The sequence below is a fragment of the Cupriavidus taiwanensis genome, from assembly GCF_900250075.1.
Lineage (GTDB): Bacteria > Pseudomonadota > Gammaproteobacteria > Burkholderiales > Burkholderiaceae > Cupriavidus > Cupriavidus taiwanensis_C.
Window position 1 is genome coordinate 1,483,111 of record NZ_LT977071.1, and the last position, 55,691, is coordinate 1,538,801.

At 69.3% G+C, this 55,691-nt stretch carries 51 protein-coding genes; 30 read left to right on the forward strand and 21 right to left on the reverse strand.

The window, feature by feature from the left end:
* Window positions 1-428: 428 nt before the first annotated feature.
* From CBM2588_RS23040 to CBM2588_RS23070, 7 genes are all read left to right on the forward strand, one after another.
* Window positions 429-2,162 (forward strand): glycosyltransferase family 39 protein, encoded by a 1,734-nt coding sequence (locus tag CBM2588_RS23040; RefSeq protein WP_115682653.1) that lies wholly within the window; start codon window positions 429-431, stop codon window positions 2,160-2,162.
* Window positions 2,163-2,180: 18 nt separating this feature from the next.
* A complete protein-coding gene (locus CBM2588_RS23045) occupies window positions 2,181-2,552 on the forward strand; it encodes an EamA family transporter (RefSeq protein WP_012356262.1) in 372 nt (123 codons plus the stop codon).
* 52 nt (window positions 2,553-2,604) lie between these two features.
* Window positions 2,605-3,777, forward strand: a complete 1,173-nt coding sequence (locus CBM2588_RS23050; RefSeq protein ID WP_115682654.1) for a DegT/DnrJ/EryC1/StrS family aminotransferase — start codon at window positions 2,605-2,607, stop codon at window positions 3,775-3,777.
* On the forward strand, window positions 3,774-4,730 hold the full coding sequence (locus CBM2588_RS23055; RefSeq protein WP_439897463.1) for a glycosyltransferase: 957 nt from the start codon (window positions 3,774-3,776) through the stop codon (window positions 4,728-4,730). Before CBM2588_RS23050 ends, CBM2588_RS23055 begins: the two co-directional genes overlap by 4 nt.
* Entirely contained in the window at window positions 4,730-5,671 is a 942-nt protein-coding gene (locus CBM2588_RS23060; RefSeq protein WP_115682656.1) for a formyltransferase, read from the forward strand. Before CBM2588_RS23055 ends, CBM2588_RS23060 begins: the two co-directional genes overlap by 1 nt.
* Window positions 5,668-6,036, forward strand: a complete 369-nt coding sequence (locus CBM2588_RS23065; RefSeq protein ID WP_439897464.1) for an NAD-dependent epimerase/dehydratase family protein — start codon at window positions 5,668-5,670, stop codon at window positions 6,034-6,036. Before CBM2588_RS23060 ends, CBM2588_RS23065 begins: the two co-directional genes overlap by 4 nt.
* The gene (locus tag CBM2588_RS23070; protein ID WP_115682657.1) at window positions 6,018-6,917 is read left to right on the forward strand and encodes a polysaccharide deacetylase family protein; all 900 of its coding nucleotides are present in this window, start codon (window positions 6,018-6,020) and stop codon (window positions 6,915-6,917) included. Before CBM2588_RS23065 ends, CBM2588_RS23070 begins: the two co-directional genes overlap by 19 nt.
* A 73-nt stretch (window positions 6,918-6,990) precedes the next feature.
* On the opposite strand, the gene CBM2588_RS23075 is transcribed toward CBM2588_RS23070, so the two are convergent.
* The 4 genes from CBM2588_RS23075 to CBM2588_RS23090 form a co-directional block, all read right to left on the reverse strand.
* Window positions 6,991-9,096, reverse strand: a complete 2,106-nt coding sequence (locus tag CBM2588_RS23075; protein ID WP_231942246.1) for a heavy metal translocating P-type ATPase — start codon at window positions 9,094-9,096, stop codon at window positions 6,991-6,993.
* A 340-nt stretch (window positions 9,097-9,436) separates the two neighbouring features.
* Entirely contained in the window at window positions 9,437-9,847 is a 411-nt protein-coding gene (locus tag CBM2588_RS23080) for a VOC family protein (RefSeq protein WP_115683701.1), read from the reverse strand.
* Between the two features lie 119 nt (window positions 9,848-9,966).
* Window positions 9,967-11,442 carry a heavy metal sensor histidine kinase gene (locus CBM2588_RS23085; protein WP_115682659.1) on the reverse strand — a complete coding sequence of 492 codons (1,476 nt, stop codon included), beginning with the start codon at window positions 11,440-11,442 and terminating at the stop codon, window positions 9,967-9,969.
* Window positions 11,439-12,128, reverse strand: a complete 690-nt coding sequence (locus tag CBM2588_RS23090; RefSeq protein WP_018008628.1) for a heavy metal response regulator transcription factor — start codon at window positions 12,126-12,128, stop codon at window positions 11,439-11,441. Before CBM2588_RS23090 ends, CBM2588_RS23085 begins: the two co-directional genes overlap by 4 nt.
* A 209-nt stretch (window positions 12,129-12,337) precedes the next feature.
* Here CBM2588_RS23090 and CBM2588_RS23095 point away from each other — a divergent pair, with 209 nt between their 5' ends.
* A complete protein-coding gene (locus CBM2588_RS23095) occupies window positions 12,338-12,775 on the forward strand; it encodes a hypothetical protein (RefSeq protein ID WP_115682660.1) in 438 nt (145 codons plus the stop codon).
* Window positions 12,776-12,817: 42 nt separating this feature from the next.
* Here the strand turns inward: CBM2588_RS23095 and CBM2588_RS23100 are convergent, their stop codons facing one another.
* Window positions 12,818-13,123, reverse strand: coding sequence for an H-NS family nucleoid-associated regulatory protein (locus CBM2588_RS23100; protein ID WP_115682661.1), 306 nt, complete (start codon window positions 13,121-13,123; stop codon window positions 12,818-12,820).
* Between the two features lie 251 nt (window positions 13,124-13,374).
* Between CBM2588_RS23100 and CBM2588_RS23105 the strand changes: the two genes are divergently transcribed.
* Window positions 13,375-13,650, forward strand: a complete 276-nt coding sequence (locus tag CBM2588_RS23105) for a hydroxyquinol 1,2-dioxygenase (RefSeq protein ID WP_115682662.1) — start codon at window positions 13,375-13,377, stop codon at window positions 13,648-13,650.
* A 43-nt stretch (window positions 13,651-13,693) separates the two neighbouring features.
* Here the strand turns inward: CBM2588_RS23105 and CBM2588_RS23110 are convergent, their stop codons facing one another.
* Both CBM2588_RS23110 and CBM2588_RS23115 read right to left on the reverse strand, forming a co-directional pair.
* On the reverse strand, window positions 13,694-14,581 hold the full coding sequence (locus CBM2588_RS23110) for a 3-keto-5-aminohexanoate cleavage protein (protein WP_115682663.1): 888 nt from the start codon (window positions 14,579-14,581) through the stop codon (window positions 13,694-13,696).
* Window positions 14,578-15,555 carry a 3-hydroxyacyl-CoA dehydrogenase family protein gene (locus tag CBM2588_RS23115; RefSeq protein WP_115682664.1) on the reverse strand — a complete coding sequence of 326 codons (978 nt, stop codon included), beginning with the start codon at window positions 15,553-15,555 and terminating at the stop codon, window positions 14,578-14,580. Before CBM2588_RS23115 ends, CBM2588_RS23110 begins: the two co-directional genes overlap by 4 nt.
* A gap of 134 nt (window positions 15,556-15,689) precedes the next feature.
* Between CBM2588_RS23115 and CBM2588_RS23120 the strand changes: the two genes are divergently transcribed.
* The 4 genes from CBM2588_RS23120 (at window position 15,690) to CBM2588_RS23135 (ending at window position 20,438) form a co-directional block, all read left to right on the forward strand.
* Entirely contained in the window at window positions 15,690-16,625 is a 936-nt protein-coding gene (locus CBM2588_RS23120) for a LysR family transcriptional regulator (RefSeq protein WP_115682665.1), read from the forward strand.
* The gene (locus CBM2588_RS23125; RefSeq protein WP_115682666.1) at window positions 16,622-18,934 is read left to right on the forward strand and encodes a cation:proton antiporter; all 2,313 of its coding nucleotides are present in this window, start codon (window positions 16,622-16,624) and stop codon (window positions 18,932-18,934) included. Before CBM2588_RS23120 ends, CBM2588_RS23125 begins: the two co-directional genes overlap by 4 nt.
* A 276-nt stretch (window positions 18,935-19,210) precedes the next feature.
* Window positions 19,211-20,089, forward strand: coding sequence for an NAD(P)-dependent oxidoreductase (locus CBM2588_RS23130; protein ID WP_115682667.1), 879 nt, complete (start codon window positions 19,211-19,213; stop codon window positions 20,087-20,089).
* A gap of 172 nt (window positions 20,090-20,261) precedes the next feature.
* Window positions 20,262-20,438: a glycine zipper 2TM domain-containing protein gene (locus tag CBM2588_RS23135; protein WP_092309867.1), complete on the forward strand. Its 177-nt coding sequence runs from the start codon at window positions 20,262-20,264 to the stop codon at window positions 20,436-20,438.
* 64 nt (window positions 20,439-20,502) lie between these two features.
* On the opposite strand, the gene CBM2588_RS23140 is transcribed toward CBM2588_RS23135, so the two are convergent.
* A complete protein-coding gene (locus tag CBM2588_RS23140) occupies window positions 20,503-21,321 on the reverse strand; it encodes a glycosyltransferase family 2 protein (RefSeq protein WP_115682668.1) in 819 nt (272 codons plus the stop codon).
* A 39-nt stretch (window positions 21,322-21,360) separates the two neighbouring features.
* Window positions 21,361-21,621 carry a phosphopantetheine-binding protein gene (locus CBM2588_RS23145; RefSeq protein ID WP_062802929.1) on the reverse strand — a complete coding sequence of 87 codons (261 nt, stop codon included), beginning with the start codon at window positions 21,619-21,621 and terminating at the stop codon, window positions 21,361-21,363.
* Window positions 21,622-21,931: 310 nt separating this feature from the next.
* Here CBM2588_RS23145 and CBM2588_RS23150 point away from each other — a divergent pair, with 310 nt between their 5' ends.
* From CBM2588_RS23150 to CBM2588_RS23190, 9 genes are all read left to right on the forward strand, one after another.
* Window positions 21,932-22,615 carry an acyl carrier protein gene (locus CBM2588_RS23150; RefSeq protein ID WP_115683702.1) on the forward strand — a complete coding sequence of 228 codons (684 nt, stop codon included), beginning with the start codon at window positions 21,932-21,934 and terminating at the stop codon, window positions 22,613-22,615.
* A 49-nt stretch (window positions 22,616-22,664) separates the two neighbouring features.
* Window positions 22,665-24,395 (forward strand): AMP-binding protein, encoded by a 1,731-nt coding sequence (locus CBM2588_RS23155; protein WP_115682669.1) that lies wholly within the window; start codon window positions 22,665-22,667, stop codon window positions 24,393-24,395.
* Complete coding sequence (locus CBM2588_RS23160) at window positions 24,389-25,363, forward strand: LpxL/LpxP family acyltransferase (protein WP_115682670.1); 975 nt, start codon at window positions 24,389-24,391, stop codon at window positions 25,361-25,363. The genes CBM2588_RS23155 and CBM2588_RS23160 overlap by 7 nt, the downstream gene beginning before the upstream one ends.
* 17 nt (window positions 25,364-25,380) lie before the next feature.
* Window positions 25,381-26,016: a LolA-related protein gene (locus CBM2588_RS23165; protein WP_115682671.1), complete on the forward strand. Its 636-nt coding sequence runs from the start codon at window positions 25,381-25,383 to the stop codon at window positions 26,014-26,016.
* Window positions 26,017-26,021: 5 nt separating this feature from the next.
* Window positions 26,022-28,436, forward strand: coding sequence for an MMPL family transporter (locus CBM2588_RS23170; protein ID WP_115682672.1), 2,415 nt, complete (start codon window positions 26,022-26,024; stop codon window positions 28,434-28,436).
* Window positions 28,433-29,281: a polysaccharide deacetylase family protein gene (locus CBM2588_RS23175; RefSeq protein WP_115682673.1), complete on the forward strand. Its 849-nt coding sequence runs from the start codon at window positions 28,433-28,435 to the stop codon at window positions 29,279-29,281. The genes CBM2588_RS23170 and CBM2588_RS23175 overlap by 4 nt, the downstream gene beginning before the upstream one ends.
* 76 nt (window positions 29,282-29,357) lie before the next feature.
* Complete coding sequence (locus tag CBM2588_RS23180; RefSeq protein ID WP_115682674.1) at window positions 29,358-30,560, forward strand: beta-ketoacyl-[acyl-carrier-protein] synthase family protein; 1,203 nt, start codon at window positions 29,358-29,360, stop codon at window positions 30,558-30,560.
* Between the two features lie 9 nt (window positions 30,561-30,569).
* A complete protein-coding gene (locus CBM2588_RS23185) occupies window positions 30,570-31,382 on the forward strand; it encodes a beta-ketoacyl synthase chain length factor (RefSeq protein WP_115682675.1) in 813 nt (270 codons plus the stop codon).
* A complete protein-coding gene (locus CBM2588_RS23190) occupies window positions 31,375-31,854 on the forward strand; it encodes a hydroxymyristoyl-ACP dehydratase (protein ID WP_115682676.1) in 480 nt (159 codons plus the stop codon). Before CBM2588_RS23185 ends, CBM2588_RS23190 begins: the two co-directional genes overlap by 8 nt.
* A 24-nt stretch (window positions 31,855-31,878) precedes the next feature.
* Here the strand turns inward: CBM2588_RS23190 and fahA are convergent, their stop codons facing one another.
* From fahA to CBM2588_RS23205, 3 genes are all read right to left on the reverse strand, one after another.
* Window positions 31,879-33,141 carry a fumarylacetoacetase gene (gene fahA, locus CBM2588_RS23195; RefSeq protein WP_115682677.1) on the reverse strand — a complete coding sequence of 421 codons (1,263 nt, stop codon included), beginning with the start codon at window positions 33,139-33,141 and terminating at the stop codon, window positions 31,879-31,881.
* Window positions 33,142-33,260: 119 nt separating this feature from the next.
* Complete coding sequence (gene hmgA, locus CBM2588_RS23200) at window positions 33,261-34,580, reverse strand: homogentisate 1,2-dioxygenase (protein WP_115682678.1); 1,320 nt, start codon at window positions 34,578-34,580, stop codon at window positions 33,261-33,263.
* Window positions 34,581-34,991: 411 nt separating this feature from the next.
* The gene (locus CBM2588_RS23205) at window positions 34,992-35,375 is read right to left on the reverse strand and encodes a helix-turn-helix domain-containing protein (protein WP_018008605.1); all 384 of its coding nucleotides are present in this window, start codon (window positions 35,373-35,375) and stop codon (window positions 34,992-34,994) included.
* Between the two features lie 338 nt (window positions 35,376-35,713).
* Between CBM2588_RS23205 and CBM2588_RS23210 the strand changes: the two genes are divergently transcribed.
* The 3 genes from CBM2588_RS23210 (at window position 35,714) to CBM2588_RS23220 (ending at window position 37,859) form a co-directional block, all read left to right on the forward strand.
* The gene (locus CBM2588_RS23210; protein ID WP_231942247.1) at window positions 35,714-36,328 is read left to right on the forward strand and encodes a TetR/AcrR family transcriptional regulator; all 615 of its coding nucleotides are present in this window, start codon (window positions 35,714-35,716) and stop codon (window positions 36,326-36,328) included.
* A gap of 167 nt (window positions 36,329-36,495) precedes the next feature.
* The gene (locus CBM2588_RS23215; protein WP_115683703.1) at window positions 36,496-37,512 is read left to right on the forward strand and encodes an alpha/beta fold hydrolase; all 1,017 of its coding nucleotides are present in this window, start codon (window positions 36,496-36,498) and stop codon (window positions 37,510-37,512) included.
* 14 nt (window positions 37,513-37,526) lie between these two features.
* Window positions 37,527-37,859, forward strand: coding sequence for a DUF2917 domain-containing protein (locus CBM2588_RS23220; RefSeq protein ID WP_115682680.1), 333 nt, complete (start codon window positions 37,527-37,529; stop codon window positions 37,857-37,859).
* Window positions 37,860-38,019: 160 nt separating this feature from the next.
* On the opposite strand, the gene aliA is transcribed toward CBM2588_RS23220, so the two are convergent.
* From aliA to badH, 4 genes are read right to left on the reverse strand one after another with little or no spacing between them, the layout of a single operon-like run.
* Window positions 38,020-39,675, reverse strand: a complete 1,656-nt coding sequence (gene aliA, locus CBM2588_RS23225; protein WP_115682681.1) for a cyclohexanecarboxylate-CoA ligase — start codon at window positions 39,673-39,675, stop codon at window positions 38,020-38,022.
* Window positions 39,676-39,726: 51 nt separating this feature from the next.
* Window positions 39,727-40,878 carry a cyclohexanecarboxyl-CoA dehydrogenase gene (gene aliB / locus CBM2588_RS23230; protein WP_115682682.1) on the reverse strand — a complete coding sequence of 384 codons (1,152 nt, stop codon included), beginning with the start codon at window positions 40,876-40,878 and terminating at the stop codon, window positions 39,727-39,729.
* A 26-nt stretch (window positions 40,879-40,904) separates the two neighbouring features.
* Complete coding sequence (gene badI, locus CBM2588_RS23235; protein ID WP_115682683.1) at window positions 40,905-41,687, reverse strand: 2-ketocyclohexanecarboxyl-CoA hydrolase; 783 nt, start codon at window positions 41,685-41,687, stop codon at window positions 40,905-40,907.
* A gap of 35 nt (window positions 41,688-41,722) precedes the next feature.
* A complete protein-coding gene (badH, locus tag CBM2588_RS23240) occupies window positions 41,723-42,490 on the reverse strand; it encodes a 2-hydroxycyclohexanecarboxyl-CoA dehydrogenase (protein ID WP_115682684.1) in 768 nt (255 codons plus the stop codon).
* A 138-nt stretch (window positions 42,491-42,628) separates the two neighbouring features.
* Between badH and CBM2588_RS23245 the strand changes: the two genes are divergently transcribed.
* The 5 genes from CBM2588_RS23245 (at window position 42,629) to CBM2588_RS23265 (ending at window position 47,448) form a co-directional block, all read left to right on the forward strand.
* On the forward strand, window positions 42,629-43,150 hold the full coding sequence (locus CBM2588_RS23245) for a MarR family winged helix-turn-helix transcriptional regulator (RefSeq protein ID WP_115682685.1): 522 nt from the start codon (window positions 42,629-42,631) through the stop codon (window positions 43,148-43,150).
* Window positions 43,151-43,386: 236 nt separating this feature from the next.
* The gene (locus CBM2588_RS23250) at window positions 43,387-43,680 is read left to right on the forward strand and encodes a GYD domain-containing protein (RefSeq protein WP_115682686.1); all 294 of its coding nucleotides are present in this window, start codon (window positions 43,387-43,389) and stop codon (window positions 43,678-43,680) included.
* A gap of 175 nt (window positions 43,681-43,855) precedes the next feature.
* Window positions 43,856-44,080, forward strand: coding sequence for a DUF2188 domain-containing protein (locus CBM2588_RS23255; protein WP_115682687.1), 225 nt, complete (start codon window positions 43,856-43,858; stop codon window positions 44,078-44,080).
* Between the two features lie 83 nt (window positions 44,081-44,163).
* Window positions 44,164-45,210 carry an AI-2E family transporter gene (locus CBM2588_RS23260; protein WP_115682688.1) on the forward strand — a complete coding sequence of 349 codons (1,047 nt, stop codon included), beginning with the start codon at window positions 44,164-44,166 and terminating at the stop codon, window positions 45,208-45,210.
* Window positions 45,211-45,348: 138 nt separating this feature from the next.
* Window positions 45,349-47,448 (forward strand): TonB-dependent siderophore receptor, encoded by a 2,100-nt coding sequence (locus CBM2588_RS23265; RefSeq protein WP_115682689.1) that lies wholly within the window; start codon window positions 45,349-45,351, stop codon window positions 47,446-47,448.
* 59 nt (window positions 47,449-47,507) lie between these two features.
* Here the strand turns inward: CBM2588_RS23265 and fdhF are convergent, their stop codons facing one another.
* From fdhF to CBM2588_RS23290, 5 genes are all read right to left on the reverse strand, one after another.
* Window positions 47,508-50,330: a formate dehydrogenase subunit alpha gene (gene fdhF, locus CBM2588_RS23270; RefSeq protein WP_115682690.1), complete on the reverse strand. Its 2,823-nt coding sequence runs from the start codon at window positions 50,328-50,330 to the stop codon at window positions 47,508-47,510.
* Window positions 50,331-50,356: 26 nt separating this feature from the next.
* Window positions 50,357-52,066 (reverse strand): NADH-ubiquinone oxidoreductase-F iron-sulfur binding region domain-containing protein, encoded by a 1,710-nt coding sequence (locus CBM2588_RS23275; RefSeq protein WP_115682691.1) that lies wholly within the window; start codon window positions 52,064-52,066, stop codon window positions 50,357-50,359.
* 187 nt (window positions 52,067-52,253) lie between these two features.
* Window positions 52,254-53,573, reverse strand: coding sequence for an oxalate/formate MFS antiporter (gene oxlT / locus CBM2588_RS23280; protein WP_115682692.1), 1,320 nt, complete (start codon window positions 53,571-53,573; stop codon window positions 52,254-52,256).
* A 623-nt stretch (window positions 53,574-54,196) separates the two neighbouring features.
* Window positions 54,197-54,415 (reverse strand): hypothetical protein, encoded by a 219-nt coding sequence (locus CBM2588_RS23285; RefSeq protein ID WP_115682693.1) that lies wholly within the window; start codon window positions 54,413-54,415, stop codon window positions 54,197-54,199.
* A 127-nt stretch (window positions 54,416-54,542) separates the two neighbouring features.
* On the reverse strand, window positions 54,543-55,466 hold the full coding sequence (locus CBM2588_RS23290) for a LysR family transcriptional regulator (RefSeq protein ID WP_115682694.1): 924 nt from the start codon (window positions 55,464-55,466) through the stop codon (window positions 54,543-54,545).
* Between the last annotated feature and the right edge of the window lie 225 nt (window positions 55,467-55,691).

The window sequence follows — 55,691 nt, forward strand, 5'->3', positions numbered from 1 at the left end:
CGGACTCGGCGCCCGTGCCGCTGATATCTGACTGCATCACCTCGGAATTATGGCGTTTTTGTTGCGCATGTAACTGGTCATTTCACGCCGCCGTCGGTCTAACAGCCATGCCGACGACGATGCCGGGGCTCCTTCACCGGTTCGGTCGGCCACATATGCTTTATACATCTCATTTCTCAGACAACGGGCGCCGCCGCCACTTCCGGCGTCCGTCCGGAGTGACTTGGCCGCCGTGCTACCATTGCGCGCCTTGCGTATTCCAGCGGTTGTGGCGTTCCAAGCGCCTGGCGGTCACGGCGCGCCTGCAGTGCGCTCGCGCGGACATTCCGGTCCGGTGTCCACCGCCAGGCCCGGCTCTGCGTTGTGATGGCTTCCTCATCGCCACGCGACGCCCGAGACCTGGTTCGCCGCGCTTTTCCAGGAGATCCATGCGTAGTTCATCGACCTCGCGGTTTGTCGCCGCGCCGTCCATCGGAGCCACCGCAAGTACCGTCATGCTGGTTGGCCTGCTGATCCTGCTGGTCTGGTTCGGTACCCTGGACATGCGCCACCTGCTGCGCTCCGATGAAGGCCGCTACGCCGAGATTGCCCGCGAGATGGTCGCCACCGGCGACTGGGTCACGATCCGCTACCACGAACTCAAGTATTTCGAGAAACCGCCCTTCCACATGTGGGTGACGGCGCTGGCCTACACCCTGTTTGGCGTCGGCGACTGGCAGGCGCGCCTGTGCGTGGCGTTGTCCGGCATGCTCGGCATCGGCGTGTCGATGCTGGCCGCGGCCCGCTGGTACGGCTGCCGCGTGGCGATGCTGACCGGGCTGGTGCTGGTGTCGACGCCGATGTGGAATGTCGCCGGCCACTTCAATTCGCTCGACATGACGCTGTCCGCTGCCATGGCATGCGTGCTCGCCTGCATGCTGCTGGCCCAGCATCCGGCGGCCACGCCGGCCGTGCGGCGCAACTGGATGCTGGCGTGCTGGGCGGCGATGGGGGTGGCGGTGCTGGTCAAGGGCCTGGTCGGCCTGGCCTTGCCCGGCCTGGTGCTGGTGGTCTATACGCTGGCGACGCGCGACTGGAAGCTGTGGGGCCGCCTGCATCTGCTGGCCGGCGTCGCGGTGCTGCTGGCGGTCACGGTGCCGTGGTTCTGGCTGGTGTCCGAACGCAACCCGGAGTTCCTGCGCTTCTTCTTTATCCACGAGCACTGGCAGCGCTACACCTCCAACGTGCACCACCGCGAGGGCGCGCTCTGGTTCTTCGTGCCGCTGCTGCTGGGCGGCTTCCTGCCCTGGCTGGGCCTGGTGCCGCAGATGTGGCAGGCGGTGCGCGATCGCGCCGGCGTGGCGCGCGGCAATGCGCCGCGGCCGTTCCAGCCGGCGCTGCTGGCCGGGCTGTGGGCGGTGGCGATCTTCGTTTTCTTCAGCCTGTCCGGCTCCAAGCTGCCGGGCTATATCGTGCCGGTCTTCCCCGCGCTGGCGCTGCTTGCCGGCGTGGCGCTGGATACCACCACGGAACGCGCGTGGCGCTGGCAGGTCAATGCCATGGTCGCGCTCGGCGTGATCGGGCTGATCGCGATGCCGTTCGTCGGCATGATGGAAAAGCCGGGCACGCCCAATGCGGTGTATCGTGAGTTTGCCGCATGGCTCGCGGTCGCCTTTGCCGTGATGCTGGGCGGCGCGCTGCTGGCTCGCCGGCTGCTGCGCACGCGCGGCGTGTTCCCCAGCATGGTGGCCTATGCGCTGGCCATGTTGCTCTGCGCCACGGTCGGACTGCGTGCCCACGAAGTGATGGGCCGGCCGGCTTCCGGCGCTGACCTGGTGCCCGCGATCAATGCCGTGCTGGCGCCGGACATGCCGCTGTACAGCGTGCGGCTGCTGGACCACACGCTGCCGTTTTACCTGCGCCGCACGACGATCCTGGTCGAGCATCCGGACGAACTCGAATTCGGCATCAGACAAGAGCCGCAGAAGTGGATCCCGAGCGTCGACCAGTTCATTGCGCGCTGGCAGGACGGCCAGCGCGCGGTGGCGATCATGGCGCCGCAGACCTACGCCGCGCTGGCCGCGCGCGGCGTGCCGATGCACAAGATCGCCGGCGACCGCCGGCGCGTGGCGGTCGCCAATTTCGCCCTGCCCGGACCGCCAGCACAGACGCAAGCACCGTAATCCGCCAACCGCCTTGCCATGACGCTTTCCACCTTTGCTTTCATCCTGACCGGCGTGCTGCTGAATGCGGCGGCGCAGCTGCTGCTCAAGGCCGGCGTCAACGCCGTCGGCGCCATCACGCTGGATCGCGGCACGCTGCTGGTCACGGCCCTGCGCGTGCTGACGCAATGGCCGGTGCTGGCCGGGCTCACGCTGTACGTGGTCAGCGTGGGGGTCTGGATCGTGGGCCTGTCGCGCGTCGATGTGTCGATCGCCTATCCGATGCTGTCGCTGGGCTATGTGGTCAATGCGCTCGCGGCCTGGTGGCTGTTCGGCGAGATCATCGGCCCCTTGCGCGTGGCCGGCATCCTGCTGATACTGGCGGGCGTCTTCCTGATCGCCCGCTCCTGAAGGCTGTCCGCGCCTTCGCCTGGCCTGACCGCCGCTGCCTCCTTCGCCTGCCATGACCGCTTCCGCTCCCGCCTTCCTGCCGTTTGTGCGGCCCGAGATCGACGCCGCCGCCATTGCCGAAGTCGGCAAGGTGCTGGCCTCGGGCTGGATCACCTCCGGACCGAAGATGCAGGCCTTCGAGGCCGCGCTGTCCGACCTGTTCGGCGGGCGCCCGGTGCGCACCTTCGCCAACGGCTCGGCAACGATGGAAATCGCGCTGCGCATCGCCGACATCGGCCCCGGCGATGAAGTCATCACCACGCCGATCACGTGGGTCGCCACCGCCAACGTGGTGGTGGCCGTGGGGGCGAAACCGGTGTTCGTCGACATCGACCCGCGCACGCGCAACCTGGACCTCGATGCGGTCGAGGCCGCCATCACGCCGCGCACGCGCGCCATCATGCCGGTCTACCTGTCCGGGCTGCCGGTCGACATGGAGCGCCTGTACGCGATCGCCGCCAGGCACGGGCTGCGCGTGATCGAAGACGCGGCCCAGGCGATCGACTCGCGCTGGCGCGGCCAGCGCATCGGCGCCTTCGGCGACCTGGTCAGCTTCAGCTTCCAGGCCAACAAGAACATCACCACCATCGAAGGCGGCTGCCTGGTGATGAACACGCCCGAGGAAGCCGTGCGCGCCGAGCGCCTGCGGCTGCAGGGCGTGATCCGCACCGGCCTGGACGGCATGGATGTCGAGGAGCCGGGCGGCAAGTTCAACCTGACCGATGTCAACGCCGCGGTCGGCCTGGCCCAGCTGGAGCGGCTCGATGCCATCACCGCGCGCCGCGCCGAACTGGCCGACACCTATTTCCGCTGCGCCGCCGACCGCGGCCTGCAGGCCCTCGGCATCGAACTGCCGCAGGCGCTGGACCCGCAGGCGGCCACCACCAACTGGCACATGTTCCAGGTGGTGCTGCCGACCGACCGCATGCGGGGCGGGCCGGCACAGGCGCGGCAGAAGCTCATGGAAGCCATGCGCGAGCGCGGCATCGGCACCGGCGTGCACTACCCGCCGGTCCATCTTTTCACTTACTACCGCTCACTCGGCTGGCGCGAAGGCATGCTGCCGAACGCCGAGCGCATCGGGCGCGGTATCGTCACGCTGCCGCTGTTCCCGGCGATGCAAGCCTCGGACGTGGAGCGGGTCTGCGCAATCCTCAGCGAAACATGCAAACGTCTTTCCCAATGAGCCCGGTCCAGGTCTCGGTCGTCATTCCGGTCTACAACGAAGAAGACGGGCTGCAAGCCCTGTTCGATCGCCTCTATCCGGCGCTGGATGGCCTCGGCGAATCCTACGAGATCATCTTCATCAACGACGGCAGCGTCGACCGCTCGGCGCAGCTGCTGGCGGCGCAGTTCCACAAGCGCCCGGACGTGACCCGGGTGGTGCTGTTCAATGGCAATTTCGGCCAGCACATGGCGATCCTGGCGGGCTTCGAGCACACCCGCGGCAAGATCGTGATCACGCTCGACGCCGACCTGCAGAATCCCCCCGAGGAAATCCCGCGCCTGGTCGAGACCATGCGCGCCGGCCACGACTACGTCGGCACCATCCGCCGCCAGCGCAACGACACCGCGTTCCGCCGCTATGCCTCGCGTGCGATGAACCGGCTGCGCGAGCGCATCACCAGGATCCGCATGACCGACCAGGGCTGCATGCTGCGCGCCTATGACCGCAGCGTGATCGACACCATCAACGCCTGCCGCGAGGTCAATACCTTCATCCCGGCGCTGGCGTACACCTTTGCCGCGAACCCGGTCGAGATCGAAGTCGGCCACGAGCAGCGCCACGCGGGTGAATCGAAATACTCGCTGTACCAGCTGATCCGCCTGAATTTCGACCTGGTCACCGGCTTCTCGATCGTGCCGCTGCAGTGGTTCTCGGCCATCGGCACCTTGCTGTCGCTGCTGTCGGGGGTGCTGTTCGTGGTGCTGCTGGTGCGGCGCTTCGTGCTGGGTTCCGAAGTGCAGGGGCTGTTCACGCTGTTCGCCATGAACTTCTTCCTGATCGGCATCCTGCTGTTCGGCGTGGGCCTGCTGGGCGAATACGTCGGCCGCATCTACCAGGAAGTGCGCGACCGCCCGCGCTACCGCATCAAGGCCATCCTCGAGGCCGACCCGGCCCGCACCGTGGAGCCATGATGCGCGCCGTCGTCTTTGCCTATCACAATGTCGGCGACCGCTGCCTGCGCGTACTGCATGCGCGCGGCGTGGAGGTGGCGCTGGTGATCACCCACCGCGACCGGCCCGACGAGAACATCTGGTTCCGCCGCGTGGCGGACACCGCCGCCGAGCTGGGCGTGCCGTTCCTCTATGGCGAGGACCCGGCCGATCCCGCTGTCGAACAGGCAGTGCGCGACGCGCGCCCGGATGTCATCTTCTCGTTCTACTATCGCGCCATGATCCCCGCCGGCGTGCTGGCGCTGGCGCCGGGCGGCGCGTTCAACATGCACGGCTCGCTGCTGCCGAAGTACCGCGGCCGCGTGCCGGTCAACTGGGCAGTGCTGCACGGCGAGACCGAGACCGGCGCCACGCTGCACGTGATGGAAGCCAGGCCGGACGCGGGCGATATCGTCGACCAGACCGCCGTGCCGATCCTGCCCGACGATACCGCCGGCGAAGTGTTCGAGAAGGTCACCGTGGCGGCCGAGCAGACGCTGTGGCGCGCGCTGCCCGCGATGATGGCAGGACAGACGCCGCGCCGCCCGAACCGGCTGGCCGAAGGCAGCTATTACTCGGGGCGCAAGCCCGAGGACGGCCGCATCGACTGGAACCGGTCCGCCGCCGAGGTCTACAACCTGATCCGCGCGGTCGCACCGCCCTACCCCGGCGCGTTCACGGAAGTTGGCGGGCAGCGCTTCATCGTGGCGCAGGCACGCCGGCCGCTGCCGGGTGCGGTGCCGCCGATTGCCGCCGGCACGCCAACCGGCCTGCAGGTGCGCGACGGCCAGGTCATCGGCGTGTGCGGCGACGGCGGCCTGGTCATCGTCACGCGGCTAGCGGCACCGGACGGCGCTGCCGTCACGCCGCAGGCGCTTGCCCTGCATCTCCATACCGAACAGTCCGACGAGGGAAACCGATGAAAAAGGTCCTGATTCTCGGCGTCAACGGCTTCATCGGCCACCACCTGACGCGCCGCATCCTGGAAACCACGCCGTGGGAGGTCTACGGCATGGACATGAACACGGACCGCCTGGGCGACCTCGTCGACCATCCGCGCATGCACTTCTTCGAGGGCGACNCTTCTACGGCAAGGGCTACCAGGACGTGCAGCACCGCGTGCCGAAGATCGACAACACCATCGAGGAGCTGGGCTGGCGCCCCGAGATCGGCATGGAAGCGTCGCTGCGGCGCATCTTCGAGGCGTACCGGGGCAAGGTGGTCGAGGCCCGCACGCTGGTCGATTCCGGCAACTGAGCGCGCACCCACATGGCACGGATCGCCCTGAAGGTCGACGTCGACACGCTGCGCGGCACGCGCCAGGGCGTGCCCCGGCTGCTGTCGCTGCTGGCGGCCGCGCAGGCGCAGGCCACCTTCCTGTTCAGCCTGGGCCCGGACCATACCGGCTGGGCGCTGCGGCGTGTGTTCCGCCCCGGTTTCCTGCGCAAGGTGTCGCGCACCTCGGTGGTGTCGAACTACGGCCTGCGCACGCTGATGTACGGCGTGCTGCTGCCCGGCCCGGATATCGGCCGCAAGGGCGCCGCCGAGATGCGCGCCGCGCGCGCCGCCGGGCATGAATGCGGCATCCACACCTGGGACCACGTCTACTGGCAGGACAACGTGCGCGAGCGCGATGCCGCCTGGACCCGCGACCAGATGCAGCGCGCCTTCGCGCGCTTTCGCGAAATCTTCGGCGAGCCCCCCGCCACGCACGGCGCCGCCGGCTGGCAGATGAACGAGGCCGCGTTCCGCCAGATCGATATCTGGGACATGGCCTACGCGTCCGACGGCCGCGGCACCGCGCCCTATATCCCCACCATCGGCGGCGTGCCATGCCGCCACGTGCAGATGCCGACCACGCTGCCGACGCTGGACGAGCTGATCGGCACCGACGGCCTGACCGAGGACAACGTCCACACGGCCCTGCTGAAGCTGACCGAAGGCACGCGCGACCATGTGTTCACGCTGCATGCCGAGCTCGAAGGCGGCAAGCTCGCGCCCGTGTTCGAACGGCTGCTGGCAGGCTGGCGCGCGCAGGGGCACGAGCTGGTGTCGATGGGCACGTGGTATCGCGGGCTGGATTGCGCGGCGCTGCCGCGCCTGCCGGTCACGTGGGGGGAGATTCCGGGGCGCAGCGGGGAGTTGATCGTGCAGCCTGCTCCAGGCTGACGAACCGTCGCACCAAGCGATTGTGTACTCCCTCTCCCGCACGCGAGAGAGGCGAGCAAACCAGCGGTGATGCTCACCCCCCGCGCCGCGCCCCCACCCGCAGCCCGTTGAACACCACCAGCAGGCTCGCCCCCATGTCGGCGAACACCGCTATCCACATCGTCCCCATCCCCAGCACCGTCAGCACCAGGAACACGGCCTTGATGCCCAGCGCCAGCGCGATGTTCTGCCTGAGGATGGTGGCGGTGCGGCGCGACAGCCGCACGAAGGCGGGGATCTTGCGCAGGTCGTCGTCCATCAGCGCCACGTCGGCGGTCTCGATCGCGGTGTCGGTGCCCGCGGCACCCATGGCGAAGCCGACGTCGGCACGCGCCAGCGCCGGGGCGTCGTTGATGCCGTCGCCGACCATGCCGATGCGGCCGCCGCGGGCATGGGCCGCGTCGGCCAGCGCGGCGATGGCATCGGCCTTGTCCTGCGGCAGCTGATTGCCGCGGGCCTCGTCGATGCCGACCTGCGCCGCGATCGCCTGTGCCGTGTGCGGGTTATCGCCGGACAGCATCAGCGTCTTGACCCCCAGCGCATGCAGCTCGGCAATCGCCTGGCGGCTGGTGTCGCGCACGGTGTCGGCCACCGCGAACAGCGCCAGCGCGGTGGCCGCGCCGCGGCCGTCCACCCGCGCCAGCAGCACCACGGTCTTGCCCTCGCGCTCCAGCGCCTCCAGCCGCGCTTCCAGCGCCGGCGAGCACGCGCCCATCTCATGCACCAGCCGATGGTTGCCGAGCCGGTATTCGACGCCCTGCACCGTGCCGCGCGTGCCGCGCCCCGCCAGCGCCTCGAACGCTTCCACCGGCAGCGTGGCGATGCCGTCGGCCTGCGCCGCCGTGGCCACCGCGCGCGAGACCGGATGGTCGGAGCGCGCCGCCAGGCTGGCGGCAATGGCGCGCGCGTGCGGGACATCGTCGGCCAGCAGCGCATGGTCGGTCTGCGCCGGCTTGCCGTGCGTGATGGTGCCGGTCTTGTCCAGCGCCACCCAGGCCAGCTCGCGGCCCTGCTCCAGGTAGACCCCGCCCTTGACCAGGATGCCGCGCCGCGCGGCCGCGGCCAACCCGCTGACGATGGTGACCGGGGTCGAGATCACCAGCGCGCACGGGCAGGCGATCACCAGCAGCACCAGCGCCTTGTAGATCCAGTCCACCCAGCCGCCGCCCGCCAGCAGCGGCGGCACCACCGCCACCGCCAGCGCGATCGCGAACACCGTGGGCGTGTAGATGCGCGCAAACTGGTCGACAAAGCGCTGCGTGGGCGCGCGGCTGCCCTGCGCGGCCTCCACCGCGTGGATGATGCGCGCCAGCGTCGAGTCGCTGGCGGGCGCGGTCACGGTGTATTCCAGTTCGCCGGACTGGTTGATCGAGCCCGCGTAGAGCGCATCGCCCTCGGCCTTGTCGACCGGCACGCTTTCGCCGGTGATGGGCGCCTGGTCCAGCGCCGACTGGCCGCGCACGACCTTGCCGTCGAGCGCCACGCGCTCGCCCGGGCGCAGCCGCACCAGCGTGCCCACGGCCACCCCGGCGGCCGGCACGATGTCCCAGCTGCCATCGGCGCGCCGTACCGTGGCCTGCTCGGGCGCCATCGCCATCAGGCCGCGGATGGCATTGCGGGCCCGGTCCAGCGACGCCGCCTCGATGCGCTCGGCCAGCGCGAACAGCACCATGACCATCGCCGCTTCCGGCCACTGGCGCAGCAGCAGCGCGCCGGTCACGGCAATGCTCATCAGCGCGTTGATGTTCAGGTTGCCGTTGCGCAACGCGATCCAGCCCTTGCGGTAGGTAGTGAGCCCGCCCAGCGCCACGGCGGCCAGCGCCAGCACCGCCGGCAGCCAGGGCAGCCCCAGGCCCAGCCATTCCGTCGCCTCGGCCCCCAGCGCTGCGACACCGGCCAGCGCCAGCGGCCACCAGGGCTTGCGTGCGGTGGTTTCGGGCAGGACCTGCTGCGCGGCTTCGGCGCTGAGCGGGACCGGCCGCATGCCCAGGCTTTCGATGGCGCGGGCCACCGGCTCCGTCGACGGCAGCGTATGGTGCACCGTCAGCACGCGCTGGATCAGGTTGAATTCGAGCGCGGCGATGCCGGCCATGCCACCCAGCTTGTTGCGGATCAGCGTTTCTTCGGTGGGGCAATCCATGGCGTCGATGCGCCAGGCAGCGGTGCTGGCGCCGGCCGGTACCTCGACCCGAGGCGGCGTCGGCGCGACGGTGGACGCACACCCGCCGCCGCAACACGCGGCAGGTGCCGGCTCCGGGGCGGGAGCGTGAGCGTGGCCGTGGTGATCGTGATCATGCGCATGGCAGGCGCCATGCTGCCCATCGTGCTTGATGGCGTGATCGTGTGGAAGAGCGTCTTCAGGTGACGTGCGAGCCATGTCTTGTTGTTCGCGCTGGTTTGACCTGATGACATTGAAGACCCTGTAGTGGCTACAGAGTCAAGCGGCATGGCCGCCGTGCCGGCCATGCCCCGGCGGGCCGCTAGTGCTCGCAGTTGACCATCCACGACATGCCGAAGCGGTCCACCAGCATGCCGAAGCCTTCGGCCCAGAAGGTCTTCTGGTATGGCACCACCACCTGCCCGCCTTCGCTCAGCCCTTCGAAGATGCGCTGGCCTTCGTCGCGGCTGACTCCGCCCACCGACAGGCTGAAGCCGCTGAACGCCGGGCGCTCGCCGGGACGGCCGTCCGAGGCCATCACCTGGTTCTCGCCGATCTGCAGGTTGGCGTGCATCACCTTGTCTTTCCAGTCCTCGGGCACCGCCATGCCCTGGTCCTGCGGCGCTTCCTTGTAGCGCATCGCAAACGTGACCTGCGCACCCAGCACCTTGCCGTAAAAGGCCACTGCCTCGTCGAAGCGGCCGCCGAAATCCAGATAGGGTTGCACCTGCATGTAGCTCTCCTGGTTGTCCATCGGTTTGCATGACATGAGACCGGCGGGCACTGCGGGTTGCAGCGCGGCCGGCACGCGCGCCATTATGCGCGCGCGCCGGGCCAGTGCAAGTGCGGGGTTCAGGATACGGCGGCGGGGGTGGCAGCCGCTGGCATCGGCATCGGGTCGGCCGGGAACTGCAGCGTGAACACGGTCAGTCCGTCGACGCTGCGCACCGTCACGCTGCCGCCATGCAGCCGCATGATGGTGTCGACGATGGCCAGCCCCAGGCCGGTCGAAGCCGCCGAGTTGCGCCGTGACGGATCGGCGCGGTAGAAGCGGCCGAAGATGTGCGGCAGCGTCTCCGGCGGAATCGCCGGGCCCGGATTGCTGACGCGGATGCTGGTGCCCGTACCGCTGCCGGTGCCGGTGCCCGCGGCCGCGGGCGCAGGCGCGCGTGCCACGTCGACCCGCACCGTGCTGCCCGCCGGCGCATGGCGCAGCGCGTTGTCGAGCAGGTTGGTCACCGCGCGCCGCAACAGCGTCTGGTCGGCCTCCACCGGTGCCGAGCCGGAAACCGTCAGCACCACCTCGCGGTCCGCGGCCACGGCTTCGAAGTACTCGGCCATCTTGTCGAGCTCTTCGCGCGCGTCCAGCGTGCGCACGTCCAGCGCCACCTGCGCATGGTCGGCGCGCGCCAGGAACAGCATGTTCTCGATCATGCGGGCCAGGCGCTCGTATTCCTCCAGGTTGGACTCGAGCAGCGCCTCGTATTCGGCGGTCTTGCGGCTTTGCGCCAGCGTGACCTGGGTCTGGCCGATCAGATTGCTGATCGGCGTGCGGAAGTCATGGGCGAGGTCGGCCGAGAACTCGGACAGCCGTGAAAAGCTGTCCTGCAGCCGCGCCAGCATGTCGTTGAGCGCGGCCGCCAGCTCGCGCAGCTCCGCCGGCGCGCTGCCCACGTCGAGCCGCGTGGCCAGGCGGCTGGTGGTCACCGCGGCGGCGTCGGCGGCCATGCGCCGCAGCGGCCGCAGCGCACGCCGCGCCAGCGCAAAGCCCAGCCCGGCCGCCACTGCCGCGCCGCACAGCGTGGCCCACAGCAGCTGGTGGCGATATTCGCGGATCAGCGCGACGCGATAGCCGGCATCGCGCAGCACCACGATCTCCACGGCCTTGTCCGAGTCGCCCAGCTGGCCCAGCGCGGCAATGCCCCGCGAAGGCACGCCGTTCTTCGGCCGCCAGGTCTGCAGCATGCCCTTCTCGGGCTGCGTGGTGGCCGGCAGCACGCGCAGCGGCGGCACGATCTCGTTGCGCGGGTTCAGCGTCACCAGCGGCTCGCCCTGGCGCGTGCGCACCACCAGGATCAGGCCCTCGTGGCCCATCGCGATATCGGCAAAGCGGTGCGTATCGGCGCGGATCTCGGCTTCGCTGCGCACCTCGCGCAGCAGGTGGCGCACCAGCAGCACCTCGCCCACCAGTTCGCTCTCGTCGCGTCCTTCGAGCTGGGCCGACAGCGCGCTCGACAGGTAGGCCGCCACGCTGGCCAGGATCGCCGCGGTGGCGAGCCCGTAGGCCAGCGCCAGCCGCGTGGTAAGCGAAGACGGCAGCCGCATCATGCGTCCTGCACCCGCTCGTCGCCGTCGTCCAGCACATAGCCCATGCCGCGGCGCGTATGGATCAGCTTGCGCGGGAACGGGTCGTCGACCTTGGCGCGCAAGCGCCGGATCGACACGTCGACCACGTTGGTGTTGCTGTCGAAATTGACATCCCACACCTGCGAGGCGATCAGCGAGCGCGACAGCACCTCGCCGCGCCGGCGCGCCAGCAGGTACAGCAGCGCGAACTCCTTCGAGGTCAGGTCGATCTTCTGGCCGGCGCGCACCACGCGGCGGCGGATGGCGTCGATCTGCAGGTCGGCCACTTCGATGAACTCGCTCTCGCGCAGCGGGCCGCGGCGCAGGATGGTGCGGATGCGCAGCACCAGCTCGGCAAAGGCAAAGGGCTTGACCATGTAGTCGTCGGCGCCGAGCTCGAGGCCCTTGAGGCGGTCCGACAGCTCGTCGCGCGCGGTCAGGAACAGCACCGGCGTGTCGCGCTCGCGGCGCAGTTCGCGCAGCACCTCCCAGCCGTCCAGGCCGGGCAGCATCACGTCCAGCACGATCAGGTCATAAGGATGCTCGCGCGCGTGGGCCAGGCCGTCCGCGCCGTCGCGCGCCAGGTCCACCACGAAGCCGGATTCGGTCAGCCCCTTGTGCAGATAGTCGCCTGCCTTGGGTTCGTCCTCGACAATCAGGATACGCATGATTCGATCACTTTCGGGCGGCCCAGTGCCGCCATGGCGTAACGCTAGCCGAGGATGGCGGCAAATGGGTAAAGATTGCAGAAATGTCATCGCCATGCCAACGCATTGCCACGGCCTGGCCGCGCAAATCCCCGGTAGAATGCGCGCTCACCTTCCCTGCGCGCGACTGTCCCGCGCGCATCGTCTCCCATTCTGACGGTTTCCCTGCGATGAAACGCCTGCCTGATTCCTTGTTGCTGTCCCTGGCCCTGCTTGCGCCCGCTGCGGGGATTGCGGCGGACGCCCGGATGTGCGGCGCAGTGCAGGCGGCTGGCCTGTCGCTGCCGGACCGGCACGTCGCAGCCAAGCTGGCGGCGGAAGCGTCGCTGGATGGCGCTGGCGACGCAGGCTGCGGCGGCAGCGCGGTGCGCGTGATGGCCGAGCCGGCCGGCGCCGGCGCGCCGTTGCAGCTGGGCGAGACGGATGGTCCGCAGGACCCTGCCGCGGGCAACGCCGCGCAGTCGGCCGCGGCTGGCGACGTGCTGCGCGAGCTGCCGCCCGAGGTCTTCATGCACCGCGCTCATGCGGCGCCCATGGCGACGCCGGCGTCATTCACCGGCATCCTGCCGATGCTGCCGGTGCTGCGGCTGCTGCCCCCGCACTGCTGAGCGCGACGCTGCGCAAGAATTCAAAGTGGATTAAACCGCGGCTTAATCGACGCGGAAGAATTCGATCGACTGCCCGGCGTTGACCGCCCGCTGCAGCCAGTCAGGATATTCACCCTGCCCGTCCCAGCTCTGGCCCAGGGCATTGCGATACAGCGGGCGCGCGCCCGCGGGCTTCGGCGCCGCGGCGGGGGCCGCCAACGGCGCGGACTCTTCGGCGCCCGCCGATGCCGCCGCAACGTTGTCGAAACACCCGGCCTCGACCAGGTCGTCGAGGCTCAGGGCATGACGGTCCATTTGCTCGCGGATCCACGCCACCGCAGCGAGTTTGGCTGAATCAGACTCGGACATGACTCTTGTGAGAGGCCCGCTGCATTTCCGCGGGCAATGAAAAACCGGCGATGGAACCACAAGCCGGTCGGACAGCCATGATTCTACAGCCTTTGCCCGGCGGCAGCTTCTCCGGCGTGCTGGCGGTGCCGACTAATGCCCGCGGGATGACGGCATTGTCATGTGGCAGTCATGCTCGTGTGGGTGGCCGCCACCTAGACTAGCCACACCGCCGCCCATCCCGGGCCGGCAACCTTACGGAGAAGCGATCCATGCATGCACTCAGGCAAGTCTTTGTCGCCACCGCCCTTTTTGCCGGCGTTGCCGGCGCCGCGCAAGCCGCGCCACGCAGCGTCGATCCGTTCAGCGATGGCGCACACAGCGTTACCAGCACGCGCAGCCCGTTCACCGACGGAGCCCACACCGCCACCGGCACCCGCAGCAGCTTTACCGACGGCGAACACACCGCGACCGGCGCGCGCAACCCGTTCGCCGACGGTGCCCACAACCCCAACGGCCCGCGCGACAGCTTCAGCGACGGCGCCTGATGGCCCCTGACGGCTCATTAAAGCGCCGCGCGGCGCGCCTTCGTCAGCGCACCTCGCCGTAGATACGGCGCGCATCGGCCGCATCCGCGATCGGCCGGCCCAGCGTCAGCCCGCCCTGCACCGCCTGCGCCACCAGCGCATGGTTGCCGGGCGCACGGCTGCCGTCGCGCAACAGCAGATTGTTCTCGAAGCCCACCCGCACATGGCCGCCGAACGCGGCGGCCGCGGTCACGCAGGCATTCTCCTCGCGACCGAACGCGCAGATCGCCCACGGTAGTGCATCGCCGCCCTCGGCCGCGGCCTGCAGGAACGGCAGCAGGTCGTGCGGCGACGACACCTGTCCCGCCGCATAGCGTCCCAGTACATACAGCACCGACCACGCGCCCGGCGGCACCATGCCGCGCGCGCGCATTTGCTGCCAGCGGCGCACGTCGGCTGCGTCATACAGGATCACCTGCGTCATCACGCGTTCGCGTGCCAGCCAGGCGAAGAACGCCGCCAGCTCGCTGTCCGCGATCTCTGGCACCGCGACTTCGCGCAGGCCGACCGAGACCGCCTCGGGACGCAGCGCGCGCACCATCGCCATCTGCTCGGCGGCCTGGTACACACCGGCGGCCTCGCTGGTCACCTGCACCAGCAGCGCGTCGCCGACGGCCTGCCTGACCGCCGCCAGCGCGTCGCGGTAGGTCTGCACATCGAGCGAATGGCGGCCGTCGGCATCGCGCACGTGCATATGCATCATGGCGGCGCCGGCATCGAGGCAGGCGCGCGCCTCCGCCGCCAGCGCGGCGGCGGTCAGCGGCACCGCGGGATGGTCGCTGGCGCGCTTGTAGGCGCCGTTGGGCGCCACGGTGACGATCAGCGGCGATTCGGCCAGTGCGGCGCGCTGGGGGACAGGCCGGTTGCCGGCTTGGGCTGGGGTATTGGTCATGGCTGGATCTCGGGCAGTTCGGGCGCGATCAGCGCCAGGCCGGCGCGCAGCAGTTGGTCATAGCGCGCGCGCTCGGCGGCGATGCTTTCAGACGTCCACGCGTAGAAGCCTTCGCCGCGCTTCATGCCGTGGCGGCCGTCGGCGGCGCGCTCGGACAGGCAGCGCGCGGGATGGTCGTCGTTGCAGAAGGTCGGGTACATGGTGGCGCCGGCCGCCGCATGCACGTCGATGCCGGCGTGGTCGCGCTGCAGCACCGGTCCCGCCGCGAGGAAGCGGAAACCGAAGCCGAAGCGCACCGCCGCATCGACGTCCTCGGGCGAGGCAATGCCGCGGTCGATCAGGCTGAAGGCCTCGCGCGACAGCGCATGCTGCAGCCGGTTGGCAAGGAAGCCGGGCAGGTCCTTGCGCACCTTCACCGGCACCATGCCGCAGCGGCGCATGAACGCGGCGAGCGCGTCGGCATGGCGCTCGTCGCTGGCCTCTCCCATCACCACCTCGACCAGCGGCACCAGGTGCGCCGGCATGAAGAAGTGCAGGCCGAGCATGCGTGCGCGCGTGTCCAGGCCGGCGCCGATCGCGCTGATCGGGAAGCTGGAGCTGTTGCTGGCCAGCAGCGTATCCGGGCGCGCACGCGCGACCAGCTCCGCAAAGAGCGCCTGCTTCAGCGCCAGGTCCTCGGGAATGCATTCGATCACCAGGTCGACCGATGCCCAGTCGACGGCGTCGAGCGTCGCGGCCACCGCAAGGCTTTCCGCGCCCGCTTCACGGCCAATCGCGGCGAGGTTGGCGCGCACGCGCGCGGGCAGCGCGCCGGCACGCCCGGCATCCGGCTCGACAATGGTGGTGCGGCACAGCGCGCGGGTCAGCACCACGGCGACATCGGCGCCCATGGTGCCGCCGCCCACCACCACGGCATGGGTGGCGCCCGGCCGGCTCAGGGTGGATGGCGTTGCGGCGGGGGTGGCGTTGGGCATGGTTTCTCCTGGCATCCCGCCAGTGTAGAGAACCCGCTTTGATTGAAGAAGTCGATTCTCTGGATAAAATGATCACCAAACCAGATCAATCGACTTGAGGGTCCGGCCACGGATGCCGCCGGACCGCCGCTGCCATGAACATCAACCTGTCGATGCGCGACATCGAGACCACGCTGGTTCTGGGCCGCACGCTGAACTTCCGCCAGGCCGCGAGCCAGCTGCACCTGTCGCAATCCGCCCTGTCGACCCAGATCCTGCGCATCGAGGAAGCGCTGGGCGTGCGCCTGTTCGACCGCACCACCCGCACCGTGCGCCTGACCGCGGCGGGCCAGGTCTTCATGCAGCAGGCCGCGCTGCTGCAGGCGGCGTTCCGCGGCGCCATCGACGCCGTGACCGGCATCGCCAGCGCCGAGCGCGGCCAGGTGGCCGTGGCCGCGCTGCCCTCGCTGGCGGCGCGGGTGCTGCCGCGGGTGCTGATGGCCTACCACCAGGCTCGCCCCGAGGTGGCGCTGAAGGTGTTCGACACCCTGTCCGGGCCGGCCTTCGACCTGGTCCGCGCCGGCGAGGTGGATTTCGCGCTGACCGCCGCCAACCCGCAGCAGGCGGACCTGCAGTACGAGCCGCTGCTGTCGGACCGCTTCGTGCTGCTGATCCCGTCGGCGCACCCGCTGGCGCGCAGCCCCGGACCGCTGCGCTGGGCCGACACCGCCGCCGCGCCGCATGTGTCGATGACCCATCCCAGCAGCGTGCGCCAGTACGCGGAATGGGCCTTCCTGCAGAACCGCATCCGCTTCCAGCCGGTGTTCGAGGCCGAACGCCTGGCCACCATCGCGGCCATGGTCGAATGCGGCTTCGGCGTGGCCGCGCTGCCCGAGATCGCCGCCGGCACGGTGCGCCAGCCCGGCATCGTCGAGCGGCTGCTGACCGCGCCGGTGACCGAGCGCTCGATCGGCCTGGTCACGGCGCGCAACCGCAGCCTGTCGCCGGCGGCGGCCGAACTGGCGGCGGCCGTGCGCGCGCGGCTGGCCAGCCCGCCGCTGCAGGATGCGGCGCCGGAGGCCGGCGCATGAGCATCATCGTCGATATCCTGATCCTGGCCGGCGTGCTGCTGGCCATCGTCGCCGTGGTGCAGGTGGCCGCGGCGCGGCTGGTGCTGCCGGAATCCACGCTGCTGTCGGCCATCGGCATCGCCATCGGCGCGGGCTATGTGGCGATCGACGCCGCCCACCCCGACTTCGCCCGCCACTTCCTGCATCCGCTGATCGACCCGGCCCTGCCGCCCGAGGCCTACCTGTGGATCTTCCTGCCGCCGCTGCTGTTCCACGCCGCGCTGACCGCCGACGTGCGCGGCATGCTGCCCGACGCGGCGCCGATCCTGCTGCTGGCGGTGGTTGCGGTGGTGGTGGCCACCGGTGTCATCGGCGTGGTCACCGCGGCGGCCAGCGGCATGCCGCTGGCGGTGTGCCTGCTGCTGGGCGCGGTGGTGGCCACCACCGACCCGGCCGCGGTGATCGCGATCTTCCGCGACGTGGGCGCGCCGGCGCGCCTGATCCGGCTGGTGGAGGGCGAAAGCCTGCTCAACGATGCCGCCGCCATCGCCATCGTCGGCGTGCTGGTGGCGATGCTGACCGGGCACGGCGCGCAGGCGACGCTGGCGGCGGGGCTGCGCGAGCTGGCCTGGGCCTTTGTCGGTGGGGTGCTGTGCGGCGCGCTGGCCGGGCGGCTGGTGTCCGACCTGCTGCCGCGGCTGGCCGGCCTGGCCATGGCGGAAAGCGCGCTGACCCTGGCGCTGCCCTACCCGCTCTACCTGCTGGCCGAGCAACTGCTGGGCGTGTCGGGCGTGGTCGCGGTGGTGTGCGCCGGCCTGATGGTCAGCGCCCTCGGCCCCACGCGGCTGGCGCCGCCCAACTGGCGCCACCTGCGCATGATGTGGGAGCAGTTCGCCGGGATCGCCGGCGCCGTGGTGTTCCTGCTCGCCGCGGTGCGCGTGCCGTCGATGCTGGCGGGCGTGAGCGGGCATCATGGCTGGCTGCTGCTGGCGCTGGTGCTAGCGGCGCTGGCGGCGCGCCTGCTGACGCTGTTCGGGCTGCTGCCGCTGCTGTCCGGGCTGCGGCTGAGCGCGCCGATCGATGGCGCCTTCAAGCTGGCCATCGCCTGGGGCGGGCTGCGCGGCGCGGTGACCCTGGTGCTGGCGCTGGGCATCGCCGAGAACAGCGACCTGCCCTACGAAACGCGGCATTTCGTCGCCATCCTGGCGACCGGCTTCGTGCTGGTCAGCCTGCTGCTCAACGGCACCACGCTGCGCGCGCTGATCCACCGGCTCGGCCTGGACCAGCTTTCGCCGCAGGAGCGCGCGCTGCAGCTGCAGGCGATCCGCCTCTCCACCGAGGAGGTCGAGGCGATGATGGCGCGCGTGGCCGACTCGTTCGACCTGCCGCCCGCGATCGCGCGCGAGGCGGCGCAGAAATACCGGCACGGCATCGAGCTGGGCTCGGCGGAATTCGACTTCGACACCGCCCTGTCCGAGCGCGACCGCCTCAGCATCGGCCTGGTCACGCTGGCCACTCGCGAGCGCGAGCTGATCCCGGAATACGGCGACGGCGTGATCTCGGTGGCCAACCTCGACGCGATGATGCGCAACACCGCGCAGATGATCGACGCGGCGCGCGAGCAGGGCCGCATCGGCTACAACCGCGCCGCCCGGCATATCCTGGACTATCACCTGGGCTTCAAGGTGGCGCTGTTCCTGCATCACCGTCTCGGCATCGATCGCCCGCTGGCGCGCGCGCTGGCCGACCGCTTTGAACTGCTGATCTGCCGCCAGACCGTGCTGGACCGGCTGCGCCGCTACAACCGCTCGATGCTGACGCCGGTGTTCGGCGCGCGCATGGCGACCGTGCTCGACGGCGTGCTGGAAGACCGCGCGCGCGCCGCCGCCGAAGGCCTGGCTGAGATGCGCGGCAAGTTCGGCGTCTATACCGTGGCGCTGGAGCGGCGCCTGCTGATGCTGTTCGCGCTGCGCAAGGGCCGGCTGTCGCTGGAAGCGATGCGCGAGGAGGCGGTGATTTCCAAGGAAGCGTTCAACCAGATCGCCCAGGTGATCCAGCAGGCGTGGAACGCCAGCCTCGTGCGCCCGCCGCTGCGCGACGTCACGGCAGCTGCGACCGGGCCCGGCGTGGCGCCGGGCCCGCAGCCGCAAGGCGGCGTAACCAGAGGGGATTCAGGAAGGGTCTTTGGTGCGGGTACGCGAGACCGCCGCCATGATGCCGATGCCGAGCACGATCAGGCAGGCAATGCCGATATAGACCGGCGCCAGCCCGGCCGTCGACAGGCCCCAGGCAATGCCGCCCACCAGGACCAGCAGGCCGATGATATATAGCGCGAATGACATGAGTCGGCTCCTTCGGGGGTGCAACCTGTGTTCAATGTAGGCAGCGCGCGCGGCGCCAGGGATAGGACAAGGGCGGATGCTGGCGTAGGCGGGTTCTGACCCGCTTGTGACTTGTCAGGGTCCTCGCCGCCGCCCACGGCCTGTCATGGCCCGGTGCCGGCAGTTCTGTATCTGTCCGGGGCGCCACCCGGCCCGTATACTCGCGGGACCGGCGCCGCCGCGCCGCACCGATTCCAGACATCAAACTAGCAACGGAGCAGCAGCATGCGTGTCGCATTCCTCGGACTGGGGGTGATGGGTTTCCATATGGCCGGCCACCTCGCCGCCAAGGGCCACGAGGTCACGGTCTATAACCGCACCGCCGCCAGGGCCCAGGCCTGGGTCGAGCGCTTCGGCGGCAAAGCCGCCGCCACCCCCGCGCAGGCGGTGCGCGATGCGCAGGTGGTCTGCTCCTGCGTCGGCAACGACGACGACCTGCGCGCGGTGCTGACCGGGCGCGACGGCGCCTTCTTCGGCGCGCCGAGCGGCTGCATCTTCGTCGACCACACCACCGCCAGCGCCAACGTCGCGCGCGAGCTGTACGCGGCGGCCGGCGAGCGCGGCCTGCACTTTGTCGATGGCCCGGTCTCGGGCGGCGAAGTGGGCGCGGAAAAAGGCATCCTGACCATCATGTGCGGCGGCGACGCCGACGCCTTTGCCCAGGCCGAACCGGTCATTGCCGCTTACGCGCGCGCCGTGACCCGCATCGGCGCATCCGGCGCCGGGCAGCTGGCCAAGATGGTCAACCAGATCAGCATCGCCGGCCTGATCCAGGGCCTGTCCGAGGCCATTGCCTTCGGCGAGCGCGCGGGCCTGGACATGCGCCTGGTGCTGGACGTGATCAGCAAGGGCGCGGCCGGTTCCTGGCAGCTCGAGAACCGCGGCCCCACCATGATCGACAACAGGTTCGACTTTGGCTTCGCCGTGGACTGGATGCGCAAGGACCTTGGCCTGTGCCTGGACGAAGCCCGCCGCAACGGCGCGGCCCTGCCGGTCACGGCGCTGGTGGACCAGTTCTACGCCGACCTGCAGCAGATGGGCTGTGGCCGCGCCGACACCTCGTCGCTGATCAAGCGGCTGCGCCAGCACAGCGACCAGGGCTGAGGCCGCGGACGCTCCACCCCTGCCGTCGTCCGATTCCTACAGGGCAATCGGCGCTTCACGGAAGGGCCGCGCCGCGTCACACGCCTAAAGTGGTCGCATGAGGGCCCCGGCCGCTGCGATGTCTTCCCCGAGACGTGGTGCGGCGGGCCCGGCCACGAGGCAGGAGACCATCATGTGGAAACTCGCAGGCGCGCTTCTGGTAGGCGCAAGCATGGCGCTGGCCGGCTGTACGGCGGCGGGCGCGGTCGCCGGCGGTGTCGCCGGCCATGAGTTGACCGACGGCAGCGCCGCCGGCACCATCGGCGGCGCCGTGGTGGGCGGTGTGATCGGCCACGAGCTGAGCGACTGACGGGTCGATCCGTCCCACCGGGCACCAGGCCGCCGCGCGCGGCCTGGCCTGTTTTGGCCGTGGGTTACGCCGCGTGGCCGGACGGCCGGCGCAGGTGCCGCCACAGCAGCAGCGGCAGCCGCACCACGAAGCCGGCCAGCAGCCGCAGGTGCATGCCGGTCAGCAGCAGGTTGTCGCGCAGGTAGCGGAAGTGGGAGACGCCGCCCTCGCGCCGGCCGAAGTAGCGCACCGGGGCGTCGAGGTTGATAGGACGCACGCCGCGCCAGCACAAGCGCACCGCCACCTCCGGATCGAAATCGAAGCGCCGCATCCAGCGGCTGCCATGCATCACCGCACGCAGCGGCGCGATCGGGTAGACGCGAAAGCCGAACAGCGAATCGCCGATACCGGCCCACAGCGTCTCCACATCCACCCAGAAATTGGACATGCGCCGCCAGTAGACCCGCTCGCGCGGGGCGCTGGCGTCGAAGCGCGGGCGGCCCAGCACCATCGCGCCGGGGTCGCGCTGCGACGCCGCCATGAATGCGGGGATCAGGTGGGCCGGATGCTGGCCGTCGGAGTCCATCACCAGCACATGCGTGTAGCCCGCCGCCGCGGCCCGTTCGATGCCGTGCAGCACCGCGGCGCCCTTGCCCTGGTTGCTTGGCAGCACCAGCACCTGCAGCCCGGGGTCGGCGGCGGCCTGCGCCTGCAGCCATTGCGTGCTGCCGTCGGTGCTGCCGTCGACCACCACCCAGACCGGGGTCCAGGCCGCGCGAGCGCCGCGCAGCACGTCCTGCAGGCGCGCGCCGGGGTTATAGCTGGGGATCAGCACCAGGTGGGTCGCCGAAGGCGGGGCACCGCCTTCCACCAGCGCCGGCGCGGGCGTGGCTTGCTGCGGCATGTCGTGGTCCTGTGCGGGCTGGAGGAAACAGTGGCTGGGCTAGCGCGTGCGGTGTTGCGCCAGGTAGGCGGCCAGGCTGCCCAGTGAGGTGAAGATGGTCTTGTTGTCGGGATTGTCCGAGCGCAGCTCGACGCCGTACTTGCGCGACACCAGCAGGGCGATCTCGAGAATATCGATCGAATCCAGCCCGAAGCCTTCGCCATAGAGCGGAGTGGCGGCGGTGATGTCCTCCAGCCGCAGTTCGGCGATGTCGAGTTCGTCGAGGATCAGGCGGGCAAGTTCGGTTTCGAGTTCGGTCATGTTGCTAGATGGCTGGAACGCCGCTGCGCCGCCCGTGCCGGGCAAGTCGGTCCCGGTGCGGGCGTCGGGCACCCGAATGCTATCAAACGGGCCATTCCCGGGCCAGTCGAGAGAAGTTTAGTAACAACATCAACAACCTATTGGGGAATCATGATCGCGTCCGGAGGGTCTTTTGGGGTATAAAGCGTTCGCTTCGCGTGCCACCTGGCGCCTTTCCGGCGCACTGCAAGCCAAGCGCCTTACGCAACACATCAAGCTCCCACAAATGCCTTCGAGCCAGCCCGTCGACCGCCGTTCCCCGCCCGCCGCCATGCCTGCGCCGGACGCTGCCGTCCCGTGGTGGCGGCGCCATGCCTGGATCGGCGCGGTGGCAGCCTTCGTGGTCTACGAGTCGGCCCTGCATCGCGCGGCGCACCAGCCGGGCGCCGAGGTGGCCGCGCTGTGGCTCGGCGCGGCGCCGTTCCTGCTGATCGGCTTCGTCGCCTGCCGCCGGCTGGCCGGACGCGTGCCCGCCCTGCTGGCGCTGCTCGCCGCGTGCGCGGCGCTGTGGCTGTGGCGCGCACCGCTGTCCGGCCATTTCGGCTGGACCTACTATTTGCAGCATGCGGGCGCCAATGCCGCGCTGGGGGCGATGTTCGCGCTCAGCCTGCGCCGCGGCCGCACCCCGCTCTGCACCCAGATCGCCAGCGCCATCCACGGCCCGCTTTCCGCCGCGCATGCGCGCTACACGGTGCGCGTGACCCAGGCCTGGACGCTGTTCTTCGCGGCGATGGTGGGGGTGTCGACGCTGCTGTTCGTGCTTGCGCCGGTGGCGGCCTGGTCCAGCTTCGCCAACCTGGCCACGCCGGTGCTGATCGCCATGATGTTCGCGGGCGAGGCCCTGTACCGCCGCATCGCCTTTCCGGCCATGCGCCACCGCGGCCTGCTCGACGCGGTCCACGGCTACCGCGCGCTGATGACGGCCCGTGCGGCCCGGCCCGGGTTGCCGCGCTGACGCGCCGCCACCCGGCCCCGGCCCCGCGAAACAGGCACAGGCTCCGTCCATGACCTCATTCCCCATCGTTGCCCACGCTGCGCCCGACGACACCATCGCCTGGGTGCACGGACGGCCCGTCACCGTACGGCAGTTCCTCGCCGATACGGCCCGCGTGGCAGCGGCCTTGCCTGCCGGTTCCCGTGGCGGCCACGTCTTCAACGCCTGCACCGACCGCTACCGCTTTACCGTCGGCCTGTGCGCGGCGCTGCTGGCGGGCAAGCCCACGCTGCTGCCGCCCTCGCACACGCCCGAGACGGTGCGCCAGCTGCTGGCCTTCGCGCCCGACGCATTCTGCCTGCATGACCAGCCCGACGCGGCCTTCGACATGCCGGCGCTGCACTACCACGATGGCCTGGCCGCCACCGCCGCCGACGGCCCTGTGGAGATTCCGCAGATTCCGGCGGCGCAGGTGATGGCCTACGTATTCACGTCCGGTTCGACCGGCACGCCGGTGCCGCACCGCAAGACCTGGGGCGCCATGGTCGGCAGCGCGCGCGCCGCGGCGCAGCGGCTCGGCCTGCTCGACGGGCGCGCGTGGACGCTGGCGGGCACGGTGCCGCCGCAGCATATGTTCGGCCTTGAAGCCACCGTGATGCTGGCACTGCAGGGCCGCGCGGCGCTGGTGGCCGCACCGGCGTTCTATCCGGCCGACGTCAGCGCGGCACTGGCCGCGGTGCCGGCGCCGCGCGTGCTGGTCAGCTCCCCCGTGCATCTGCGCACGCTGGTGCAGTCCGGGGTCGCCATGCCCGTGGCCGACCTGGTGCTGTGCGCCACCGCGCCGCTGGGACGCCAGCTCGCCGCCGAGACCGAGGCGCTGTTCGGCGCGCCGCTGTGCGAGATCTACGGCAGCACCGAGACCGGACAACTTGCCACCCGCCGCACCGCCCAGGAAGACACGTGGACCCTGGTGCCCGGCGTGCGGCTGCAAGCCCGCCCCAACGCCACCGGTGACGATACCGAAACCTGGGCCGAGGGCGGCCATATCGAGCAGCCGGTGGCGCTGGGCGACGCCATCGCGCCGCTCGACGCGCAGCGCTTCCTGCTGCATGGGCGCAAGGCCGACCTGCTCAATATCGCCGGCAAGCGGACTTCGCTGGGCTACCTGAATCACCAGCTCACCGCCATCGATGGCGTGCGCGACGGCGCGTTCTTCATGCCCGACGACGCGCATGAAGGCGACGCGCACGGGCACGTGGTGCGGCTGGTGGCCGTGGTGGTGGCGCCGGGCGTGGCGCCGGCCCGGCTGCAGCAGGCGCTGCGCGAACGGATCGACCCGGCCTTCATGCCGCGCCCGCTGTACTTTGCCGAGTGCCTGCCGCGCAATGCCGCGGGCAAGCTGCCGCGCGAGGCGCTGGCCGCGCTGGTGGCAACCCTGTCCGGCGCGCAGGACCGCGCTGCCGCGTTGCCGCCAGGCTTTGTCATCGACGCCGGCCATCCTGCCATGGCCGGCCATTTCCCGGGCCATCCGATCGTGCCGGGCGTGGTGCTGCTGGACCATGCCGTGCTGGCGCTCGGCACCGCGCTGGGCCGCCCGCTTGCCGTCGCGCAGGCGAGCCTGCTGAAGTTCCTGAGCCCGGTGCGCCCGGGCGAGCGCGTGGAGGTGCTGCACCAGTCCGAGGCGGCAGCCGATGGCGCCGAGACCATCCGCTTCACGCTGCGCAGCGCCGGGCGCGATGTCGCCAGCGGCACGCTGCAGGTGCGCACCAACCCGCCGCAAGCCGGAGCCTTGCCATGCTGAGCTGGCTGTGGCGGCGACAGGCGCCGCTGGACACGGAATGGTCCAGCCGCAAAGAGCGCGGCAGCATCACGCTGCTGCGCGTCATGACGTGGATCTCGCTGGCACTGGGCCGGCCCGCCGGACGCGTGGTGCTGCGGGCCATTGCCGCCTACTTCATGCTGTTCGCGCCGGCCGCGCGCCATGCCTCGCGCGCGTACCTGGACCGCGTGCTCGGACGCCAGGCCGGCTGGAGCGACGGCTACCGCCATGTGTTCACCTTCGCCTCGACCATCCACGACCGCATCTACCTGCTAAACGGGCGCTTCGACCTGTTCGACATTCGCCTGCATGGCGAGCACCTGCTGGAAGCGGCGATGGCGCGCGGCCGCGGCGCCATCCTGCTGGGCGCGCACCTGGGCAGCTTCGAGGTGGTGCGCGCGCTGGGACGGCGCCACCCCAACATGGAGGTCGCGATCACCATGTACGAAGAGAACGCGCACAAGCTCAACGACGTGCTGCAGTCGATCAATCCGGCCATGCGCCAGGACGTGATCGCGCTGGGTCGCTTCGACACCATGCTGCGCGTGCGCGACTACCTGGACCGCGGCTATATGATCGGCATGCTGGCCGACCGCACACTGTCGCAGCGCGCCACCGACCCGGTGCAGCAATGCAGTTTCCTCGGCGCGCCGACAGGTTTCCCAACCGGCCCGCTGCGCATGGCGGCCATGCTGCGCCGGCCGGTGTTCTTCATCACCGGCCTGTACCGCGGCGGCAACCGCTACGACGTCCATTTCGTGCCGCTGGCGGATTTCACCGAGACCGCGCGCGGCCAGCGCGAAACGGCGGTGCAGGCGGCGCTGGCGGACTACGTGCGGCTGCTGGAGCGGTTCAGCCGCAGCGCCCCGTACAACTGGTTCAACTTCTATGACTTCTGGCACGCCGGCCCGCCGCTGTCCGAACAGCCGCCGCCGGGGAACGAGCCCTAATCCGTGAGCCGCCATTGATGTTCTTCTCCGCGCGCCCTTTCCGCTATTCGTTGTCGACCCTGCTGGCAAGCGCACTGCTTGCGCTGGCGCCGCTGGCGGCCACGGCAGCACCAGCCTCATCCGCGGCGCCGGCCGCCACCGCCGCGTTCGGCGTCGACCAGCTGATGTCCACGCTGGCGCAGCGCAAGTCGGGGCGCGTGCTGTTTACCGAGACCAAGTACCTGGCGCTGCTCGACAAGCCGGTGCAGTCGTCGGGCGAACTGCGCTTCACCGCGCCCGACCACCTGGAAAAGCGCACGCTCTCCCCCAAGGCGGAAAACCTGCTGCTGGACGGCGACATGCTGACCGTCGAGCGCGACGGCAAGCGCTACACCATGCCGCTGCAGAACTACCCCGAGATCGCCGCGTTTATCGAGAGCATCCGCGCCACGCTGGCCGGCAATCGCGATGCGCTGGAGCGCTACTACAAGCTCGGCGTCGAGGGCCGTGCCAGCCGCTGGACGCTGACGCTGACGCCGGCTGACTCGCGCATGGCCGCGGCCGTCAGCCAGGTGCGCATCGAAGGCCGGCAGGATGTGCTGGACCAGGTCGAGATCCGGCAGGCCGACGGTGACCGCTCGGTGATGAAGATCCGGCCGGCCGCGAGCCGATGAGCGCGATGAGCGCGGCACAGCGCCGCCTGGCGCTGGCGCTGTGGGTGCTGGCACTGCTGGCCTGCGCCGCGGTCGTCAGCCGCACCAGCTTTACCGCCGACCTGTCCGCCTTTTTGCCGCGGCTGCCCAGCGCCGAACAGCAGTTGCTGGTGAACCAGTTGCGCGACGGGCTGGTATCGCGCCTGATCCTGGTCGGCATCGAAGGCGGCGATGCCGATGGCCGCGCCAGGGTCTCGCGCGCGATGGCGGCGCAACTGCGTAGCGACCCGCGTTTCGCCTCGGTGCAGAACGGCGAGCCGGTCAACCAGGCGGCGGACCGCGAATACGTGTTCGCGCACCGTTACCTGCTCAGCCCGGAGGTCACGCCGGAGCGGTTCAGTGAACACGGCCTGGCCCAGGCAGTCAATGATTCGTTCGCGCTGCTGGCCTCCTCGGCCGGGCTCTTCACCAAGTCGTTGCTGCCGCGCGATCCCACCGGCGAGGTCGCGGCGATGCTGGCGCAGCTCGATGCCGGCCAGCGCGTGCCGATGCATGCGGGCGCGTGGGCCTCGCGCGACGGCAAGCGCGCGCTGCTGCTGGCGCAGACCGCCGGCGCGGGCTCGGATACCGATGCGCAGGCAGAGGCGATGGCGGCCGTGCAGCAAGCCTTTGCCAGCGCCGCCGCGAACGGCCCCTACCAGCTGGTGATGACGGGCCCGGGCGTGTTCTCGGTCAAGGCGCGCGACACCATCCGGCACGACGTCGAGCGGCTCTCGACCATCGGGCTGGCCATCATCGTCACGCTGCTGCTGGCGGTGTACCGCTCGGTGCCGCTGCTGGTGCTGGGGCTGGTGCCTGTGCTGAGCGGCGCGCTGGCGGGCATTGCCGCGGTCAGCCTGGGTTTCGGCGGCGCGGTGCATGGCCTGACGCTGGGCTTCGGCACCACGCTGATCGGCGAGGCGGTCGACTATTCGATCTACCTGTTCGTGCAGTCCGCGCAGTACACAAGCAATGGCCGGCGCGACGAACGCGCCTGGCTGGGCGGCTTCTGGCCGACAGTGCGGCTGGGGGTGCTGACCTCGGTCTGCGGCTTTGCGTCGCTGCTGCTGTCGGGATTCCCGGGACTGGCGCAGCTGGGCCTGTATTCGATCGCGGGGCTCGTCACCGCCGCGCTGGTCACGCGCTTCGTGCTGCCGCAGCTGGTGCCGGCCACGCTGCAGCTGCGCGACGTCGCACCGCTCGGCCGCAAGCTGCAATGGCTGACGCAGCGCGCGCCCCGGCTGCGCTGGCTGGTGCTGCTGCTGGTAGCGGGCGCCTGCGTGGTGCTGGTCCAGCATCGCGGCACGCTGTGGGGCCGGGAACTGCAGGCGCTGAGCCCGGTATCGGCCAGCGATCAGGCGCTGGATACCTCGCTGCGCGAAAACCTGGGCGCACCGGACGTGCGCTACCTGGTGGTGGTGTCGGGGCCGGACCAGGAATCCGTGCTGCAGGGCGCGGAACGCGTCGCGCATGAACTGGAACCGCTGGTGGCGCAGAACTTCATCGGCGGCTACGAGAGCCCCGCGCGCTACCTGCCCAGCGCGGCGACCCAGCGCGAGCGCCAGGCCAGCCTGCCGCCCCCCGATGTGCTGGCGCAGCGGCTGCATGCCGCCATCGCCGGCCAGCCGGTGCGCGCATCGGTGTTCGCGCCCTTTCTGGCGCAGGCCGAAGCGGCCCGCACCGGTCCGCTGCTGCAACGCGAGAGCCTGCGCGGCACCTCGATGGCACTGGCGGTCGACGCCCTGCTGGTGCAACGCAACGGCCGCTGGAGCGCGACGCTGCCCCTGCGCGCGCCGGTGCATGCCGCCGGCCATGCCAGCGCCGCCGACGGCGTAGACAGCGCCGCGGTGCGCGCCGCGATCCAGCGGGCCGGCGTGCCCGATACCCTGTTCGTCGATCTCAAGGGCGAATCGGACCGGCTCTATGCCGGCTACCTGCGCGAGGCCCTGCTGCTGTCGCTGGCCGGACTGCTGGCGATCATCGCCCTGCTGGCGCTGGCGCTGCGCTCGCCGCGGCGGGTGCTGGCGACGGTACTGCCGCTGGCCGCCGCCGCGGTGGTGGTGCTGGGCGGGCTGGCGGCGCTGGGCCAGCCGCTGACGCTGCTGCACCTGGTGGGCCTGCTGCTGCTGGCCGCAGTCGGCTCCAACTACGCACTATTCTTTAATGGCCCGGCGGCAGACGGCCAGGCGGCTGGTGCTTCGCCGCACACGCTGGTGTCGCTGCTGCTGGCCAACCTGACCACGGTCGCCGCGTTCGGCCTGCTGTCGCTGTCGAGCCTGCCGCTGCTGCAGGCATTCGGCCTGACGGTCGGCCCCGGCGCCGTGCTGGCGCTGTGGTTTTCGGCCATCCTCGCGCCCGCGGCCTCGCCCGCGGCAGCGGCGAAGGCCGGGAGTGCAACATGAAGCCGCTATCCGCACCGGGCGTTGCCCTGCCCGGGCGTCCTCCCAGCCGCCCATGGCGGCCGACCCCGCTGCTCTATGGCGCCGCCGCGGTGCATGTGGGCGCCGTCGGCGCGATGCTCGCTTATCCGCAAGGCCTGAGCTGGGGCCTGGCCGGCATCGGCGCATCCCATGTGGCGATGTGCGCGGCCGGCCTGTGGCCGCGCAGCACCTGGCTCGGCCCCAACCTGCTGCGCCTGCCGCCGTCGGCCGAAGGCTGCGTGGCGCTGACCTTCGACGATGGCCCCAACCCGGACCTGACGCCGCGGGTGCTAGACCTGCTCGACCAGCACGGCGCCAGCGCGACGTTTTTCTGCATCGGCGAGCGCGCCGCGGCGCATCCCGAACTGGTGCGCGAGATCGTGCGCCGTGGCCACGCCGTGGAAAACCACAGCATGTACCACCGGCTGCACTTCTCCACCTTCGGGCCCGGCCGCATGCAACGCGACATTGCCGCCGCGCAGCTGCTGCTGACCGAGATCACCGGCCAGGCGCCGCGCTTCTTCCGCGCCCCGGCGGGCCTGCGCAATCCTTTCCTTGAGCCTGTGCTGTGCCGGCTCGGGCTGCAACTGGCGGCCTGGACCCGGCGCGGCTTCGATACCGTCAGCGGCAACCACGCCGCGCGCGTGGCGCGGCGCCTGACCGGCAGGCTGGCCGGGCGCGACATCCTGCTGCTGCACGATGGAAATCCCGGCCTGGACCCTGCCGGCCATCCCCATTGCACCACCGTGCTGCCGGACCTGCTGGCCGCGATCGATCGCGCCGGACTGCGCTGCGTGACGCTGCGCGCGGCCGTGCCGCCGGGCTGAGCCGCCGCGGCTTGTTACAATTGCCGCTGGCTACACGCTGCCTACAGAGATTCCTCCCATTCGCCACACCGAAGCTGTGTCCCCGCTCCTGTTCTCGCATTTCACGGCCACCAGCTGCCTCGGCGCCGGCCTCGATGCCACCCTGGCGGCGCTGCGCGCGCAGCGCGGCGGCCTGGCGCCGTGCCGCTTCGGCGACGTTGCCCTCGATACCTATGTCGGCGAAGTGGCCGGCCTGGACGCCGTCACGCTGCCGGCCGCGCTGGCCGAGTTCGACTGCCGCAACAACCGGCTGGCGCAGCTGGCGCTGGAGCAGGACGACTTTGCCGCACGCGTGCGCGAGGCGGCGGCGCGCTACGGCGCCCACCGCATCGGTGTCTTTCTCGGCACCAGCACTGCGGGCGTGCTGCAGACGGAACTGGGCTACCGCCGGCGCGATCCGGCCAGCGGCGCGCTGCCGCCGGACTTCCACTACGGCGGCACGCACAACCCTTATTCGCTGCCGGCGTTCCTGCGGCAGCAGCTGGGCCTGACCGGGCCGGCGGCGGCGGTGTCGTCGGCGTGCTCGTCCGGAGCCAAGGTGTTCAGCTCGGCGCGGCGCATGCTCGAGGCCGGGCTGATCGATGCGGCGGTGGTGGGCGGCGTCGACTCGCTGTGCCACACCACGCTGTACGGCTTCAACGCGCTGGAATTGTTGTCGCGCCAGCCGTGCCGGCCCTACGACGTGGCCCGCAATGGCATTTCGATCGGCGAAGGCGCGGTGTTCGGCCTGCTCGAACGCGTGACCGGCACGGTGGCGGACGATGCCATCCTGCTCGCAGGCATCGGCGAATCGAGCGATGCGCACCATATGTCGACCCCGCACCCGCAGGGGCTCGGGGCACGCATGGCGATGGCGCAGGCGCTGGCCGGCGCAGGCCTCGCGCCGGAGCAAGTCGGCTACGTCAACCTGCACGGCACCGCCACGCGCAGCAACGACGCCGCCGAAGCGCTGGCCATGGCCGCGGTGCTGCCCGGCACGCCGTGCAGCTCGACCAAGGGTGCCACCGGCCATGCGCTCGGCGCGGCCGGCGCCCTCGAGGCCGTGATCTGCGCGCTGGCGCTGCGCCACGGCCTGGTGCCGGCCGGCATCAACACCACGCACCCCGACCCCGCGCTCGACGTGAACTACCAGCTCGCCAACCAGGACACGCCCTTGCGCTACGCGATGAGCAATGCGTTCGGTTTCGGTGGATCCAACTGCAGCCTGCTGTTCGCCCGTGCGGACGCAGTTGCCCACTGAGCCAGCGCCATGCCCCAGCCCGTCTATCTCGAAAGCATCGGCCTGCTCGGCCCCGGCCTGAGCGGCTGGCAGCAGGCCAGTGCCGTGCTCGCCGGGCGCGCGCCTTACGCGCACGCGGCGACCGAGCTGCCGCTGCCGTCCGGCCTGCCCCCGGCCGAGCGCCGCCGCACCGGACCCACCGTCCGGCTGGCGCTGGGCGTCGGCCAGCAGGCAGTGGCGGCCAGCGGCTGCGATGCCGCGCAACTGCCGACGATCTTTACTTCGTCCAGCAGTGATGGCCAGAACTTCCATGCCATCTGCGAAGCGCTGGCGCAGCCCGAGCCGCTGATGTCGCCCACGCGCTTCCACAACTCGGTGCACAACGCGACCGCCGGCTACTGGTCGATCGCAGCCGGCGCGATGCGCGCCTCCAACGTGCTGTGCGCGATGGACGGCAGCTTTGGCGCGGGGCTGCTGGAAGGCGTACTGCAGGCCGGCGCCGACGCCGAGCCCTGCCTGCTGATCGCCTATGACACCGGCTATCCGGAGCCGCTGCACAGCTGCCGGCCGATTCCCGATCCGTTTGGGGTGGCCCTGCTGCTCACGCCGCAACCGAGCCCGCGCTCGCTGGCGCGCATCGCGGTGGCGCTGACACAGGCACCGCCCACCGCGATGCCGGACGCCGCTTTGGAAGCGCTGCGCCAGTCAGCCCCGGCCGCGCGCGCGCTGCCGCTGCTGGCCGCCATCGCCCGCGGCGAGACCGGCACGGTGGTGCTGGATTATCTGGACACGCTGCGGATCGAAGCCGAGGTCACCAGCCTCGGCAGCCAGGCCGATGCCTGAAACAATCAGGGACCGCGCCTGGATCGCGGCGCGCATTCCGCACCAGGGCAGCATGTGCCTGCTCGACGGCGTGGTGGCGTGGGACGCGGCATCGATCCGCTGCTCGGCAAGCAGCCACACGCATGCGGAGAATCCGCTGCGCGCGCAGGACCGGCTGGCAGCGGTATGCGGGATCGAATATGCCGCGCAGGCCATGGCCGTGCATGGCGCCTTGCTGGCCGAGGCCGCACAAGGCGGCGGCGCGCCGCAGCGCCCGCGCACGGGCTACCTCGCCAGCGTGCGCAAGCTGGTGCTGCAGGTGGAACGGCTCGACGACATCGCGGCGCCGCTGGAGGTCACGGCGGAGCGCATCAGCGGCGAAGGCGCCACCGTGCTCTACGCCTTTGCAGTCAGCGCCGCGGGACGTACGCTGCTGTCGGGCCGCGCGGCGGTCATCCTGGATGCCGCCGCGCTTGGCGCTGACGCAGGCTGAAGCCTGCCGGCCAGCGCCCTCGCTTCAGCGCGCCGGCAGGATCTTGCCCGACACTGTACCGAAGCCGACGCGATAGCCGTCGCCCTGGCAGTAGCCGGTCATGATCACGTCGTCGCCGTCCTGCAGGAAGCTGCGCTGGCTGCCATCGGCCAGCGTCAGCGGCTCGGCGCCGTTGCGGGTCAGCTCGAGCAGGCTGCCGTAAGAGTCCGGCGTGGTGCCGCTGATCGTGCCCGAGCCCATCAGGTCGCCCACGCGCACATTGCAGCCCGACACCGTGTGGTGCGCCAGCTGCTGCGCCATGGTCCAGTACATCGCCTTGAAGTTGGTGCGGCAGATGGTGCTGGGGGCCGCTGCGCCTGCGGGCTGCAGCGCGACTTCCAGCGCGATGTCGTAGGCGTTCTTGCCTTGCTGCTGCAGGTAGGGCAGCGGCTCGGGCGATTGCGCGGGATTGTCGCGGCGGAACGGCTCGAGCGCTTCCATGGTGACCACCCACGGCGAGATCGAGGTACCGAAGCCCTTGCTGTTGAACGGCCCCAGCGGCACGTATTCCCATTGCTGGATATCGCGCGCGCTCCAGTCGTTGAGCAGCACCATGCCGAACATATGCGCCGGCGCGTCGGCGGTGCTGACCGGCTCGCCCAGGGCCGAGGGCTTGCCGACGATAAAGCCCATCTCCAGCTCGAAATCCAGCTTGCGGCAGGCGCTGAAGACCGGGCGCGCCTCGTTCGGCAGCTTGATCTGACCATTGGGGCGATGCAGCGGCGTGCCGCTCACCACCACCGAGCTGGCGCGGCCGTTGTAGCCGATCGGGATTTCCAGCCAGTTCGGCAGCAGCGCATTGTCCGGATCGCGGAACATGCGGCCGACGTTGGTGGCGTGCTCCTTCGACGAATAGAAATCCGTGTAGCCCGGGATCTCGACCGGCAGGTGCGGCGTCGCGGCCGACATCGGCACCAGTGCCCGGTCGCGCAAGGCCGCATTGTCGCGCAAGGCGGCATCGGCACCGGACAGCAGCGCCGTCAGGCGCCGGCGCGTTTCGCTCCAGACCGGCTGGCCCAGCGCGATGAAGCGATTGAGACTGGCCGCGGCAAAGGTGCCCCGGGCCGCTTCAGGCAGCAGGCCGGCCTGGTCCAGCGCGTCGAGGTCCACGACCTGGTCACCGATGGCAACGCCGACTCGGGGCGCCCGGCCTTGGGTGGAAAACACGCCGTAGGGCAGGTTTTGCAGCGAAAAATGGGTGTTGCCGTCGTTGGCGCTGTCGATCCAGCTGGTTTGGGGGGCGGTCATCGGGATACTCCGAAAATTTTGTTGGCACTTGTCACATGCGGTGACGCGTCACGCCTGGCGGGCGCCTGCCCTCTCCCGCAAGCGGGAGAGAGAAAACCGGGCGGGCCAGGCGGCCGGAATCAGCGGGTGTTCGGGTTGAAATGCTTCTTCAGGCCTTGCCAGCAGGTGTAGTACTCCTGCTGCAGCGACGCCGACTGCGCCGCGTACGGCGTCGGGCGGATCACGCCCGGCGTTTCGAACATGAACGCCATGGTGTTTTCGATGTGGTGCGGCGTCGAGGTGTCGGCAACGCTGGCCTTCTCGAACGTTTCCGCATCCGGGCCGTGGCCGCTCATGCAGTTGTGCAGGCTGGCGCCGCCGGGCGCGAAGCCTTCGGCCTTGGCGTCATAGACGCCGGAAATCAGGCCCATGAACTCGCTGGCGATATTGCGGTGGAACCAGGGCGGGCGGAACGAGTCCTGCATGGCCAGCCAGCGCGGCCCGAAGATGACGAAGTCGATGGTGTCGACGCCCGGCGTATCCGACGGCGATTGCAGCACCAGGAAGATCGACGGGTCCGGATGGTCGTAGCTGATCGAACCGATGGTGTTGAAGCGGCGCAGGTCGTACTTGTACGGCGCGTAGTTGCCATGCCAGGCCACCACGTCGAGCGGCGAGTGGCCGATGTCGGCGCGCCACAGGTTGCCCTGGAACTTGGCCACCAGCTCGAACGCGCCTTCGCGGTCTTCGTAGCTGGCCACCGGTGTCAGGAAGTCGCGCGGATTGGCCAGGCCATTCGAGCCGATCACGCCCAGGTCGGGCAGCCGGAACAGCGCACCGTAGTTCTCGCAGATATAGCCGCGCGCCTCGCCGTCGGGCAGCTCCACGCGGAAACGCACGCCGCGCGGGATCACCACGATCTCGTGCGGCTCGACTTCCAGGCGGCCCAGTTCGGTCACCATCAGCAGCCTGCCCTGCTGCGGCACGATCAGCATCTCGCCGTCGGCATTGTAGAAAAAGCGGTCCTGCATCGAGCGGTTGGCCAGGTACAGGTGGATGCCGCAGCCGGTCATCGCCTCCGGGCCGCCATTGCCCGCCATGGTGACGATGCCATCGACAAAGTCGGTCGGCACCGAGGGCATCGCCGGCGGGCTCCAGCGCATCTGGTTCGGCGACGGCGGCACCTGGTCGAAGCGGCTCAGGAAACGCGACTGTTCGATCAGCGTGAACGGCTTGTGCATTGCCGCCGGGCGGATGCGGTACAGCCACGAGCGGCGGTTGTGCGCGCGCGGCGCCGTGAACGCCGTGCCGGACAACTGCTCGGCATACAGGCCATAGGGCGCGCGCTGGGGCGAGTTCTGGCCGACCGGCAGCGCGCCGGGCAGTGCCTCGGTGGCGAATTCATTGGCGAAGCCGGACATATAGCCGTGCTCGGCAAGCTGGGTATGCGTGAGGTCCATGGTGTGGTCTTGCGTCTCCGGGGTGGGTCCATCAGCGCAGCGCTGGCCGCACGGCGCTTGAATTACGTATTGTGCAATGAATTTACCATATCGTAATCACCGAAGCCGGGCGTGTCAAACCGCGGAGGCGCGCGGGCAGCACGCGGCGCTCTTGCAGTTGTAGGCGGCGAATCGGGAAATGGGGAGGACGCCGCTGGGGGTGCCAGGAGCGGAATAAGACAGTAAGGCTTGAAAGCGCCGGCTCAGGCAGTCAGGCCTGCGGCGTCATGGCTGTCCGGTGCCAGAAACGGCTCTCGGGACAAAAGCGGCTCGGCGCGCGCCGGAGGGCACGCGCCGCTTGCGGAGGGTGGCCTGGAGGCCCGCCGCCGGACCGGCCCGCACAAGCATGCGAGCGGCCAGGCAGAAGGCGGATCAGACCGGTTTGTGGCCCTCGCCGGTGCCGGGGCCGAAACCGCCGCCGGAGGCCGGTGTCGCGGCCGGTGCCGGCGCGCTGCCAGCGGGCTGACCGGCCATCGAGGCAGCGGTCACGCCGCCGTTGCGGCTGGCAATGAAAGCGTTGACGTCAGCGGCAAGGTGCTGCGGCGCCAGCACCACTTCGAGGCCCAGCGCCTCGCAGGCCGCCAGGAAGGTCGACATGCGGGGGTCGGCCTGACCTGATTCTGCCCGGAGGTAAGCCTCCCGGGAAATGCCCGCCTTGCGGGCAACGTCCTCCTGCTTGAGCTTGCGCGCGCGGCGCAGCGCCCGCAGTTGCCGGAACGGTTCGCTAGCGCCTCTCGGCACGGCTGTACTGTTCATGTCGGTCTCCAGTCACCAGTGAAAAAAAGTGCGCGGACGTGCATTCGAGTATAGAGCACGCAAAGCGTTCCGTATGTAACCGCCGAAACACTTTGTGCAGATTTATTGCTGGCCCGTCATCTTGCGCCGGCATCTACCGGAACGAGCCCCTCCAAGCGTCGGACAGAGCACAACACCTTCCCGCCGCCTTGACAGTAACGAGCCCTCGGAATTTGCGTTGACGTCACATGCATAGCTGTATGACGTTATGGCCTCCCCAGCACAACAACGCAAGTCGGGGCAACTACCATGCATCCGGTTTCGTTGACAAACCGACCGGTCGTGCTATTCTTCGCTGCATGCAGAAAGGACATCTCACCCGCAAAGCCATCATCGAGCAGGCGCTGGACGCCGCCGCCAAGGTCGGCTTCGAGCAGTTGTCGCTGGCCACGCTGGCGGCCGACACCAATATGTCCAAGAGCGGCCTGTATGCGCACTTCAAGTCCAAGGAGATGCTGCAGCAGGCGGTGCTGGACCTGGCGGTGGAGCGTTTCGGCGACATCGTGATCCGGCCGGCGATGCGCCAGCCGCGCGGCATGCCGCGATTGCAGGCGCTGTTCGAAGGCTACCTGGAATGGCTTGGCGGCACGGTGACGCAGGGGCGGTGCCTGTTTACCGCGCTGGGGCAGGAGTATCGCGACCGCCCCGGCTCTATCCGCGACCTGGTGGTGCAGTCGCTGAAGGACTGGCACAGCACCATCGCGCGGGTGGTGGGGGACGCCATCGAGGAAGGCCAGTTCGGGCCGCACGTCGACCCGCGCCAGTTCGCCTTCGAGCTGTCCGGCATCGGCATGGCCTTCCAGCAATCGTTCAAGCTGCTGGGGCGCCAGGATGCGGAAACGATGGCCCGGCACGCCTTCGCGGCCCTGGTCGCGCGCGCCGCGGCGGACGCGACGCATCCCGCGAAGACATGACATCGGCGCCGGCGCTATCCCGCCGGCAGGCAGCAAACCGCTCCGGCGGGCTTTTTTTGCACGGAAAAAAAGCACGACTGGTCGGTCTTTAAAGAAGCGCGAGACGCCGCCGGCCAGCCCGGTTCCGATGACGCCGCGCAATCCAGAATCCATTGGAGGTGCAGCTCGTGACGCAAGCAGTCTCTTCTCCTTCCCCTGTTTCCCCTTCCCCCGCTGTTGCGGCGACGGCTTCGCGCGCCCCCGATGCGTCGGCCCCCGCCAGCCGCGACGGCGCCTTGCAGCGTGCCCTGATGGGCTTGCAGCGCTTGCGCTGGCAAGCCGGCAGCGTGCTGATGCCCGCGGCCACGGCACGCCGGCTCGAGCGCATCTGGTTCAGCCCACCGCGGGGCGTCGCTACCTCCGCGGCACGGCACGCGCTGGACCGCGCGCGCGCCGACTGGGCGCTGGTGACCGGCCACGGACCCAGCCGGCGCGTGCGGGTCTACCGCTGGGGCAGCGCCGGGCCGGTGGTGCTGCTCGCCCATGGGTGGGGCGGCCATGCGGGCCAGTGGCATGCGGTGATCGACGGCCTGCTGGCAGCGGGCATGCGGGTGGTCGCCTTCGATGCGCTGTCGCACGGCGCCTCCGATGCCGGCGCGCGCGGCGCCGCGCAGAGTTCGGTGCTGGAAATGTCGCGCTCGCTGCTGGCGGCAGCCTGGCATGCCGGGCCGGTCCATGCCGTGGTGGCGCATTCGCTCGGCGGCGCGGCCGCGGCGCTGGCGCTGCGCGAAGGCCTGCCGGCACGCACCGCGGTGCTGCTGGGCGCGCCCGCCGACATGCGCGCGGCATGCGCCGCGCTGGCGTGGCAGCTGGGCGTGGCGCCGGCGGTGCTGGGCCGCATGCAACGCCACAGCGAACGCTGGCTGGGCATGCCATGGGCGGCCTTCAACGTGCCGGACCTGGGTCGCGCGCGCCCGGTGCCGCCTACGCTGGTGATCCATGACCGCGACGACAAGGAGGTGCGCTGGGAAGACGGCGCGGCCATCGCCGGTGCCTGGCCTGGCGCGCGGCTGGAGACCACCACCGGCCTCGGCCATCGCCGCATCCTGCGCGATCCCGCGGTGATCCAGCGCATCGCCGAATTCATCCGGCCGCCATCCGGGCCGCGCCAGCTGCCGGTATCCGCCGGCCTGGCCGTGGCCTGAACCAGGAGACCATCATGTACCTGGCAAGCAACGATATGACCGCCACCCTGCCCGCCCGCAGCTCGCTGCGGCTGGTCGCCGGGCCCGGCGAACGGGTGGCGGTGCGCTGCACCGCCGGCGAACTGTGGCTGATCCGCGATGGCGATCCGAAAGACACGGCCCTGACCGCAAGCGAGTGCTTTACGCTGTCCGACGCCGGCCATGTCGAGCTGTATGCGATCACCGCCGCCTCCCTGCATGTCAGCCGCTGCAAGGCGGCGCCCGGCCCGGTTCGCGACCCATGGCGGCAGCGCCTATCGCGCTGGTTCGGCCCGCGCAGCCACGGCTATACCGGCGCCAGCCGCTGACACGAGCCCCCACCCTGTCTGCCATCCGCCGACAAGCCCTGCCAGCTTGCCGCCCCAGGGCGTTGGTGGATGGGTGTGCGTCATGGCGGTTAATTGCGCAATTGCCATGGCAAGCGTCGCTGACCTTGCCGCCCGCCCCCGGATACCTGCCGACGCAACCTCAGCCATCTTCGCCAAGCAGCATCTCGCGCAGCCGGAACTTCTGGATCTTGCCGGCGGGCGTGGCCGGCAGCGCGTCACGCACCACCAGCTTCTCCGGGATGTATTGCAGCGCCATCTTCTGCTGCCTGAGCCAGTCGACCATGCCGGCCATGTCGATCGACTGCCCCGGGCGTGGCACGACGAAGGCGCAGGCACGCTCGCCCAACCGCGCATCGGGATAGGCCACGATCGCCACCTGCGCCACCGCGGGATGCCGGTACAGCAGGGTCTCGACTTCCAGCACGGGGATGTTCTCGCCGCCGCGAATGATCACGTCCTTGCTGCGGCCGGCGATGCGCAGGTAGCCGTGCGCGTCCAGCCGCGCCAGGTCGCCGGTGTCGAACCAGCCGTCGGCATCGGTGCTGTTCAGGTGCGGCCGCTTCAGGTAGCCGCCGAAATTCGAACAGGCCCGCACCAGCAGGCGCCCGGTCTGCCCCGCGGGCAGGTCCGCGTCGGCGCCGTCCACCACCCTTAGCTCCACGCCGGGCAGCGGGCAGCCGTCGGTGGTCGAGGCACGCGTGTCGGGATCGTCCGGCAGGGTCGTGGTCACGGCGCCGTTCTCCGACATGCCCCATGCCGAGACGATCGTGGCGCCCAGCGCCGAGCGCGCGCGCTCCACCAAGGCCCCCGGGATCGGCGCCCCAGCGCACAGGAAGGTGCGCAGGCTCGGCACGGGCGTGCCGGACTCCGCCACCACGCGGGCCAGGTCGGTCAGGAACGGCGTCGAACCCATGGTGAAGGTCACACCTTGCTCGCGGATAAGCGCCGCCGCGCGCGCCGGGTCCCAGATATCCTGCAGCACCGCATGCGCGCCCAGCATCACCGGCATCATCAGGCCGTACATGAAGCCGGTCTGGTGCGCCATCGGCGAGGCCATCAGCACTACGTCGTCGCCGGTGAGATGGAGCCGGCCGGCATAGGCGACGATGTTGGAGAACAGCGTGTTCGCGGTATGCATCACGCCCTTGGGTTCGCCGGTGGTGCCGGAGGTGTAGATCAGCTGGGTGACGTCATCCGGACCGGGGCGGCTACCCAGCAGGATGGCGGCGGCATCGGCGTCGTCCTCCCAAAGCGGGCCGCTCAGCAGCGCCTCGAAGCTGTCGCTGTCGTCGTCGCCGCCGTCGCCGTCCACGGCGACGACATGACGCAGCGCGGGCAGCGCATCGCGCAAACCCCGCAGCATGTGCGCATGATCGAAGCCGCGGAACATCTTCGGCACCACCACCACCTTGCTTTGCGCGTGCGCCAGCATGAACGACAGCTCGCGCTCGCGGAAGATCGGCATGACCGGGTTGAGCACTGCGCCCAGCCGCGCGCAGGCCAGGTACAGCACGCTCAGGTGCCAGCCGTTGGGCAGCTGGCATGAGACCACGTCGCCGGTAACGATGCCGAGGCGGGAAAGCCCTAGCGCCACGCGATCGGCCATGCGCGCCAGCTCCCGCCAGGTGAAGCGCGTCACCTGTTGACGTTCGATGCTGAGGGCCGTCAACGCGGTTGCGTCGGGCCGTTCCCGCACGCATGCGGCAAGATAGTCGTTGATGGTACGGTCCTGCCAGTGCCCGGCGGCAATGCTGGCGGCACGGCGCGGCGCGATCAGTACGGCGTCGAAATCCATGGCGGTCTCCTCGTTGTTATGTGCTGCCAGTCGTTGCTGCCAGTCGTTGCGTCAGGCTGGCACCGCCTCGCGCCCGGCGCGGGTGCGCGCGATGATGGTCTTCATGATCTGCGCGGTGCCGTCGCCGATCTGGAAGCCGAGCACGTCGCGCAGGCGCTGCTCCATCACGCCGCGGTCATAGCCGCCGTGACCGAACGACAGCAGGCACTGGTGCACCACGTCGTACGCCAGCTTGGGTGCCCACCACTTGCACATCGCGGCTTCGGCGGTATGCGGCAGGCCGCGGTCCTTCAGCCACAGCGTCTGCAGGCACAGCAGCCGCGCGCCCTGCACCTGGGTCTCGAAGTCGGCCAGCGGGTGCGACACGCCCTGGAACGCCGACAGCGGCTTGCCGAAGGCCTGGCGCTCCGCCACATAGGTCCAGGTCTGGTCCAGCGCTGCCTGGGCCACCGCCAGCACCTGCAGCCCGATCAGCGCGCGCGAGAAGTCGAAGCCCTGCATCACCTGCACGAAGCCCTCCCCTTCCTTGCCCAGCAGGTGGCTGGCCGGCACGCGCACGTTCTCGAAGAAGATCGAGCCGCGCCCGATGGCGCGCTGGCCGTGGCAGTCGAAGCGGCTGCGCGTGATGCCCGGCAGCTCCATCGGCACCAGCAGTGCCGACACGCCGCGCGCTCCCGACTCCACCGAACCGCTGCGCGCGAACACCACTGCGGCATCGGCCTGGTCGGCGGCGGAGATCGAGGTCTTCTCGCCATTGAGCACATAGTGGTCGCCATCGCGCTCCATGCGCAGGCGCAGGCTGGCCGCGTCGGAGCCGCCGCGCGGCTCGGTCAGCGCGATCGCCAGCAGCGCCTCGCCGCGCGTCAGGCGCTGCAGCCAGGGGCCGGCGATCTCCGGCCGCGCGTGATGCGCCAGGATCTGCCCGTTCAGCGAGGCCAGCAGGTTGATATACGACAGGCTCAGGTCGGCGCGCGCCACCGCTTCGTGGATCACGCCGGCCGCGAGCGAGCCCAGGCCCTGCCCGCCATACTGTTCCGGCAGCTCGGGCGCGATAAAGCCCATCTCGCCCATCTCTCGCATCAGCGCGCGGTCGAGCACGCGGGTGCGGTCGCGCTCCAGGCAGCCGGGTGCGACGCGCGCGTCGGCAAAGCGGCGCGCGTGTTCCGCCAGCGCCATCAGGTCTTCGTCAAGGTAGGGATTCATGTTCGTCTCCGCGCGGTTGGGCCGGCTTACTTCGCGTACTTGCGGAAATCCGGCTTGCGCTTTTCCTGGAAGGCGCGCACGCCCTCGCGCGATTCCTCGGTGTCGTAATACAGCTTGAGCGCGTACATGCCCATGCCGGCAATGCCGCCCTGGTGCGCGGTGTCCATGTTGAACGAGCGCTTGGCGATGGCGATCGCGGTCGGGCTCTTTTCCAGGATCTCGTCGCACCACTTCTGCACTTCGGCGTCGAGCTGCTCGTGCGGCACCACGGCGTTGACCAGGCCCATCGCCAGCGCTTCGGCGGCGGGATAGCGGCGGCACAGGTACCAGATCTCGCGCGCCTTCTTTTCGCCCACCACGCGCGCCAGGAAGGCGGTGCCGTAGCCGGGGTCGACCGAGCCAACCTTCGGCCCGACCTGCCCGAACACGGCCTTGTCCGAGGCAATGGTGAAATCGCAGATCGTGCACAGCACGTTGCCGCCGCCGATGGCATAGCCCTGCACGCGCGCGATCACCGGCTTGGGCACGTCGCGGATGGCGTTGTGCAGTTCTTCCATCGGCAGGCCGATGGTGCCGCGGCCGTCGTACTGGCCCTCGTGCGCGGACTGGTCGCCGCCGGTGCAGAAGGCCTTGTCGCCGGCGCCGGCCAGCACGATGGCACCGATCTCGCGGTCATATCCGGCGCGGTTGATGGCGTGGATCAGCTCGTCGCAGGTGCGGCCGCGGAAGGCGTTCATCTTTTCCGGGCGGTTGATGACGATCCAGGCCGCGCCGTTGCGCACTTCATAGCGGATGTCTTCGTATTGCATGGTGGTCTCCGTGGTCTGGTTGGGATGGTTTGCGCTCAGCCGTTCATGGTCAGGCCGCCCGACACGCTCAGCACTTGTCCGGTGATGAAGGCCGCATCGTCGCCGGCAAAGAACAGCACCGCGCCGGGCAGGTCGTCGGGCTGCCCGATGCGGCCCAGCGGGATCGAGCGGGTGAAGGCTTCCACCAGCTTCTCGGGATTGCCCGCGCCCTGCTTGTAGTCCTCGAACAGCGCGGTCTCGGTCGGCCCCGGGCACACCACGTTCACGGTGATGCCGTGGCGCGCATGCTCGCGCGCGATGGTCTTCGAGAACGACACCAGCCCGCCCTTGCACGCGGCGTACACCGCCTCGCCGGACGAACCCACGCGCGCGGCATCGGAGGCGATATTGACGATGCGCCCGCGCTTGCGCGCCACCATGCCGGGCAGCACCGCGTGATGCATATGCAGCGCGCCGGTCAGGTTGATGGCGATCAGCCGCTCCCACTGCGCCGGCTCGGTCTTGACGAACGGACGGAACACGTCCCAGCCGGCGTTGTTGACCAGCACGTCGACCGGGCCCAGCTCCTGCTCCACCGCAACCACCGCCGCGTCGACGCTCGCGCGCTCGGTGATGTCGCAGCGCACCGCCAGCGCGCGGCCGCCGGCATCGCGGATCTGCGCCGCCACGCGTTCACCCGCGTCCGGGTTCAGGTCGAGCACCCCCACCGCCGCGCCCGCACGCGCAAAGCGCAAACAGGTTGCGCCGCCGATACCGCCACCACCGCCGGTCACGATGACCGTCTTGCCTTCGAGTCCTTGCACAGCCGTTCTCCTTTCAGGGTTCCGGTGCTATCGTGCCGGCGGTGTCGCCGCCACATGCGCCTTTATTTACGTAAATATGTTGACGTATACTAGGCGCGACCGAGACCGCGTGCAAGGCCGCTATCCTTTGGAAACACTATGGTTAACCCCGACCAGGGAGGCGAACTCCCGACTAACGCGCGCATGGAACTGGCCAATCGGCTGTTCTTTCGCCTGTACCAATGCGCAAACATGTTGCATAAAACCGGCTCACGAGCCGTTGAAGCGGAAGGTTTGACGACACAGCAGTGGGCCGTGCTGGGCGCGCTGTCGCGTCCCGAAGCCGCCGACGGCATGAGCGTCGGCGACCTGGCGCGATACCTGATGGTGAGCCGCCAGAACCTGTCCGGGCTGGTCAGCCGGATGGAACGGGACGGCCACGTCACGCTGGCGCCCGACGGGCGTGACCGCCGCTCGCGGCTGGTGCGGATGAGCGAGCCGGGCCGCGAGGTGTGGCTGCACCAGGCGCAGCCGAAGATCAGGCAGTACTACGAACAGGCGCTGGACGGGTTCTCCACCAACGACCTGACGCACACGCTGCATTACCTGCTGAAGCTGCTGGACAACATGCGCGCGCTGGACGCGCCGGAAGGCGGCGACGGCGGGCCGGCACCGGACTAAGGCGGATCGCTGTATCAGGACTGATACACAGCAGCCCATCCCGAGCCTCGGGCACCGCGGCATTTCCCGCGACGCGGCCCACCACGTCGGCTGGCGCGCAATATGCGTCGGTGTGGGGTTGCTCAGGCCCCCGGCGCTGCGCCGGGACTCCCTGAACCACTGCCCCGGCTTGCTGCGATCGGTCGCGTGCGCGCAGCCGGGACGGCGTTCGATCGATCCTTACCGGAGATCCCGCCATGACCCGCTATATCGTGCTAGCCAGCTTCACCGACCAGGGCATCCGCGCCGTCAAGGACACCACCAAGCGCGCCGCCGCGGTGCGCGAGATGGGCGCGCGCTTCGGGGTGCAGATGAAAGACATCTACTGGACCCTGGGCAAATACGACATCGTGCTGACCGTCGAAGCCCAGGACGACGCCAGCATGACCGCCTTCGGCCTGGCGGTGGGCGCGCTCGGCAACGTGCGCACGCAGACCCTGCGGGCCTTCAACATCGACGAGATGCAGGAGATTATCGACAAGATGAGTTGAACCGCCCTGGCACTCTGTCCATGTCATCAAGAACGCCCGCCATGGCGCCTGGCGGGCGTTCTTGCTGCTGGCTGGTGCGCGCTTTCCGGATATCCGACGGCCTTGTCAGACGGCGCCCGATACCTCGGCCACGGCACAGCGCTGACACTCATACTGCCAACTTCCGGAGAGCGCCATGCCAGGCAAGAATATCCATGTCGTGCCGACCCATAACGGCTGGGCCGTCGAAGCGGAAGGACGCGCCGGCAACCAGCAGCGATTCACGTCGATGGACCATGCGATCGCCACCGGCATGGAAAAAGCCAGGCGCGCAAAGGTCGAGTTGCTGATCCATGGAAAAGACCACCAGATCATGGAGCGCAACTCCTTCGGCAACGCTTCCGGTGACGCCGACGGGTAATGGAAGGGAAACCTCGTGCAGGGTACCATCGTGCAGGGCACCATCGGCAACGTGCCTGGACGACTCTAATCGCGGACAACCCGATGCGCAATTTGAGAGGTTTTTACATCCTTCTGATCGCCGTCACCATTGCGTTCATCTGGATACTGCTGCCCTTCTACAGCGCGATCCTGTGGGGCACCATACTTGCCATCCTGTTCCATCCCATGCACCGCAAGCTGACGGTGCGATTCGGCAACCGGGAAAATCTCGCGGCACTGACCACACTGCTGGTCTGCGTGCTGATGGCCATTGTCCCGGTATTCCTGATGATTGCCACGCTCGCACAGGAAGTGGCCTTTGCCTACCAGCAGATCAAGACCGGCAAATGGGATTTCGGGCAGTACTTCCAGACCGCCGTACAAGCCCTGCCGGCTTCCATCGAGAACTGGCTGAACGAAATCGGGTTGGCCGACGTCGCGGGCCTGCAGGCAAAACTGACCGAAGGGGCCGCCCGCATCAGCCAGTTCATGGCGGCCCAGGCTGTCGCCATTGGCCAGAATACGCTGCAGTTCGCGGTTGGCCTCGGCGTCATGCTGTACCTCGTGTTTTTCCTGCTGCGTGACGGTGCGGTGATTTCCCATCGCTTCCGCGAAGCGATGCCGCTGAGCGACGCGCACACCCGCCGGCTGGTCGGCCGGTTCACCACCGTGGTCCGCGCCACGGTCAAGGGCAACGTGGTGGTGGCGGCGGTGCAGGGCATTCTGGGCGGCCTGGCTTTCCTGCTGCTGGGAATCAACGGCGCGCTGCTGTGGGGCACGCTGATGGCGTTCCTGTCGCTGCTGCCGGCCGTTGGCGCCGCGCTGGTCTGGGGCCCCGCCGCGATTTATTTCCTGCTGGCCGGCCCGGTCTGGAAAGGCGTCGCGCTCATTGCCATCGGTACCCTCGTCATCGGCGCGGTGGACAACCTGCTGCGCCCCGTCCTCGTAGGAAAGGACACCAAGTTGCCGGACTGGCTCGTGCTGATCTCGACCCTCGGCGGCATGTCGGTGTTCGGCATCAACGGCTTTGTCATAGGTCCGCTGATTGCCGCGCTGTTTATGTCGTGCTGGGATATATCGGTGATCGAGGATCGCGACGACACCATGTGACCGGTTCACGCCGCCATTTCGACCATGTCGCCGTGTTCTGCGCGTTGACAAAGCAACAGCGCAGGCCCAGACAAAACCCCTAGAAACAAGAATTATTCTCATTTATTATTCGGCCTTTTGCTTTTATCCCGGGCCGTCATGCTTTTCCGCCGTCTTGCCATACCTGCCGCCGCCAGTTCGCTGCTGCTGCCTGCCGTTGTCTCCCACGCCGCCGAAGAACCGGCCACGCTGCCGTCCGTGACGGTCAGTGCCGCCGCGGACGGGCAGACCGACATCGGTTTCGCCACGCGCCGGGCGGCTGGCGTGACCAAATCCGGCGAAGCGGCGGCCGACGCCGCGCAATCGATCACCGTGATCACGCGCGACCTGCTCGACAGCCAGCAGGCGCAGAACCTCAGCGACGCGCTGCAGAATTCGGCCGGCGTGGTCACCAACGTCTATGGCCGGCGCGGCTGGGACGACTTCATCATCCGCGGCCAGCGCGCCTCGGAATCGATCTTTGCCGACGGGCTGCTGGTCGACAGCAACAACCGCGTGGCGCAGGAGCTGTTCGGCGTGGAGCGCGTGGAAGTGCTCAAGGGACCGGCCTCGATACTGTTTGGCGCGGTGCAGCCCGGCGGCCTGGTCAACATGGTCAGCAAGCGCCCGCGCGCGGAACTGTTGGGCGAACTGGGCCTGACCGTCGGCAACTATGGCTTCCGGCAGATGACGGTCGATGTGGGCACGCCGCTGGCCAAGGACAGCAAGGCGGCGTTCCGCCTGAACGGGCTGATGATGAACAGCGACGATCCGACCGACTTCGTCTGGTATCGCAACCGCTGGATCGCGCCGTCGCTGACGCTCGACCTGGGCGCGCGCACGGACTTCACCATCCTGGCCAGCCACAACCAGCGCAACTACGTGCGCCAGCAAGGCCTGCCCGTGAATGGCACGCTGGTGCCGAACCGCAATGGCGTGGTGCCGGCCAGCCGCTTTATCGGCGAACCGAACGCCCCTTCCTATGACGGCGAGCAGAACCGCATCGGCTACGCGCTGACGCACCGGTTCGACTCGGGCTGGACCCTGAACCAGAACCTGCGCTACCAGACCTCGTCGCTGACCGGTACGCTGGTATCGGCGGGCACCATGGCGCTCAACAGCCAGTCGATGAACCGCAGCGGCACGCAGCAGAACTTTTCGGGCAATTCGTTCGGCGTCGACACCAACGTGCAGCGGACTTTTGCGTTCACGGGCCATGCCCACAACGTGACCTTCGGCATCGACTACCGGCATACCAAGGAAGACCGCCTGCAGAAGACGTGCCGCGTGGCCGCGTTGAACGTCTACAGCCCGGTCTATGGCGCCAGCATCAACTGCCCGTCCGCCTATAGCGTGGATGCGACCGATACGCTGGATGCGCTGGGCCTTTACCTGCGCGACCAGGTCCGCATCGGGCAGCGCTGGACCGTCACCGGCGGCGTGCGCTACGAATCCGCGCGGACGGGCACAACCGACCGGCTCGCCTCGTCGCGTACCGACAATGACAACCACGCCGTCACCGGCAGCGCCGGCGTGATGTACGACCTGACGCACTGGGCGCGGCCGTACGCGAGCTTCGCCACGTCGTTCCTGCCCAACGCCGGTACCGATGTCAGCGGCGCCACCTTCAAGCCCGAGAAGGGTCGCCAGTACGAGGTCGGCGTCAAGTTCGACATGCCGGACAAGTCCGGCCTGCTGACGCTGGCGGCGTTCGACCTGACGCGCACCAATGTGCTCAGCAGCGATCCGGTCAACACGGGTTTCAGCATGGCCGTGGGCGAGCAGCGCTCGCGCGGGCTGGAAGTGGAACTGACGCAGGATCTCGGCAACGGCCTCAGCGTATCGGCGGCCTACGCCTATATCGCCAGCGAAGTCACCGAGGACACCACCGCCGCCAACGTCGGCAAGCCGCTGAACAGCGTGCCGCGGCACAGCTTCTCGGTCTGGAGCCAGTATCGCCTGCGTGGCGCGCTGGCCGGCTGGTACGTCGGTGCCGGCGTGCGGGGCGAGAGCGCCAAGCGCGGCTACAGCTTCAACTACACCGTGCCCGGCTACGCCGTCGCCGATCTTGCCGTCGGCTACGTGGCCTCGCACTGGCGCGCGGCATTCAACGTCAAGAACGTGTTCGACAAGATGTACTACGCGGGCGGCCTGAACAACAACGTGCTGCCGGTGGGCAATCCGCGCGTCGCCATGCTCAACGTGACCATGAACTATTGAGGCTGAGGTGGTGTTCCGCCGCGATGCGAAACACCACCGCTCCTCGTGACTAGGCCGGGCTAGGCCGAAGCGGGCTCCAGGATCTGCCCGCCGCCATAGCTCGACTGCACCGGCACCGCTCCACCCGCCGTCATCCTGATTGCGCAATACTTGAACTCGGGAATCTTGCCGAACGGGTCCAGCGCCGCGTTGGTCAGCTTGTTGATCGCCGCCTCGTAGTAGCAGAACGGCACGAACACGGCGCCGCGCGGCGTGCCGGCATCGGCGCGCGCATAGAGCGTGACTTCGCCGCGCCGCGATGACAGCGTGACCACGCCGCCCGGCGTGCCGCCGAGCGCATCCAGGTCGAGCGGATGCACCAGCGCCACCGGATCGGGCTCGATCGCGTCCAGCACGCCGGCGCGGCGCGTCATGCTGCCGGTATGCCAGTGCTCGAGCTGGCGCCCGGTGATCAGCACCATCGGATAGTCGGCGTCGGGCCGCTCGGCCGCCGGGATGATATCGGCCGGTACGAAGCGCCCCCGCCCCGTGGCGGTCGGGAAGCTGTCGACGAAGATCACCGGCTCGCCCGGATCGCCCTCTTCCTTGCACGGATACGTCACCGCGTGTTCGCGCTCCAGCCGCTCCCAGGTCACGCCGCCGATGCTCGGCATCGCCTGCCGCATCTCGTTGAACACGTCCTCGACGCTGTCGTAGCGCCAGTCCAGCCCGAGCTGCGCCGCCATCTGCTGGATGATCCACAGGTCCTGGCGCGCCTGCCCCGGCGGATTCAGCGCCTGCCGGCCGAGCTGCACGGTGCGGTCGGTGTTGGTGAAGGTGCCGGTCTTTTCGGGGAAGGCCGAGGCCGGCAGCACCACGTCAGCCAGGTACGCGGTCTCGGTCAGGAAGATGTCCTGCACCACCAGGTGGTCCAGCGATGCCAGCGCCTCGCGCGCATGCTCGGCGTCAGGGTCGGACATCGCCGGGTTCTCGCCCATGATGTACATGCCGCGCACTTCGCCGCGTTCGATCGCCTGCATCACCTCGACCACGGTCAGGCCTGGCTGGCGGTCCAGCGGCATGCCCCACAGCGCTTCGAAGCTGGCGATCGCCAGCGGGTCGTCGACGCGCCGGTAGTCCGGATACATCATCGGGATCAGCCCCGCGTCGGAAGCGCCCTGCACGTTGTTCTGGCCGCGCAGCGGATGCAGGCCGGTGCCGGGGCGGCCGATCTGGCCGGTCATCAGCGCCAGCGCGATCAGGCAGCGCGCGTTGTCGGTGCCATGCACGTGCTGCGACACACCCATGCCCCACAGGATCATCGAACTCTTCGCGGTGGCATAGACGCGCGCGACCTCGCGGATGGTTTCGGCGTCGATGCCGCAGATCGGCGCCATCAGCTCGGGGCTGTACGCGGCGACGTTGCGCTGCAGCTCGTCGAAGCCGATGGTGCGGCTGTCGATGAAGTCCTGGTCGACCAGCCCCTCGTTGACGATGACATGCATCATCGCGTTGAGCAGCGCCACGTCGGCATCGGGCTTGAACTGCAGGAAGCGCCAGGCGAAACGCGCCAGGTCCGAGCGGCGCGGATCGGCCACGATCAGCTTGGTGCCGTTCTTCACGGCGTTCTTGATCCAGCTGGCGGCGACCGGATGGTTCACGGTCGGGTTGGCGCCGATCACGATCACCACCTCGGCCTTGTCGACATCCATCACCGGATTGGACACCGCGCCCGAGCCGATCCCTTCCAGCAGCGCCGCCACCGACGAGGCGTGGCACAACCGCGTGCAGTGGTCGACGTTGTTGCTGCCGAAGCCGGTGCGCACCAGCTTCTGGAACAGGTAGGCCTCTTCATTGCTGCCCTTGGCCGAGCCAAACCCGGCCAGCGCGCGCTTGCCATGGGTATCGCGGATCTGCGCGAGCTTGCCGCCGGCCAGCGACAGCGCTTCTTCCCAGCTGGCTTCGCGGAACACGTCCATGACGTGGTCGGGATCCATGACGAAATCGCCCTGCTTCGGCACGCCTTCGCGGCGCACCAGCGGCACCGTCAGGCGCTGAGGATGCTGGACGTAGTCGAAGCCGTAGCGGCCCTTCACGCACAGGCGCTGGTGGTTGGCCGGGCCATCGCGCCCTTCCACGAACAGGATGCGGTTGTCCTTGACGTTGTAGGTCAGCTGGCAGCCGACGCCACAGTACGGGCACACCGATTCCACCTGCTTGTCGGGCACCGCCAGCGCGGCATCGCGCGCGGGCATCAGCGCGCCGGTCGGGCAGGCCTGCACGCATTCGCCGCAGGCGACGCAGGTGGACGCGCCCATCGGGTCGTCCATGTCGAACACGATGCGGGCATCGTCGCCGCGCAGCGCCAGGCCGATCACGTCGTTGACCTGTTCGTCGCGGCACGCGCGCAGGCAGCGGGTGCACTGGATGCAGGCATCCAGGTTGACCGCGATGGCCGGATGCGACAGGTCCGCCGCCACGCGTTCGCGCGGGGCGAAGCGCGGCTTGCCGACTTCCAGCCGGGCGGCCCATTGGTCAAGCTCGTTGTGGCGCGTGTATTCCGCTTCCGGCATGTCCGACTGCAGCAGTTCCAGCACGGTGCGCTGGGCGCGGCGGGCGCGCTCCGATTCGGTCTGCACCTGCATGCCTGCGGCGGGGTAGCGGCAGCAGGACGGGGCCAGCACGCGCTCGCCCTGGATCTCGACCATGCAGGCGCGGCAGTTGCCGGCGGGCTCGAGGCCGTCCTTGTAGCACAGGTGCGGCACGTCGAAGCCTTCGCGCTGCGCCACCTTCAGCAGGCTTTCGCCGGGCTGGGCGCTCACCTCGCGGCCGTTGAGGGTGAAGGTGACGGCTGCTTCGGCGGATTCGACAAGCGCGCGTTCGGCGCGGGTCAGTGCATTCATGTCTGTCTCTCAGGCTCGGGCCGGCATCAGGCCAGTTCGTGCGGGAAGTACTTGATCACGCAGTCGACGGGGTTCGGCGCGGCCTGCCCCAGGCCGCAGATCGAGGCATCGCGCATCACCGCGGACAGGTCATCCAGCGCCGCCAGGTCCCACTTCGGCTGGCGGATCAGGTCGAGCGTCTTGGCCGTGCCGGTGCGGCAGGGCGTGCATTGTCCGCACGACTCGTGCTTGAAGAAGTGCATCAGGTTGCGCGCCGCCTGCGTGGCGCTGTCGTGGTCGGACAGGATCACGATCGCGGCCGAGCCGATAAAGCAGCCGTAGGGCTGCAGCGTATCGAAGTCGAGCGGGATATTGCCCAGCGCCGCGGGCAGGATGCCGCCCGACGCACCACCCGGCAGGTAGCCGTAGAACGCATGGCCGTCGAGCATGCCGCCGCAGTATTCGTCGATCAGCTCGCGCACCGTGATCCCGGCCGGCGCCAGGTGCACGCCGGGGCGTTTGACCCGGCCAGAGACCGAGAACGAACGCAGGCCCTTGCGCCCGTTGCGCCCTTGCGAGGCAAACCACTCGGCGCCCTTGTCGAGGATGTCGCGCACCCAGTACAGGGTTTCGAAGTTGTGCTCCAGCGTCGGCCGCCCGAACAGCCCCACCTGCGCCACATAAGGCGGACGCAGCCGCGGCATGCCGCGCTTGCCTTCGATAGATTCGATCATGGCCGACTCTTCGCCGCAGATATACGCGCCCGCGCCGCGACGCAGCTCGATGCGCGGCAGGCCAGGGACCGGCGGGTCCTGCTGCAACTGCTGCAAGGCTTCGGCCAGCAGCGCGCGGCAGCCCGCATATTCGTCGCGCAGGTAGATATAGATCGCCGCCACGTCGACCACGTGCGCCGCGATCAGCATGCCCTCGAGAAAGCGATGCGGATCGCGTTCCAGGTAGACCCGGTCCTTGAAGGTGCCGGGCTCGCCCTCGTCGATATTGACCGCCATCAGCCGAGGCGCGGCCTCCCCGCGCACGATGCGCCATTTGCGGCCGGTCGGGAAGCCCGCGCCGCCCAGGCCGCGCAGGCCGGAATCCGCCATGGTGGCCAGCACCGCGTCCGGGTCGAGCGCGCCGCCGGCCAGGGCCTTCAGCAAGGCATAGCCGCCGTCGCGCCGGTAGGTGTCGTAGTCGATATGGGGTTCGGGCGCATGGCGCACGGCCTTGGCCTGCACGGCGTTACCGATGGCCTCGGCCGTCGCGGCATCGACCGGGTTCTGCCCGACCAGCGCGGCCGGCGCCTTCTCGCAGCGGCCGATGCAGGGCGCGGCGACCACCCGCACGTCGGTGCCGAGCAGCGCCGGCAGCTTGTCGATCAGGGCCTGGGCACCGGCCAGCTCGCAGGCAATGCCTTCGCATACCCGCACGGTCAGCGCGGGCGGCGGGGCGATCTGGCCGTCGGCATCCTCGCGCACCACGTCGAAGTGGTGGTAGAAGGTGGCGACCTCGTAGACCTCGGTCATCGACAGCCGCAGCTCGCTGGCCAGCGCCACCAGGTGCGGCATGGCCAGCTGGCCGTAGCGGTCGTTGATGCAGTGCAGGTGTTCGATCAGCAGGTCGCGCCGGCGGGGCATGTCGCCCAGCGCCACGCGCACTTCGGCCAGCGCGGCCGCGTCGACCTGCCGGCCCTTGGGCTGGCGGCGCTTGCGCTGCCGGCTGAGGCCGGTGGCCTCGAGGGGTATGACAACCTGGTTCATGGCGTGCCTGGAGGATGTTGTTGGTGGGGATGCGGTGCGCGATCAGGAAGGCGTCCGGCGGGCCGCCCTCCTGTCGTGCCTTGTTGTTGTCGTATTGTGCTCTACCGGGCGCGGCGGCTGTGCAGGCATCGCAGCCGCACGCGCCCGGATACTGCCGGCGCCGGTGGGCGCCGTACTGCTTTCTTCATCAGGTCAGGTCTTCGGGCACGGTACGGTAACCCATCGGCGCCGCGGTGTTGGCATGCACGTACTTGCGGGCATGGGCCTCGCGCATCGGCTTGAGCACGAACAGCGCCATCGCCGCAGTCAGTGCCGCCATGCCCGCGGCCACCATGAATACCGCGTGCCAGCTGCCGGTGGCGGCGGTGATCACGCTCGAGAACGGCACCAGTAGTGCCGCCGTGCCCTTGGCGGTGTACAGCAGGCCGGCGTTGGTGGCGGCAAACTTGGGCCCGAAGGTATCGCCGCAGGTGGCCGGGAACAGGCTGTAGATCTCGCCCCAGGCAAAGAACACCACGCCGGTCAGGATCACGAAGGCAACCGGATGGTGGCCGTACTTCGACAGCAGCAGGATGCCGACGGCCTCGACCGCGAAGGCGAAGAACATGGTGCGCTCGCGGCCGATATGGTCGGAGATCCAGCCGAAGAACGGACGCGTCAGGCCATTGAGCACGCGGTCGATGGTCAGCGCGAAGGTCAGCGCCGGCAGCGTCAGGCCGAGGATGGAGATCGGCGCCTCATGCAGGCCAAAGTCCTTGGCGATCGGGCCCAGCTGCGCGGTGGCCATCAGGCCGCCGGCGGCCATCATCACGAACATCGCGTACATGACCCAGAAGATCGGCGACTTCAGCACCTCGCGCGGCGACGCATTGTAGGTGGCAGCCGTCTTAAGCGTGGTCTTGACCTCGCTCAGGATCTTGGCCGACGGCGGGTACAGGGCCATGCCGAGGATAAACACCACCAGCCCCTGGCCCAGGCCGAACCACAGGAATGCCGCCTCATAGCCGGAGCTCTTGATCATGTTGGCGATCGGCACCACGGTGAGCGCCGAGCCGGCGCCGAAGCCCGCCGCGGTGATGCCCGCCGCCAGGCCGCGGCGATTCGGGAACCACTTCAGCGCATTGCCCACGCAGGTGCCATACACCGCGCCCGCGCCCAGGCCGCCGATGGCCGCCGCAACATAAAGCATGGGCAGCGAGGATGCCACCGAGTTCAGCGCCCAGGCCACTGCGCACAGCAGGCCGCCGCCCACCACCACCGGGCGCGGGCCGTACTTGTCGACCAGGTAGCCCTCGATCGGCACCAGCCAGGTTTCGGTCACAACGAAGATGGTGAATGCGACCTGGATCGCGGTGCGGCCCCAGCCGTATTTGTCGTCGATCGGGTTGACGAACAGGGTCCAGCCGTACTGCATGTTGGCGATCATCGCCATGCAGATCACGCCGAATACCAGTTGCACCCACGGCGACGCAAAGCGCGACGTGGACTCCCTCTGCTGCAATTCCATGATGTCTCCTTATAGCGGCGAACCGCCAAGGTGGAAGATGGGCGCCTTCAGACGCCTCTGCGTGACTCTCGGTCGAGGAACAGCTTAGCCGCTCCAGTGCTATACGGTATGTGATATATCAGGTAAGTCAAGCGTATTCTTCGCGGCTGTGCAGCATGCAACCGCATTACCTGGTGCCGTAGCCGTCACGGAACGCCCGCGACTGGTGCGCAAGCGGAATCAATGACAGTTCCGGCAGCATCAAGAGTCCTTGGAAATCAAGCAGTTGCCTTGCGGCGGGTCATAAATCGGCCAGCGCACGGCAACCGCAAGCATGCCGGGGATCTCGCCATCGAAAAACCGGGAAAACGATCAGTTCGGGAAAGTCCCTAGATGCAGACATGGATGTCCGGCCGTGTCCGTATCGATATGGAATGTCGGGGAATCCACGCGGGGCACGCAGGGTGCCGATGGTTGACGGCGCGCAAGCAGGCGCCGAGGCGTTCGCTCCTGCGAACCGGGGGAAGAGAACGAAGGGAGGTAAGGAGAATGGCGGCCGTACTCGCCGTGATAGTCGCAAGGGATGCCGGCCGCTACAGCCCTTGCCTTCAGCGCTTCAGCGCGAACGCGCCGTGCGCCCGGCCTCAGGCATAGGCGAGTTCACCAGCGGCGGGCACGATGCGCGGCGCGCTGGCGCGGCCTACGCCGTCGCTGTGCTGGTCCGAGCCCAGCCCAGCGAAGCGGCCATGGTCCTGCGCGGTGACCAGCACATCCATGGGCAGGCGCGTGGCCAGCAGCGTGGTCACGCCCACACCGACAGCAATCAGGGCCAGGCCCAGGGCGACGAGAAGAGCGACTTCCATTTGAAAACTCCAGTAGCGTTGTGATCAGGAGTTTTCATTATATGCTGCGCCGCACTATGTGTAAATATCCTGTATGTAATATATCAATAGAGCGTGTGCACTAATCCAACACTCTTCTCGCCTCTCCTCAAACCGTCGTCGCTTCGCGCCTGCGGACAGGCGGCTCCTGGTATTCCTGGCCGCGCAAGGCATCCCAGATCGCGGCAGCGTTGGGCTTGAGCGACCGGCTCTTGCGCCGCACCAGCATCACCGTCGACGTCACCTGCGGCCGCAGCGGCCGCATCACGGCTGCCGGATGCATGCCCCCGGCCTGCGCCCGCGACGGCAGCACGCCGATGCCAAGGCCCAGCGCCACCATGCCGAACACCGCAGCGAAATGGCCCAGCAACTGCAGCGAGCCCGCGCGCACCTGATAGCTGCTGAGCGCCTTTTCCACCACGGGCTGCACACCGCATTGCTGGTCCAGCGTCAGCACGCTGGCATCGCACAGGTCGCCCCAGCCTACGGTGTCGTGCTGGGCCAGCGGATGCTTGGCGGGCAGCACGGCGTGATAGGCGTCGACGCACAACGGTTCGCAATACAGGTCGTCGCCGGCGCGCGGATCGGTGGCGATGCCGAAGTCGACCTCGCCGCTGCGCACGCTCTGCAGCACCGATTCCTGCGGGCGGTCCTTCAGGTGGATGGCGATCGCCGGCCACGCCTGCCGGCAACCGGCCAGCCAGGTCGGCAGCGACATCGAGCTCAGCACCGGGTCCGACGCGATCTGCACCAGGCCCTGGCATGGCCGGCTGGCGCTCTGGCTGTCGCGCAGGGTCTGCTCCACTTCGTCGATCAGGTGGCAGATGCGCTGGGACAAGTGCTGGCCGGCGTCGGTCAGCTCCACCTGGCGCGTGGTGCGGTCGAACAGGCGCTGGTCGATCTCTTCTTCCAGCTCGCGCACGCTGCGGCTGACCGCGGATTGCGTCAGGCCCAGTTCGACCGCGGCGCGGGTAAAGCTCTTGTGCCGCGCCACCGCGGCAAAGGCCTTCAGTTGCGGGAGCGAGATATTCATGGCCTGCCCCCCTGCCCCGCGCCGGCATGGCTGAGGCGAACCCTGTCTTCGGGCATGGCACGGCGCTGCGGGGGCCGCGCGGCTGCGTTCGGTCCGGTCACGATAGTCTCCTTGGTGTTGATCGTGGCTGTGGGCAGCCATCGTTGTTTTTTTGGCCATGCTGGTGGCCGGCGGCTGGCTCCAGCGCTGCTGGAGTGCCGGATTCGGACGGGACATGCAAAGCTG

Bases quoted from the DNA above. Each gene is read 5' to 3' on its own strand.
- CBM2588_RS23190 (WP_115682676.1), top strand. From the start codon at position 31,375: ATGCCTGAAACAATCAGGGACCGCGCCTGGATCGCGGCGCGCATTCCG.
- CBM2588_RS23150 (WP_115683702.1), top strand. From the start codon at position 21,932: ATGCCTGCGCCGGACGCTGCCGTCCCGTGGTGGCGGCGCCATGCCTGG.
- CBM2588_RS23250 (WP_115682686.1), top strand. From the start codon at position 43,387: ATGACCCGCTATATCGTGCTAGCCAGCTTCACCGACCAGGGCATCCGC.
- CBM2588_RS23045 (WP_012356262.1), top strand. From the start codon at position 2,181: ATGACGCTTTCCACCTTTGCTTTCATCCTGACCGGCGTGCTGCTGAAT.
- oxlT (WP_115682692.1), bottom strand. From the start codon at position 53,573: ATGGAATTGCAGCAGAGGGAGTCCACGTCGCGCTTTGCGTCGCCGTGG.
- fahA (WP_115682677.1), bottom strand. From the start codon at position 33,141: ATGACCGCCCCCCAAACCAGCTGGATCGACAGCGCCAACGACGGCAAC.
- CBM2588_RS23125 (WP_115682666.1), top strand. From the start codon at position 16,622: ATGAGCATCATCGTCGATATCCTGATCCTGGCCGGCGTGCTGCTGGCC.
- CBM2588_RS23075 (WP_231942246.1), bottom strand. From the start codon at position 9,096: ATGGATTGCCCCACCGAAGAAACGCTGATCCGCAACAAGCTGGGTGGC.
- CBM2588_RS23140 (WP_115682668.1), bottom strand. From the start codon at position 21,321: ATGCCGCAGCAAGCCACGCCCGCGCCGGCGCTGGTGGAAGGCGGTGCC.
- CBM2588_RS23290 (WP_115682694.1), bottom strand. From the start codon at position 55,466: ATGAATATCTCGCTCCCGCAACTGAAGGCCTTTGCCGCGGTGGCGCGG.
- CBM2588_RS23085 (WP_115682659.1), bottom strand. From the start codon at position 11,442: ATGATGCGGCTGCCGTCTTCGCTTACCACGCGGCTGGCGCTGGCCTAC.
- CBM2588_RS23120 (WP_115682665.1), top strand. From the start codon at position 15,690: ATGAACATCAACCTGTCGATGCGCGACATCGAGACCACGCTGGTTCTG.
- CBM2588_RS23170 (WP_115682672.1), top strand. From the start codon at position 26,022: ATGAGCGCGGCACAGCGCCGCCTGGCGCTGGCGCTGTGGGTGCTGGCA.
- aliA (WP_115682681.1), bottom strand. From the start codon at position 39,675: ATGGATTTCGACGCCGTACTGATCGCGCCGCGCCGTGCCGCCAGCATT.
- CBM2588_RS23055 (WP_439897463.1), top strand. From the start codon at position 3,774: ATGAGCCCGGTCCAGGTCTCGGTCGTCATTCCGGTCTACAACGAAGAA.
- CBM2588_RS23210 (WP_231942247.1), top strand. From the start codon at position 35,714: ATGCAGAAAGGACATCTCACCCGCAAAGCCATCATCGAGCAGGCGCTG.
- CBM2588_RS23135 (WP_092309867.1), top strand. From the start codon at position 20,262: ATGTGGAAACTCGCAGGCGCGCTTCTGGTAGGCGCAAGCATGGCGCTG.
- CBM2588_RS23115 (WP_115682664.1), bottom strand. From the start codon at position 15,555: ATGCCCAACGCCACCCCCGCCGCAACGCCATCCACCCTGAGCCGGCCG.
- CBM2588_RS23175 (WP_115682673.1), top strand. From the start codon at position 28,433: ATGAAGCCGCTATCCGCACCGGGCGTTGCCCTGCCCGGGCGTCCTCCC.
- CBM2588_RS23205 (WP_018008605.1), bottom strand. From the start codon at position 35,375: ATGAACAGTACAGCCGTGCCGAGAGGCGCTAGCGAACCGTTCCGGCAA.
- CBM2588_RS23070 (WP_115682657.1), top strand. From the start codon at position 6,018: ATGGCACGGATCGCCCTGAAGGTCGACGTCGACACGCTGCGCGGCACG.
- hmgA (WP_115682678.1), bottom strand. From the start codon at position 34,580: ATGGACCTCACGCATACCCAGCTTGCCGAGCACGGCTATATGTCCGGC.
- CBM2588_RS23185 (WP_115682675.1), top strand. From the start codon at position 30,570: ATGCCCCAGCCCGTCTATCTCGAAAGCATCGGCCTGCTCGGCCCCGGC.
- CBM2588_RS23040 (WP_115682653.1), top strand. From the start codon at position 429: ATGCGTAGTTCATCGACCTCGCGGTTTGTCGCCGCGCCGTCCATCGGA.
- CBM2588_RS23095 (WP_115682660.1), top strand. From the start codon at position 12,338: ATGAAACGCCTGCCTGATTCCTTGTTGCTGTCCCTGGCCCTGCTTGCG.
- badI (WP_115682683.1), bottom strand. From the start codon at position 41,687: ATGCAATACGAAGACATCCGCTATGAAGTGCGCAACGGCGCGGCCTGG.
- CBM2588_RS23275 (WP_115682691.1), bottom strand. From the start codon at position 52,066: ATGAACCAGGTTGTCATACCCCTCGAGGCCACCGGCCTCAGCCGGCAG.
- CBM2588_RS23245 (WP_115682685.1), top strand. From the start codon at position 42,629: ATGGTTAACCCCGACCAGGGAGGCGAACTCCCGACTAACGCGCGCATG.
- CBM2588_RS23080 (WP_115683701.1), bottom strand. From the start codon at position 9,847: ATGCAGGTGCAACCCTATCTGGATTTCGGCGGCCGCTTCGACGAGGCA.
- CBM2588_RS23285 (WP_115682693.1), bottom strand. From the start codon at position 54,415: ATGGAAGTCGCTCTTCTCGTCGCCCTGGGCCTGGCCCTGATTGCTGTC.
- CBM2588_RS23160 (WP_115682670.1), top strand. From the start codon at position 24,389: ATGCTGAGCTGGCTGTGGCGGCGACAGGCGCCGCTGGACACGGAATGG.
- CBM2588_RS23145 (WP_062802929.1), bottom strand. From the start codon at position 21,621: ATGACCGAACTCGAAACCGAACTTGCCCGCCTGATCCTCGACGAACTC.
- CBM2588_RS23265 (WP_115682689.1), top strand. From the start codon at position 45,349: ATGCTTTTCCGCCGTCTTGCCATACCTGCCGCCGCCAGTTCGCTGCTG.
- CBM2588_RS23105 (WP_115682662.1), top strand. From the start codon at position 13,375: ATGCATGCACTCAGGCAAGTCTTTGTCGCCACCGCCCTTTTTGCCGGC.
- CBM2588_RS23155 (WP_115682669.1), top strand. From the start codon at position 22,665: ATGACCTCATTCCCCATCGTTGCCCACGCTGCGCCCGACGACACCATC.
- fdhF (WP_115682690.1), bottom strand. From the start codon at position 50,330: ATGAATGCACTGACCCGCGCCGAACGCGCGCTTGTCGAATCCGCCGAA.
- CBM2588_RS23165 (WP_115682671.1), top strand. From the start codon at position 25,381: ATGTTCTTCTCCGCGCGCCCTTTCCGCTATTCGTTGTCGACCCTGCTG.
- CBM2588_RS23110 (WP_115682663.1), bottom strand. From the start codon at position 14,581: ATGACCAATACCCCAGCCCAAGCCGGCAACCGGCCTGTCCCCCAGCGC.
- CBM2588_RS23060 (WP_115682656.1), top strand. From the start codon at position 4,730: ATGCGCGCCGTCGTCTTTGCCTATCACAATGTCGGCGACCGCTGCCTG.
- CBM2588_RS23255 (WP_115682687.1), top strand. From the start codon at position 43,856: ATGCCAGGCAAGAATATCCATGTCGTGCCGACCCATAACGGCTGGGCC.
- CBM2588_RS23260 (WP_115682688.1), top strand. From the start codon at position 44,164: ATGCGCAATTTGAGAGGTTTTTACATCCTTCTGATCGCCGTCACCATT.
- CBM2588_RS23220 (WP_115682680.1), top strand. From the start codon at position 37,527: ATGTACCTGGCAAGCAACGATATGACCGCCACCCTGCCCGCCCGCAGC.
- CBM2588_RS23130 (WP_115682667.1), top strand. From the start codon at position 19,211: ATGCGTGTCGCATTCCTCGGACTGGGGGTGATGGGTTTCCATATGGCC.
- CBM2588_RS23050 (WP_115682654.1), top strand. From the start codon at position 2,605: ATGACCGCTTCCGCTCCCGCCTTCCTGCCGTTTGTGCGGCCCGAGATC.
- CBM2588_RS23100 (WP_115682661.1), bottom strand. From the start codon at position 13,123: ATGTCCGAGTCTGATTCAGCCAAACTCGCTGCGGTGGCGTGGATCCGC.
- aliB (WP_115682682.1), bottom strand. From the start codon at position 40,878: ATGAATCCCTACCTTGACGAAGACCTGATGGCGCTGGCGGAACACGCG.
- CBM2588_RS23090 (WP_018008628.1), bottom strand. From the start codon at position 12,128: ATGCGTATCCTGATTGTCGAGGACGAACCCAAGGCAGGCGACTATCTG.